This is a genomic window from Olsenella sp. DNF00959 (assembly GCF_001553055.1).
GTDB lineage: Bacteria > Actinomycetota > Coriobacteriia > Coriobacteriales > Atopobiaceae > Olsenella_I > Olsenella_I phocaeensis.
This window is the reverse complement of the sequence record NZ_KQ960126.1, coordinates 1-46,243: the sequence shown is the minus strand read 5'-3', so window position 1 is coordinate 46,243 and position 46,243 is coordinate 1. Positions and strand designations below refer to the sequence as shown.

Below are 46,243 nucleotides of genomic sequence, written 5' to 3'. Positions count from 1 at the left end.
GCAGACCCTGATTCGCAGCTAGCCGAGATGTGTACGGGCGCCCGTTCCCGTCTGCGCAGGCAGGCGGCCCGCGGAGGGGGCGCGTTTCCCCCACTGCGGGGAATGGCACCCCGGGCGGACGGGCCACCCTGGGGAACCGCAGCTCGGAGGGGGTGCGTTCTTGCCGCCATCGCCCAAAATCGCGTCTCCCGTACACATCTCGGCTAGCTGCGAATCAGGGTCTGCGGTCGGGGCCTCTTGGCCACGGGGGCGCGCCCAGGAAGCGGCGATACATGATGGGGAGGCTCTGCGACAGGCCCGCGTCCGCAAGGGATGATGGCTTCGTGAAGAATGATGGGGGACTGAACCTGCCCCAGTTTTGTTGACACTGGGGGTGGTATCAGAAATCCGCACCAAACGATGACGTCTGGAGGTTCTGGTGCCATGTTCATCCGAACAGAGAAAACGGGCTGTGGGACTCTATATAAAGCATGACAGGAACACCGCTGAGGTGCGCGACGAGCTGGTGTATCCCAGCTGGCAGGCGCTCTACAACCGATGCGACGGCTGCCCGAGGCACGGCTCCGGCCCGACTACCGCTCGCATGTAAGGTCCACGGAAAGGCAGAAGCACGCAGCCGTCCCGCACTACCTATCGCATGGAAAGTGCGTGTCGGCCACGAATACGAGCTGGAGCGGCAGATTGACCAAGGTGAACGCGGTTGAAATCGTTTGCTCTGTCCCGCCTACCCGAGGGGAAAGATGGTAAGGCCCCTCATGCAGCGTAGTACCCTACTATATGAGCTTTGCCTGGGGAACCGGAGCCCGCAGACAGAAGGGAACAAGATACATGGACAGCAGGAAGCTCCTCACCATACTGGGTGCCATATTTACGGTGATCGGGGCTATCGTGCTCACGATTGGCATCGCTCTGTTCGTGAGCACGAACCAGAAGTACGCAGCGGGCGAGACGGTGCAGGCGCAGATCGACCGGATCGACGTCTACAGAACCCGCAACGGCACTGGCAGCAACAGCAGCACAAGCACCAACTACGACGTATACGTGAGCTATGAGTATGACGGCAAGAGCTACGACGACGTGCTCCTGAACTCCTACGACGGCTCGATGTACGAGGGGGAGCAGCTGGAGCTTCTGGTTGACCCCGAGCATCCCGGCAACGTCGCCGTCCCCGGCTTCGCCACCATGACCCTGGCGGGCTTCGGAGGGTCGGGCGCCCTCTGCCTGGTGACAGGGCTGTCGCTCCTGATCGTTCCCCGTGTGCGCCGGCGGCGCATCGGGAACCTGAAGCAGACGGGCAAACGGCTCGACGCGACAGTGCAGGAGGTAACGGTCCTCAACAACCGGACGTTCAACGGCGTGCCCGGCCGGCAGGTCCGGTGCACATACGAGGAGGGCGGGCAGAACTACCGCTTCACCAGCGCCTGCGCTTACTGGCCGGTCGAGGATGCGCTCCATGCGGGCGACCACATCGACGTGTACGTCAACCCGAACGACTACGCCAAGAACTACGTTGACATCCCCTCCGCCGACAGGCTGCCTTCGAGCAAGACATACATCGACCTCTAGGCTTGCGTGGCGAAGCGGATGCGGCGCCAGGCATAGGGGACGGTGCTCTCGCATCGAGCCCTTTTGGAAGAAGCCGCATGGAATCGTTCGCTCCCGATAGCGGCATCGCCTTGCTCTGCGTTTGGATGTCCGCGTCCATCGCCATGCTTTGCTACCTGCTGACGCAAGGCTTGTCTTCGAGGAAGAGGGGCACGGGGTGGAAGGTTCTCGCGGCAGTCGGCATCATCGTCACCCTCGCGATCTTCGCCCTCCCAGAGACCGCGAGGGCGCTCGTCACCTTCGCGTACACGTGCACGGCGCTTTTGTGCATCGGCGCGTACGGGGTCGTCTGGGGCATCAGCAAGGCGACCGCGCGTCGGCGTTGCACGGCGCAGGTCGAGGCCACGATCACCGACTCCCGCATCATACCCACCGGCAAGTCTTACTCACGGGTGTACACCGCCACGTTCGACTATCAGGACCAGACATACGAGGCCGACGACCTGAGCGGCAGGGTGAACCGTGTCGCTGCCGGATACCGGCCCCCAGAGCCGCCAGCCGGTCCTGCCAACCGGAAGCCGACGAAGAGGGGCCGCGAGCCTCTCGGGGTGGGGGATCCCTGCACGCTTTTGGTCAACCCGCGCGAGCCGGCCGAGGCGATATACGTCAACGAGCACAACGTCGCTGCCGGCATCGCCACTGCCCTGCTTGGGGTCTTCATGATGGCGCTTGCCGGATTTACCCTGGCCGTCATGCTCAACTCGGCCGCCGATGTCGTTGCGCCCTTGCTGCCCACGCTGTAGCGGGCGGGATTGGCCTTGTCGGGATTACACCCAGAGGGGCCTCGCGGAGGAGGTCGGCGTCACCGAGTCGGCCATCCGCAACTACGAGCTCGGCCTGCGCACGCCGAGCGGGGCGCAGCTGGAGGCGATCGCCGGGGCGCTCGACGTCGCCCCGGAGTCCCTTGCGGACATAGGCCCCGAAAGCGCGCGTGGGGCGCTCGAGATGGCCTTCAGGCTCGAGGGCGAGATGGGCTTCAGGCCCGTCGAGACGGAAGGCGGCATCGGGATCGCCGTCGACCCAAAGGCGGACGGCTCCCAGAAGCTCTTCCAGGCCCTGAGGGCATGGGCGCGAATGCGTGAGCGGCTGGAGGCCGGCGAGGTCTCCGAGGACGAGTACGAGGCCTGGAAGGCATCCTTCAGGGGCTAGGCAGGCAGTCAGCCTATGCCGATGGCGAGAGCCGGCCCCTCATTCCGGCTTCCTTGCTACCAGCATGGCTAGCATCTCGTTCCGCCGCACGAGGTCGGGTTGCCGGGAGATGGGCCAAGCCGCTATCTCGTCCGCCCAAGGTGAGGTCAAAGCCGATCCAGCAAGGTGATTAGGCCGCAGGCAGGCGCGCGGATATGGAGAGGCGCCCGCCCTCGACCCCTGCCGCCGCAGAGCCGCCCATTCGCTCGCAGAGCCTCGCAACGATGGCGAGACCCAACCCCGATCCCGCCCCCGAGCGTGCACCGTCGGATTGGTAGAACCTCTCAAACAAGCGGTCCACGTCTATCGAACCGGCGTCGCCCACTTCGTTGGAGACGGAGACGACCACGATCCGAGCGTCCCCCCCATCCGGCGCCGGGAGGAAGCCTTGGGAGATGACGGGTGCCGAAGCCCCATGCTGCAACGCATTGGCGACGAGGTTCGAGAGCACGCGCTCGAGGGACCCCTCGTCCGCCATCACCCGCACGCCCTCGTCGGCAAACAGGATCGCTGGCTCCCACCCCCGCTCCGCAAACCGCGGATATGCGTCGGCCAGCACCGAGGCGAGGGCGGGCATCACCGCCACGGGGGAGAGCTCGAGCGGTCCGTCCTGGGAGGACACCTTCGCATAGTCGAGCAGCGCGTCAGTGAGGGCGCGCATGTCCGCGAGGCAGGACGCGGCCCCGCGAAGGCAGCGCGCCCTCTCGACGGAATCGGAGCTGCGGTCGTGGAGCTGCAAGTAGCCCTGTGCCCCCGAAAGCGGCGTGCGAATGTCGTGCGAGAGTGCGGCAAGGCCGTGCTGGAAGGCCCTCCTCTGCTCGCCGACGGCCGCGCGCTCGTCGCTTCGCTCCTCCATCCCCCTGTTGACGGCGGCGGCGACCAACGAGATGCCGGGAGTGGAAAAGCCCACCTCCACCCGCTCGTTGGCGGTCCGGTCGCTGCGGCCCAGGAAGCGTGCCATGCGCCTAAGCTCCCGCTCGTAGAGCGCGATGACGGCGAGCAGGGCGACGAGGAGCGACGCCACCACCATTTGTTCCAAGCTGCATCAACCCCCTCGCCCCTCCCGCAGGAGGGGCACGGCCGAAGCCGCCGATCCGTCAGGCCAGGCCCCTCCGTCGAACGGTCACCACCGTCAGGGCAGCGGTGAACGCGATAGCGACCAACACCGGACCCATCGCCCCCCACGGGAGCACGCTCCCGCTGCCAAGGCGCGACACCACCGTAGCCAGGCTGCCAGAGAAGACCGCCCCGGCGCTTTCGGGAGACCCCGCCAGCAGGCCGGCTGCGGAGCACAGCAGCTTCCCAACGACGCCCCCGCCGAGCGACAGGCCGAAAACAACGGAAAACGCCTCGCTTCCTGACAAGATCGCCGCCAGCGTCGCTGCCAGAGCGTATGCGGAGACGGAGAGCCACACCTCCACGACCCAGGACAGCAGCTCCGGAATTCCCGGCACCGAGACGACAAAGCCCAGGGACACCAGGGAGACGAGGGATGCGACGACCCCGCCCAAGACGGCCAATGCCGACACCGCGAGGGCCAGGCCGCACGCTGCAAGGGCGTAGTGGGTACGGGCACCGCGGCCCTGGGCCACGTTCTTCACGAACCCGCACTTCAGGTCCGACGCAAAGAAAAGCCCGCAGAGCGAGGAGACGATCATGGAGACGGCGCTGCCGCGCACGAACAGCACGCCGCAGGCCCGGACGAGGTCGACGCATCCCGTGCCGGGGAAAAGGGCGCCGAGGCCGAGGGAGATGTCGGAGCTCGTCTCGGAGATTCTCGCCGCAACGGATCCATCCGCTCCGATGACCTTGAGCGAGACGACGCCTCCCACGACAAAGGTCGCCAACGCGCAGAGAAGCACCATCGACGCCCGGCTCCTGACCAGCCGATACGCCATCGCCCTGAGCAGACCGCCCAAGCTCATCGTCCATCACCCCCTCTGCGGGAGCCGCAAGGGCCCTCTGCCTCCGTCCCTTGCGATCTCGATGCCACACCCGCCGCAGGCAAAGACCGCCCGTCGCCCATGAGGCCGACGAAGAGCTCTTCTACGTCCCTCTTCTTGACGAACATCTCGCTCACGGCGATTCCCGCCTGCGCGAGCACCCTTCCGGCCCGCTCGGCGGTAACGCCGCCCCCGACGCGTATGGCGTCGTCGGGCATGACGGAGAACGACGCCTGCGGGAAGGCGTCCTCGAGCCTCGCGAGGGCAGCCTGCGGCTCGGCGGAGCGGATGCTCAGGTAGTCGGAGCACTCCGCCTCCACCTCGGCCGCGCTCATCTGGCGCACGATCCTGCCGTCGCGGATAACGCCGTATCCGGTGGCCATGCGACCGAGCTGGTCGAGAACGTGGGAGCTCAGGAACACGGTGACCGAGCGGTCGCGAACCAGGCCCATGATGGTCGCGCGCAGCTCCCGCACCGCCTCCGGGTCGAGCCCGTTGAAGGGCTCGTCGAGCACCAGCAGGTCGGGGGAGCCCACCAGGACGAGCGCCAGGCCGAGACGCTGCCTCATGCCGAGAGAACAGGCCTTCGCGCGCCTTCCGGCTGCCGGCGCCAGCCCCACGGCGCCGAGCGCCTTGGCGCTCGCCTCCCTCGCCCTCGGCACGCCGAGGGCGAGGGCCCTCACCATGACGTTGTCCAGGCAGGTAAGTCCCGGGTAGACCCCGGGGCTCTCGACGAGGGCGCCGAGGCGGCCACTCGTGCAGCCCGGCCTCTGGCGCTCTCCCAGTATCTCGACTTCGCCCGTCGTCGGCAGCACCAGACCCGCTAGTATCTTCATGAGCGTCGACTTGCCGGCACCGTTGCACCCGACGAGACCGTAGACCTCGCCCATGCCCACGCGCAGGTCCACGCTGTCGAGGACGCGCTTATGCCCGAACTCCTTCACCAGGCCAGAAACCCTTATCGCATCCATGCCCCACCCCTCAAATCGGCGAATCCTTGACCCCGAGTGTGGCAGGTGGCCTTCGGAGAACCTCCCGCAAAGCCACAAGAAAGTCTAAAGATTATCGGACGGCAATGCCATGGCTGAGAGCCGGGGCCTTCACGAGCGGTCAGCGAGCTTGAAGCCGATACCCCATACCGTCTCGATATAGCCTTCGGTGCCAGTGCCCTTGAGCTTGGCGCGGATGTTGGAGACATGAGTGCCGACAGCATTTTCCTCCGGGGCCGGATCCTCGTTCCACACCAGCCGATACAGCCCCTGCTTGGTGAACACCCTGCGCGGGCTGCGCATGAGCGTCGCGACGATGTCGAACTCGGTCCGCGTGAGCCTGACGGGATGCCCGGCCGCCTCGAAGCGCCGCTCCCTCTCGGACAGAAGCCACTTTCCGTAAACGAGCGGAGGGTCGGCTGTGCCATCCGCGTACCGCGCGCCTTCAGCGGCAGCACCCGTACGGCGCAGCAGTGCCTCGACGCGCGCTACCAGCTCGTCAAGGTCGAAGGGCTTCACCAAGTAGTCGTCGGCACCGATGCGCAGGAGCGACACGCGGTCGGTCACCTGCGCCCTGGCCGAAATCACGAGAATCGGTGCCATACCCCTCGTCCTGATGAGGGTCACCACGTCCTCACCCGGGAGCCCCGGTAGCATAAGGTCGCAAATCGCGAGGTCGAACGACTCTCCCGAGCCGATGGCTAGGCGCGCCTCGCTGCCCGAGTACGCAGGCAGGCACGCGTAGCCCCTCCCTTGCAGCGTCGAGCAGACGACATCACTGATGGCTGCGTCGTCTTCGACGACAAGGATGCGTTTTTGATTCATGCAACTATCAGTCCTAATCCGTTCACGGACCCCAGTGGGTGCCTTAAATCCAGGCCAGACCCCGGTCTCTGGCGTCCCGCCCTCACCAGAGCGCGTGTATGCAGACACCAGCGTCGAAGAGCTGGAGCATTAGATTGTCTTGATTTTACACCCTAAATTTTGGCTCGTCGTCACTTCTGGTGGTCAGCACACTCCGACGCCAGCCGGGCCGAGAAGCCCAGGCGTCCCAGCCCGAGGAAGGCCATGGCCCCCAGGCAGGCCAGGTCCCCGAAGCCCCCCGAGGCCCTCTTGACGGACCGGGCGACCGAGCCGGGCCCCTCCGGGATCGCGTTTGCTGCGTCGCGGGGGAACCAGTCGAGGATGCCCCCCTCCCCTCGCGCACGGCCCTCGCGACCGCCTTCGCCCTCGGGGCGTCCGAGCGCACGACCCAGCCGGCGGCCCGGCCCGGCCCCCCTGGGGGCCGGCCCCCCGCCCGGGCGGTCGCGGACGCCCCCCGTCGCCCCGGCCACGGCGCGCGCCCCGGCGGCGAGGGGGCGCTCCGGGGAGGGCGCCCCCCTCCCCTCCCGCCGCCCCTCCGCGAGGCCGCCCCCGCGCCTCGGCCGGACGCACTTGGCGCCCCCGGGCAGGGCCCGCCCCTCGGCGGACCCCCCCTCCCCCGGCGCCCCACCAGGTCGGCGGCGCGCGAGAGCGGCCGCGTCACGCGGAGGCGGCCGGCCGCCTGGGCCGCGTCCGGCATGGCCCCCGCGACGCCGGGGCGACAGGCGGCCGGCACGTCCCCGGCGGCCTCGCCCGCGGCGGGCCCGTCGCCGCCGTGCCCCCCCAGCCGCGCGCGGGGCTCGGCGGGCGCGCCGCGCCCGCGCCCGGCCGCCATCGCCACGGCGCGCCCGCCGTCCAGGCCGGCCATCGCGGAGGCGTGGGGCTGGCCCCTCCCGCAGGCGGTCTCGCCGGTCCCGGCGCGCGCCACGCCGGAGTGGTCGGCGTGCGCCCTGGCCCCGGGGACGGCCCCGCCGGGCACCCCCCAGGCGGCGGGGCCGGGGACGCGGGCCCTGGGGGACATGGCCCTCGCGGCCACGCCGGGCACGGCCATGGGCGGGGCCTGGGCCTCGAGGGGGGGCCGCGAGGCGCGCGTCGGGGCGCGCCTCCCAGGGCACCCTGACCGTCCTGGCGCCGCGCCCGGGGCGGCCGGCCCCGGGGACGGCGCGGCGCACGACCGTCTCGTGCTGCCAGGTGCCGGGGCGCCCCCGCGCGCGCCCTGGCGCCGCGGCGCCGCGGCGCCCGCCGCGCCCCGGGCGGGGGGCGGCCGCCCCGGGCGCCCCCCGCCCTCGCGTGCGGGGCGCCGGGCCCCCTCCCCGGACCGGGCCTCGGAGGCCCCCCGCTCCGGGCCCGGCCCCGTCGACCCCTCGGACGGGCCCGCAGGCACCCCGGCGTCGCCCGTCCCGTCCCCCCGGCCGCCGAGGCCCGCCCGACGGCCGGATCCCACCGTTCGGGGCGGGGGGCCGCCTCCCGTCCCGGGGAGTGGTGGCCACCAGAAATGATGAGGAGCCTTTTATTTGAGGGGAGGGGCCCTGGCCCTGCATTAGGGCCTTTCTCCCCCCCGGGGCATTTTCAGAGAAAGCGGCAGCGAGTGCCCAGACGGGCAGGATGGAGGAACGATGAGGGACGTAATGGTGGGGACGATAGCGCAGGGGTACTACGGCTCGATGCGGGCGGGCGTTGACGCCGCCGTGGCCGCAGGCAAGCTCGACGAGGACGCCCAGGCGGCGCTCATACTCGGGGCGCTCGACCTTGCGGGCCAGATGGACGGGGCCAGAAAGGTGACGCCCCAGCAGCTCAGGCTCCTGCTCAGCTTCTCGAAGGCGCTCGGCCTGCTCCCAGCTGCGGGACGCTAGGCAGGTGGGGCGGCCCCGGAGCCCCGCCACGGCGCCGGGCCGTCCCACGCGTCCAGGTCGCGGCAGGCGCGGGCGAGGAGGTTCTGCGCCTGCCGCACGGAGTACGAGACGCCCCGGGCGACCTCGCCCCACGCCAGGGCCTCGCAGCACCTCAGGCGCACGACCTCGGCGGCGGCGGGGCCGCAGGAGGAGGCCACGCGCGCGAGCGCGGGCCACAGGGCGTCCCAGGCTTCCTCGCAGGCGGCCAGGCGGGCCGTCATGGCGTCCCTGGCCCTCAGGAGGTGCGCCGGGGCCTCCCCGCTCCTCTCCGCCACCATCGCGTTCACCTGGGCGAGCGTGCGCCGCGACCTGGCGTAGTCGGCGGACATGGCGCGCACCCGCCCCAGGCCGTTCCTCGCCCCGAGCGGCCCCCGGCGACCCGGCTGACAAACCTGCGGATAATCGGACATTATGGGCAACCTCCAACATTATGCAGAACCTACCTGCGTCTATTCGTGATGTGCGTCTAAAACGACCATCCTATTCACGACGTAACTTTACATAAAACAGATTATATAGGCAAACATATGGTTTATACATTTGCCCTATTTGCCGCACTAGGCTACAATCGCCCCAGGCGATTGCGGGAGGGAGGCGAGAGATGGCGGATGGCAAGCCCAAGAAGCTGAACCTGAACCTGGACGGCGACCTGGTGGCCTGGTGCTCCTACGTGGCCGGGCTGAGGGACACGTCGGTGACCGCGTACATAAACGACGCGGTGAGGCGCGACAGGGACGCGGCCAGGGGCGCGGTCAGGGACGGCTACGAGAAGTTCCTGGCGGCGCGCGAGGAGGCCAGGTCGTAGCCGAGGCGGCAGGGACGGCGAAGGCGCGAGACAAGACGGGGGGCCGAGGCCCGGAGAAGGAGGAGCCATGCAGGAAGAGAAGTACGACAACCCCGCGATGAGAATCGACGATGCGGCCACGAAGCTCAGGTGCCTCTCGGACGCGCTCACGCTCATGTCAACGAGCAACGAGCTGAACGAGATGGTGCAAAACGCGCTAGTCGTTGCGACGGAGGTCATGGGGGCCGAGCTGGAGAGAATCGACGGAGCGGTGCGCGAGATACTGAGCGAGAGCAAGGGCAAGGCAGCATAGGACACGCGAGATGAACGATATGGCCCACCACCAAAACGAACGTTTGCGTGGTGGGCTTCCCCTGTAGCTATGGCACGGCGATGCAAGGCAAGACGGGAGGCCGGGCCGCGCACAGCGACAACGGAGGATGCCAAGGGTACGCGCCCAATGCGCCCCCCCGTGGCAGCACGGAATGCCCTTGCGATACGCCACGGCGTCGCACAGGAAGGCATCATCTGCCCGACGTGCCAAGCCCGGCTCAGCCCGCCACGAAACACACCCCCCGGGGGTAACGCCCCCTTTTCGCCGCATGGCGTAGACCGGCGTCCCCTCCACGGATTCCGACCGAGGCCCCAAATTTAAAACTCCTACTTTTCTCGGGCGGGGACCACCGGCCCAGCCCGCCACAAAAAGCCTTCCGTGCCTCACGGACAAGCCTATCGATGTGTCCGACCGTGCCATCGATGCCCCATGTGGTGGCGGATGTGGTGGCAGATGTGGTGGCGTGATTCGCGCAACAGGAAAGCCCGCCTACCTTCACGCAGGTAGGCGGGCCTTTTTTATGGTGGCGGGGAAGGGAATCGAACCCCTGACACGGGGATTTTCAGTCCCCTGCTCTACCAACTGAGCTACCCAGCCGAAGCGCTTGCGCTTGCAAGCCTATTTAATATAGCAAAGAATCCCAAGCCGTCAACGGATTTCTCGAATCTCCTTCTCGTGAAGGTTCCCGACTAGAAGGCACCGCCTCCGCCGCCTCCGCCGAAGCCGCCTCCGCCACCACCGGAGAACCCGCCACCACCTCCACCGCCGTCGCTGAAGGACGAGCTGGCGAGCTCGGCGGTGCTGACCTGGTGTGCCCGAGAGAGACTCTCGCCAAAGTCCGCGACGGGCCTGCCCAGGCCGGGCTCGGTGTGATACCAACCGTACACAGGCATAATCTGGGGATCCTCGAGAATCTGTGGTGCGGCAATCTTGAGCTGCTTGATGACCTCCTCGGAGACACCGAGGACGACAGCCAGGACCAGGAGCTGGTTCCAGAGGACCACGTCCTGGGGAATGGCCTCCTCAAGGCGGGTGAAGTCGAGGAGCCAGCGCCTGAGTGCCTCCAGCTTCGCCTTGAGCTCGATCGCCTCGGAAGAGAGGCTCTCCATGCCGCGGGCGCTCCAGATCGAGAAGACTCCTGCGACGGCAAGGAGGACGGCCGCGGGCAGCCCCCACGTCCCCGCGACCTCTCCGATCAGCATGAGAAACGCCAGGCCCACGGCAAGGATGACGTCAATGCCGCCAAAGAGCGCCAGGCCCACACGACCGTTCGAATGCTCGTCCTCGGAGAAGCGGCGCTCCGTGAGGCAGGCCTCCACGGTCGTCTCCCAGTCCTCGTATGCGTCCCTGTATGTCTCGGCATCGGACTTTGCGACGTCACCAATCTCGGAGAAGTAGAGGGTGGTCGAGTCGCTGCGCGTGCCCTTTGGGGCAATCTTGCGGAAGAGGAACTTTATGGTGTCCTCGTCGATGCGTCGCGCCTGTGCCTCGCCTGGCCCCTTGGTACGGGCGATGGAACGGCCCACGTTGTTGGGAGTGAGCTCGAGCCGGTACTCGCTGTCCTGGTGGGTCCGGCCAAAGAGGCCCTTGCGGCTCGTCTTCACCATGCTGAGCTTTGCCATCCCAAGGTCGGTGAGACGCATGAGTGACGCAGTGAGGTCCTCCTGCTGCGGAGTGCCGCCCTTGATGAGGGCCCCCAGAACCGCGGGGTGGTCTGCGGAGGGGACGTCGCGGAAGTACTTGTCGTCGAACTGGGGCTTGTGCGTCTCCTTGTACCTCAGGCGTCTGGATATCGCATAGGCGCAGGACGCGATGGCGGCAAGGCCCCCGAAGCCCGAAAGCCCATACGAGATCGCCCGGGCCTTCGCACGCCTGGCGTTGGCCTCGTCTGCCCAGCCCTGCTCCTGCGAGGTGATGTAGTCGAGCCTCGCCTCGCTCGAGGCAGTCGCGTCAGAGAGCCATTCGGACGGGAAGGCGACGCGCGCCTCGGCGTACTCGGAGCTTCCCACGCCTGGCACGCTGTAGACGACGTTGCCGTCCACGACGTACACGCTGGCATCGAGGGGGCCGTGCCCCCAGACCCTCACGTTATCGCCCGCGCTCACCGTCTGGCCAGAGGGCACGGGTAGGTGCACCACGCAGCGAACGTTCTGGGACTCGACGTCCCAGCCATCCGAGACGAACTTCCAGTAGAGCTCGGAGGTGTCGGCGTAGCGACGTGCGAGCTGGGAGTCGACATAGTTGATGCGGAAGGTGGCCGACTCGTCCTCGTGCGCCGAATAGAGCTTCACCTGGAGGTAGCTGCCGTAGTCGGTCACCGTGTAGGTGCCGTCGTCGCCCGAGCTCGACATGGTGAAGGACTCGAAGGAGCCGTCGGTCACGAGGCCCACCTCGCCGATGGTCACCTGCACTTCCCTGCCCTCGTACTCCCCTTTGGGAATCTTCCAGTACACCCCATGGAACGAGCCATCGAAGTCGTAGATGCGGTCCTCGGTGACCGAGAGGCTGCCGTCCGTCGCCACGGTGGCGTCTATGTCCACGCTCGTGATGGCGTAGTCCTTTGCCAGTGCTCGCAGGGGCAGGAATGCAGCGGCAGCAACCAGGGCAATCGCGGCAAACAATACGGCATGGACCCGCATTTTGCGGGCATGGCTGCGGGGAAGCGACATGGTTCCCTCCGATCCGTCTCGTGGGAGGGCACTAGAAGCCCTCTCCGTAAGAGGATACCAAAGCGGAATGCGCCACCCATCGCCGTCGCTCATGAGGGAACGGGCCCAACGAGCGTGAGGAGCGTCCCACACACGTCCAAGGTGTCGCCGACCTGCATGCGGGCGAGGTCGTCCACCGCGCGCCCACGCAACATGGCGGGGTTCGTCGAGCCCTGGTCCTCGACCACGGCACCTCCCGACACGAGGGACACCCGCAGATGACGACGCGAGGCCGCGGCAGAATGCAGCACCACGTCGTTCGAGGGCAAGCGCCCCACGTTGAGGCCATCCTCGGGGATGGGCACCACTACCTCAAGCTCGCTGCCCCTGACCCACACCGACGGGATCCCGCTGGTCCTGGCACCCAGGGGCATGCCGGACAGCTCGAGCGTCCTGCCATTCTCCTCGAGCTCGAAGGGTGGCATCCCCTCGTCCCAGCCCCGAGGCTCGTCCAGGTCGTCCTGTGGGGGCAGGTCCGGACCTGACGAGCCCGCACGGGAGAAGTCGAAGAGGCAACCGTAGCAGACGTCCATGTCCGAGAAGAGCTCCATGCCACAGCGGGGACAGCGCTTGGTCGTCTCGCCCTGGCCTTCGGGCTGGACGGGTGGTTCCAGCGCCAAGGAAGTGGTTCCGTACTCATCCATGCTCAGATACCTTCCTCTTGGGTCGGGATTCCCCTCCCGACAAATCGAACAGCTCGACATGACTGCCCTCGAGAGGCCATGGCCCCGAGCCCGCAGGCCTCTCCAGCACGGCCGCGGCACCGTGGCAGCACAGAATCGTCCCGGCGCGCAGGGCCCTCCGGACGAGGAGGACCCTCCCTCCCCCGTCCAAGAACGCGACGTCTATCGCGTAGCGCATACCCACGCAGTGGATCGAGTGGCAGGGCATGATCACGATGGGCATGGCGTCGGACCCCGTTCCCAAGAGCCCTCGCGCCCGTTCGCAGAAGCGCTCCCTGAGCTCGAATCGGCCCAACATCGTCCCGTTCGCGAGTCGCGCCCCCACCATGCGCCCTCCCATCCCCCTCACCTAAGCCACCACCCCAGGCCTGAAGCGGTCGACGGTGATGGAGCGTTCGTGCCGCAGGAACGCGGGGACCCTCAGGTCGATCCCGGCCATCGAGAAGGAGCTCGGCCAAGGACGGTACGAGAGGGTGCAGGTGAACGTGGTGAGGAGGGGCGAGACGGGAAACGACACCCCCTCCCCCCTTGGCGCAGGGCCTAGGTCCCCCGAGCTGACCGCCACCTCGCAGCCAGATGCCGGGAGCCCCTCCTCGATCGCCGCCCTCACCTGCGCGCAGGCAGCCGCGACATCCTGCTCCCCCGCGGGGCTCACCCCGTGCGCGATGACGCAGTCGGGCGCGACCCTGTCGAAGGCCGCACAGGCTTGCAGGAAGCGGACCATGTTGAATGCGACGAGGGCCACCGCGATCACGATGGGAAGCAGCACCGCGAGCTCGACGACCATCTGCCCCGCCTCGCCTCGCGACACTCCAGCGTCGCTCGCCCCGGCCCATGTCCATGCCACCCTCATGTCAGCGCCCCCAAAATCGTGGCCAGGTCTATGGTCAGGGGGATGGTGGTGCCCTCCATGCCGGGAACGGGCAGTTCGGCAACCGTGAAGGTCTTGTCCCCAAGCTCGTCGGAGACCATCTGCGCACAGCGGCCCAAGAGCTCCCTGGGTTCCATCGGCAGGGCCTGCACCAGCTCCCTCACCTTGCCGACCCTCTCGAGCCCTGCCCGGTCCAAGACCTGCTGGCTGTTCACCAAGACGGGCTTTCGCAGCCTCATGTCCGCTGGCTCGAAGCCCGCAGACGTCACCGTCGCAGAGATCTTCTTGCGCAGCCACGACGCGACCCTCTCGCCGAACACGCCCCCTATGCCGTCCAGCACGTCATCCGTGACCCCCGAGACGCTCTCGTAGGACGAGCCATACGAGACGAGCAGCCTTCCCCAGATGCCCGTGATGCCACCCACGAGGTCGAGCACCAGGCCCCCGTCCGAACGGGTGACACCCTCGAAAACGCTCGAGAGGACGTTGTGTCCATCGGTTCCCTCGTCCGGGGCCAAGGTGGCGGCAGAGACGGCGACGCCACGGGGGAGCTCTCCTTCGGAGGAGAAGTGCGAGATCCCAGCCGGCACGGGGGTGAGGTCCGGGCGAGACACCACGGCCACGCATCCGTAGGCGCCGGGAGGGCAGAGCCCCGGCCTCCCCACCGAGAGCAACTTCATAACACGCTCGAACGCGCCGTCCGCATGCTCCGCTATCTCTTGCATCTCCCGCTCTGCCTGAACCTCCTCGTCCCTTGCCGCCTTGTACTCGCGCGAGGCCTCCACGACGATCCTCCAGTAGTGCTCGTAGCCGTTCGATATGTTGGTGGACGCGTCCGCCACGTTGCCCATGGCCACCGCGTCCATGCGACAGTCGGGGCAGACGGCGGCAGACCCCGCGTCGATGTCCGCGAGGCTCGCAAGGCCCGCATAGGGACCCCGGGCACCGGGGCAGTCGAGCGAGCAGTGCAGCGTCCTCACGCCATCCTCGATGGTGCACGGCCAGACGACGTCGGTGTACAGGGTCGTCTCCCTGACCCCCGCCGTGGTATGGGGGAGTTCGGGCAGGTCAATCGAGCAGCCCTCCTCCGACTCGTCACAATGCGCCTCCGATGTCCGCTCGTAGGCGTAGCGAAAGAAGGCCTTGCGCGCACAGGACCTCTGGAGCTCGTCCGCATCCGAGCCCGTCTCGCCCTCTGCCGACCAACGGGTCAAGTAGTAGTTAGCGCTGCGGAGCCGCGCGAAGTCGAAGCGCCATGACGAGGGCTCCGGATAGGACGGGTTCTGCCCTCCGGACAGGCCCGCAAGCCGCTCGGCCCGACTTCTCAGGCAATAGGGGTCGTCCACGTTGTCCGCTCGCCAGGCCCTCTCCTTTGCCGCCTCGGCACGCTCGTGGGCGGCCTGTTTCCGAGCGGACGCCTCGGCGAGCCTCCTGGCATCCTCCTCCATCTCCTCGGCGTCCAGCCCGTCGTCGAGCCCGGAGAAGTCGGACTCGCTCTTTTGGGGAAAGGGGACGGCGAGCCCCACGTAGCGCACGTCACCCTTGGAGTTGGCGGACACGCAGGACGCGGAGTTCGCCATGACCAGGGCGGGGAGGGCCGCCTCCAGGCGAGAGAGGCCCTCCGAAGCGCTGCGCGCAAAGCCGCGCCTCGCGTCGAGCACCTTCCTTCCCGCAGCAAACACCCCCGTCGACATCGCCTGGAGCGGAGGTATGGCGGCTATGACGAGCGCGGAGGCGCAGATGACGGAGCCCAGGAGCCCCATGCTCAGGACGCAGGCGTCCACCACCTGGGCGACGGTCGAATACGCCGCCACCACGTTTGACCCGGCTAGCGCCGAGGCGTCGGCCACCGCCTGCACGTCGGCAGAGCGGGAGGAGGCCCACTCGAGGGTGGCGAGGGAGAACACGAGGGAGAGGCTCACGAGGAGCGCAACGGCCACCGCCACCGTGGTATAGCCGCCGTCGTCCCGCACGAAGGCGGCGAGGGGGCTCGGCTCGGCTCCCCTAGTCCCAGATGGTCTGCCAACTCGCATAGCTCCCTCCCAACCACGATGGCCTCAGCCCCTCGCTTGCCCTTGCCTCGAGCACCACTCCCCGTCCGTCGCTCCTGCCCGCAAGCGCCATCGCCGCCCCGAGGAGGGGAAGCGGCCTCGCATGGCCGCGCAGGCCCACCTCGACCCGGCCGCCGGAGCTCGACACGCTGACCTCCCAGCCCTCCTCCCCTCCCACGTGAAAGAGGGGCACGTCGGGCACCGCGGCGAGCCTGCGCAGCGCGAAGGCCTTGCACCCGTCGAGGTCGGACCCATGATTGGTGAGCGCCACGCGGGCCGTCTCCGCGGCCGCCGACCGCATGACCACCAGCGAGTAGCCAAGGCAGGCGGGCTCCAGCAGGATGGCCAGGACGAGCATCAGGGAGGGCAGCAGGACCGCCGCCTCGACGGTCGCCTGCCCAGAGGCCGAGTACGGGACGACGGGGACGAAGCCGGCCGTGACACCATCCAAGGCGCCCCTCCCTCCCGGCTCCTCAATAGAGGAGGACGTCCTGGAGTGCCGCGACGAGCCCTCCCGCGCCGAAGCCGTGGGAGGCCGCGTCGAGGGCTCCGCGCATGAGCCCGCCGCCGCTCGCTTGTCTCCAGACGGCCGCGAGGACGAGCGTGGGGACAAGGAACGCCAGGGTGACGAGCAGGTATTCCACCGTCGACTGGCCACACGTGCCCAACAGAAGAGCCTTGGCGCAAGCCCCCGTCCCCCTGAACGTCGAGCGGGCGGACCGGGCAGAACGGACACGGCCCCCGAAAAGCCGAGCCTCACAACGCATCGACCCCCTCCCCCCACTCGTCCGCCCTCAGCCGTGTGACCGCCTCCCTGCACCCACCGCCAGGCGCCGCAGAGACCTCGCACACGTCCACCCAACCATCGCCCTGCACGACGCAAACCCAGACCCTTCCCAAAAGGTCGGCATAACCCGCGCTGACGAGCACGCAACCACCCCCTTCGCGATACCTCCCGAGCAGCTCCCCGGCCAGGTCGGGCACGTCACGGGAGTCATGGACCAGGACATGGCTCCCTCCCTCCCGAGGGACGTCGGCATTCCCCTGGCCCGCTTGGCCCCTGTCGCCGCCCCCGCTCCCGACGGACATACCTGGTTCGGCCTTGCCATCCGGCCACATGCCACCCGGAGGCGCGGGCGACCCGTCACCGCCACGACGAGTGCCCTCGGCATCACCCTCACCGTGCCCTCCCACCTGTCGCAGGACGGCGTCGCCCGGGACACCTCCCCTTTCCAAGAGCCGTGGGACCCCCACGATGACGGCTGCCGCGAGGAGGCAGGACGCCACCAGGACCGTCCTGCCCGTGCGGCGCAGGTGGGACTTCCTCGTCACAGCGAGTTGATGCCGTCCGAGATGGCCGTCCAGAGCTCCTGTACCTTCCCGCGAAAAGCGACGATGGCCACAATGGCTATGACCACCAGGACGCCGACGAGGATCGCGTATTCGGTCGTCCCCTGCCCGTCCTCGCTTGCGACGAGCTCGCGGGCCCGAACCGCCAAGCCAGCAACCCACACGCCAAGTCCCTGCATCTCTTCCACCTTTCTTCCCTGCCCCTGACTGGGGCGCAGCTAATGACCCAACACGAGCGAGGAGCCGAGGAGCGGCCCCAGTATCGCCAGGAGCATCGCCGGGACGATGAGGGTCCCCAAGGGGACGAGCATCTTCACCGGAACCCGCTCGATCTCCTCCTCCACCTGCGAGCGCTGCTCGTCCCTGATCGCCTGAGCCTGTCCCTCGAGGGCGTCGGCCAAAGGCGAGCCGAAGGCGAGGGCCTGGGCGACCGTCTGGGCAAAGCTCCCCAGAGCATCGACCCCCAGCTCGTCCGCCATCGCCCTCAGGGCCGCCTCGCGCGAGCTGACGCCCATGCGCCAGGAGGTGAGGGCGGACGAGAGCGCGCCCGCAAGCCGGCCCTCGTAACGTTGGCAGTAGAGCTCGAGCGACGCATCGAACGAGAGCCCGGAGAGCAGTCCCAAGGTCACCACATCGAGCATCGAGGGCATTTCGCGGAGGCAGCCCATCCGCACCCTCGAGCTGCCCGCCTGTACCCTCGCCCTCGCCACGGGTCCATAGCCCTCCACGACTTCCAGCAGCCGGCCCGCAACGAGCGCCGGCCCACGGGCAGAGGGCGCACGGGCCGCCCCCCTCCCCCTGCGACCGGCATGCGGTGGCCCCAGGAGCAGAAGGCAGGCCACGAAGGCGAGGAGTGCCACCGCGCCGTGCAGGGCGATCCCAGCCATCAGAGCACCCCTCTCATCAGGCGTCGGATGATGAGCAGCGCGAGGGCGTCCATCCCTGCGGCGACCAGCACGCAGCCTGCCCCGAAGAGCGTGGCGAGCCCCGACCGGAAGTCGGGAGACACGAGCGAGAGCACCCCGATGAGAATCGCCGGCAACGCGCACACCACGCGGGCGGAGAGCCTTACCTGGGCGGTCTTGACCGCGAGCAGCCTCTGGAACTCCCCTTGGCGCTCGACCATCTGCGCCGCATGCTCGAAGAGCTCCCTCAGCGGGCTGCCCGTGCGTTGCGAGATGGTGAGGGCCGTGGCGAGAAGGCCCACGCCGGGAGCCTCGAGCTCCCCGCGGAGCGCGTCCATCGACCCCTCGACCGAGATGCCGCAGCGCAGCCTCAGCGAGACGCGAGCGAAGGCCGGTGCCACGACGTCGGGGCTGTTCGACCCCAGGTAGTCAATGGCCTGGGAGAGCGTCTCGCCCGAAGCCAGGGCCATGGCGAGGGTGCGGAACACCCCCGGCATGGCCTGCGCGAGCTCCCTCTCCCTCCTCCTCCGCGTCGACTGCCCCCAGAGGGGGACGCCCACGGCAAGCAAGAACGCAGCCAGGGGCAGCGCCAGCCAGGTGCCAAAGAGGAGGGCGAGGACGACGCCTGCCAGGAAGCTGCCCGCGAGAAGCAGCGCGCAGGACCCCTCGCGAGAGGTCGCAAGACCGACTTGGGCCACGAGGCCGCCAAACTCGTCTGCGGCAAGGCCCCAGTCATCCCTCCCGGCCAGGAGGTGGACCAGGGGGAGGGCGGCCAGGCGCTCGGCCGCGACTCCGGCAAGGCGCCTGAGCCGTCGGGTCCTCCAGCCCTCCGCACGCGCACGAGGCAGCCCGCCTCCCACGAGCGCGAAGCCCCCAAGCCACGCGCAGCCACCTAGGCCAAGGACATACGCCGCCTCCAAAGCGCCACCTCCCCCTCGTCCAAGACCCCCTCCTCCAGGCCCCGGCCCACGAACGCGGGCTCGAAGCCAAGGTTCCAGCAGCGCGACGCCTCGTCGAAGCGGACCGCCTCCTCCAGGCGCACGCCGCCGGACCCCTTCCGCGTGACCGCGTTGAGCGAGGCAATGACGCGCCTGCCGTCCGGCAGCCTCTGCGACATGACCAGGAAGTCAAGGGCAGTCGCTATCTGCTCCTCGATGATGTCGGTGGGCAGGTCCATCCCGAAGCGCGCCATGAGCACCAGGCGCAACACCGCCTCCTGCGCCGTGCCCGCATGCAGGGTCGTCAGAGACCCGTCATGCCCCGTGTTCATGGCCTGGAGCATGTCGATGGCCTCCTCGCCGCGCACCTCGCCCACCACGATGCGGTCGGGCCTCATGCGCAGGGCGTTCTTCACCAGGTCGCGGATGCTTATCTCGCCCGAGCCCTCGATGGATGCGGTGCGCGCCTCGAGCCTGACCACGTTGGGATGGGAGTCGAACTTGAGCTCTGCGGAGTCCTCGATGGTCACGATCCTCTCGGATGGCGGTATCTCGCACGAGAGGGCGTTGAGGAGGGTCGTCTTGCCCGATCCGGTTCCTCCCGCCACGGCGACGTCCTGGCGCAACCTCACCGCCCAGCTGAGGAGCTGGGCATACCAGTCGGGCAGCGACCCCAGCTCGACGAGGCGCCCAAGCGTGCTGATCCGGTTGGAGAACTTCCTGATGGTCACCATGGGCCCGTCGATCGCGATGGGGGGCGACACGGCGTTCACGCGGTCCCCGTTGGCGAGTCGCGCGTTCACGATGGGACAGTTGCGGTCGAAGCGTCTGCCCAGGGGAGCCAGTATGCGGTCCACCACCATGAGAATCTGCTCGTCCGAGTCGAACACGGCACGCGCGGGATGGATCCTCCCCTCCCGCTCGAAGAAGAGGCCCTCCCTGCCGTTCACCATCACCTCCGTCACGCTGTCATCGTCGAGGAGCGGCTGGAGGGGACCCAGCCCGCATATGTCGTCCAAGACCCAACCCTCGAGCTCGCCCCGCTCGTGGGGACCCAGGGTGGAGAAGTCGCCCGAGCGCAGGATCGCCTGGCACGCCACGGAAAGCTCGCCCCTGGCACGCGTGGAGTCCGCGGACGATGCCATGGACGCCACCACCTCGAGCCCCAGCCTGCGGACCAGCTCCCGCTTGAGGCGCTCCTTCAGGTCCATGAGCTCGCGAGTGCCGCGAAGTCCCCCTTGCGGCGGCTCCTCCCGTACGGAGGCAGGCGAGACGAGTGCGGCCTCCTGATCGCGCACCATCTGCAGGACGGACATCAGCCCACCTCCCTCCTGAGCCCGAAGAGGCCGCGACGCCTCCTTCCCGGCTTGAGCTCCAGGGCATGCCTGGTCTCCTCCCCGTCGGGAAGCGCCCCCAGCTCGGCCAGCAGCTGGGCCATGAGGTACGAGACCGCCTCAGAGAACTCCGAGCGGGACGAGAGGAGCCTCTCGGTCTCTCCGGCGGCAAAGAGCTCCTCGGCCTCCTCCCCGCCGTCAGGCACCCTGAAGAGCCGTGCGCCCTCGAGCCCGGGCTCGATCCGCGCGAAGTCGACCTCCTCGTCCCCTCGCAGGTCGTCCATGTTCCTGACGCGCACGATGCGGGTGCGGGCGACGCCCAGCCTCACGGCCAAGGCGCTCGTCCTGCCCAGTGCCGCAAGGCCGCCCTGCCGGTCGTCGTGCACCAAGACCAGGCGGTCGGCAAGCTGCGCCGCCTGGGCCGCAGCGTCGCTCAAGCCCGCGGGGCCATCCACCAGCACCACGTCGAAGCGTGAGCTCAGGTACGAGATCAGGGGCCTCACCAGAGGCGACACGAGCTCCGCCGTCTCGGGGCGCTCGCAGGGACCCCAGAGGTACACCTCGTCCATGCAGCGGGCGCAGCCGCGGCCCATCTGCTCGGGCGTGGGCGGGACCTCCCCCGCCAACCGGGCGAGGTCCACGGGATGTCCCACGCCGAAGCGCGTGTGCAGGTCACCGCAGCCGAGGTCGAGGTCGACCAGGGCGACACGCAGCCCCCAGGACGACATGACCGCCGCGGCGGAGGCGACGAGCGAGGTCTTCCCCACGCCACCCCTGCCCGAGGCGAAGGCGAGGACCGGCGCGCGCTCCCCGGCCGGTAGCCCAACGCCTCCCTCCGCGGGCACGCCACGGGCAGGCAGGCCCGTCTCGCCCTGCCCCCGGCCGCCAGCTGCGCCGACCCCCTCCCGATGCGCGGGCGAGCGTCCCGACGGCACGCCGCCGGCGCGCCCCGACTCGGGGACGGAGCCTCCCATGGGCTCGCCAAGGCCCGTTGCGTCTCCATGCGCAGGACGGTTGTCGCACGTGCACGCATCCCCAGCGCCGAGCGGATGGCCTCCCTCTGCCTGCCGCCCCAGGGACCCCGCCGCGCGACCCCTCGCGCTGGACGTTGATGAGCCCCCGGGACGGCCAGACGACGTGCCAAGCTCGTCCAGGTCGATGACCCGGTCGATGCCCGCCCGGGACGCACGCGAGCGCAATGACCCGGAGACCTGCCTGCCCACCAGGACCACCTCGCTCGCAAGGCCGTCTTGGGCCAGCGCCGCGGCGAGGTTGACGTCAGACACTCCCCTTCCCGTCAGCCCCACGATGGCACCGACGCTCTGGGGCTCCTCCTCCCGGAAGCGACTCCGCATCTCGGTCGCGTCATCGGCGAACGAGAGGACCGCGAAGGGCTCGACCGACCTGAGGGCACGGGCAACCTCCGCCCTGCTGCCACGTGACGTGCATCCCAACCAAAGCTCGCTCATGCCCGCACCTAACCCTTCCTGTCCTTCTCCCGACCCGGGCCAGACCCTTCCGGGGCGGCCCCCTTCGCCTGGCCCGCAGCACCGTCCTTCCCGTCCGACCCGTCCTTGTCGACACCCGCCTGACCCGGCTTGGACGGTTTCTCCTCACCGCCAGCCCGCACCCCCTCGACAGCCGGGGAGTCGGCGGGATCCTCGAGCTCCTCCGGGGCCTTGGCCGTCTCGGCCCCCTCGCCGTCCCGGACGTCCTCCGCGGGGAGCACCAGCCTCAGGTCGCCCTTCGCGCTGGACGAGAGGACCGCCGACACGTCCTCGGGAAGCACGGCCAGGCCCAACTGACCCGAGCCGGCGATGGGAGAGGTGCCTGGGGAGGAGATGACCTGCATGTCACGGGCGAGAAGCTCCGACCCCGTGTCGCCCACGCGATAGGCGATGACCTGGGAGCCCACGGCGACGTTGCGCGAGATGCCCAGCTTGTCGGTGATGGGAAGGGAGAGGCCGACGTGTCCCGCGGGAACCTGGGCCGAGTCAGACGCGTTCCTGAACGCAAGCTCCGTGACCGGGGCGTTGCGCGCCACCGGTACGCTCACCTCACGCCCCACGACGTCCTCCAGCCGGGTCGCGGCACCCTCCGGCGCGAGCGCGGCCGCCCAGTCGCGCACGGCCACGTCCGCCTGGCCAACAACCTGCCCAGGCTCCAGGCCCTCTCCCGCCACCACCAGCCCCACGATCTCCCCGCCGTAGCGCGCGATGGCATCGGAACGCGCGCGGTCGGCCTCCTCGCGCACGCCCTGCACGTAGACGTGGCAGAGGAGCAGTGCCAGGACCGCGCAGGCGGAGGCGAAGACGACCCTGAACCTCAGCGACATGCGAACCCCTCCCCAGACAACTTCCCCAGGGCGACTTCGCCCGTGAGGAAATTGTCACGTCAGAGGAGGGGTCCGCCCGCGTCCTTAGAAACCGGGCTGGCACGAAGCTGGCGCGTAACTGGCAGGCAGCTGCGCGCATCTATGGTCTGAGCAGGCGTTTGTAGAAAAGTCAGAGGACCACGTCTGGGTCCAGGATGTCCAGGGAGGCGCGCATCTCGCCCGCGAGGGCGACGTAGGCGTCGTATTTGGGGCGGCGGACGGCACCGGACTCAAGAAGCGCCCTCACGGCGCAGCCGGGCTCGTGCGTGTGCGTGCAATCGCGGAAGCGACAGTCGCGAGCCGCGGCGGCGAGGTCGGGAAAGACCAGTGCGAGACCCCTTTCGTGCCCCACCAGGGGCAAGCTCCTGAGTCCCGGCTCGTCCACGACCACCCCTCCTCCGGGGACGCTCACCATGCGTCGGGCGACCGTGGTGTGGCGCCCCGCGTCATCGGAGGCCCGCACGCTCCCCGTCTCGAGCGAGTCGTGCCCGAGGAGGGAGTTGAGGAGGGTCGACTTGCCCGCCCCGGACTCGCCCAGGACGATGGCGACGGAACCACGAGGCACCAGCTCCAGGACGCCACCCAGGCCCCAGCTCGCCCCTGCCGCGAGGGCGGCCGCCTCCAGGCCCGGGCGACCTCCCGTCGCGGGCTCCACGGAGCAGCTGGCGCAGACCGGCACGTCTTCGCCCAGGACCGCGCGGATGGAGCCGACGTCGCGGGAGAGGAGCGACGACCCAGCCCTGTCCGCCTTGGTGAGGACCACGGCCACCCGGCAGCCGCAGTCGCAGGCGACCACGGCAGAGCGCACGATGCGGTCGCAGGGGACGGGCGTCTCCCCCAGGGCCTGCACGACGAGGACGACGTCGACGTTGGCCGCAAGGGTCTGGCGCTCGCCCCGAGAACCACCGCGCCAGCGGGCGATGTCGCTCTCGCGCGGGAGGACCTCCTGGATTATGCCCATGTCATGGGCGGGCGGGCGTCGCAGGGCCACCCAGTCGCCCACCGCGGCGCGCCCCTTGCTGGCATCCACGCGGCCGGCCTTCGAGAGCGCCACGGCGAACTCCGCCCTGAACGCCCCCTCCCGGCAGAGGACGACGGGGAAGCCCCGGTCCAGGCGCACCACGCAGCCCAGGCTCAGCTCGCCCTCCCCCTCGCGGCCGCCCGCAGTCCCCTCCCTGTCCATGATTCCAGCAAAGGCGGCCTCCTGGCGTCCGCTTGCGCGCAGCTCGGAGAAGTCGGGCAGGTCGGCAAGGGAGAGGGGCCCCGACGGGAGCCCCATGCCCCCGCCGACGCCCCTCTTGGCACGCCTGCCTCTGTCGTTGCGACGACCCAACGCTTAGGCTTTCGCCTTGTCGACGCGGCGCATGATGGCCTTCTCCAGCTCGACGATCGGGATGATCAGCGCGGCGAGGCCCATCGAGATGGCGTAGTGGACGAGGTCCAGCTCGGCGAAGTCGAAGGCCTCGGAGAGCGGCGTCTCGATCACCACGAAGGTCAGGAGCAGGGCCACGACGAAGGCGCCCCAGAGCCAGAAGTTCTGCTTCTTGAGGGTGAAGACGGACTCGCGGCGGCTGCGCATGTTGAGCGAGTGGAACATCTCGACCATCGAGAGCGTAAGGAAGGCCATGGTCATGCCCTCGAGCCCGCTGCCGTTGCCCGCGACCACGTCGGCCAGGGATACGCCCTCCGTCGCCAGGCCGATGAAGTAGGCGACGAGCGTCAGCACGGAGATGATGGTGCCCTGGACGATGGTGTCGAGGCCCATCCCGTTGGAGAAGATGCCGTCCTTCGAGTCGCGGGGCTGGCGCTCCATGATGTTTGGCTCGGCACCCTCGGTCGCCATGGCGAGAGCGGGCAGGGAGTCGGTGATGAGGTTGATCCAGAGCAGGTGCGTGGGCTCGAGCAGGGTGAAACCCATGAGCGACGCGACGAACACCGTGATGACCTCGGCCAGGTTGGAGCTCAGGAGGAACTGGATGCACTTGCGGATGTTGTCGTAGATCCGGCGACCCTCTTCGCAGGCGTTGATGATGGTCGCGAAGTTGTCGTCTGCCAGGACCATGTCGGCGACGTTCTTGGTGACGTCGGTGCCGGTGATGCCCATGCCCACGCCGATGTCGGCCTTCTTGATGGAGGGGGCGTCGTTGACGCCGTCACCGGTCATGGCGACGACCTTGTCCTTCTTCTTCCAGGCGTCGACGATGCGCACCTTGTGCTCGGGCTGGACGCGGGCGTAGACGCCGAAGCGCTCCACCTCGTCGGCGAGGTCCTCGTCCGAGATGCGGTCGAGCTCGGCACCGGTGATCGCCTGCTCGCGGCTCTCGATGATGCCCAGTTCGCGGGCGATGGCCACGGCCGTGTCGATGTGGTCGCCCGTGATCATGACCACGCGGATACCGGCGGAGTGGGCCTCCTCGATGGCCGCCTTCACCTCGGGGCGGACGGGGTCGATCATGCCGGAGAGCCCGACGAAGGTGAGGTCCTGCTCGAGGAAGCCGGGCTCGAAGGACTCGGGCATCTCCTTGCCCCAGTCGCGCCGCGCCGAGGCCATGACGCGCAGGGCGCGGTCCGCCATGGCCTTGTTCTGGTCCATGACCTGGCGGCGGAGCTCGTCGGTCATGGGCACGACGCCGTCCTCGCTCATGTAGCGGGTGCAGCGGGCCAGGACCACGTCGGGGCCGCCCTTGGTGTGCTGCTCGTAGCCGTCGTGATCCCTGACCACGACCGACATCATCTTGCGGCCGGAGTCGAAGGGCGCCTCTCCCACGCGCGGGCGGCTCTGCGCGAGCTTCGTGGTGGTGTAGCCCTCCTTGGCGGCATCCGCGACGAGGGCGGCCTCGGTGGGCTCGCCGGTGGCGACGCCCTCGGCGTCGTCCCACTTGGCATCGGAGGCCAGGGCCATGGTGCGCACGTGGGCCGTGAGGTCCTCGGTCGCGTGCTCGACCACGGTCATCTTGTTCTGGGTCAGGGTGCCCGTCTTGTCGGAGCAGATGATCTGGGTGCAGCCCAGGGTCTCGACGGCGCTGAGCTTGCGGATGATGGCGTTCTTCTCGCTCATCTTGGTGACGCCCATGGAGAGGACGATGGTCACGACGGCGACCAGGCCCTCGGGGATGGCGGCGACGGCCAGGGACACGGCGATCATGAAGGTGTTGAGCACCAGGCCGAGGTCAGAGATGAAGCCCAGGCCGTGCTTCACGAAGCCGGTCAGGAAGACGATGGCCGAGATGGCGACGACCAGGATGGTGAGGGCCCGCGAGAGCTCGTCGAGCTTGACCTGCAGGGGCGTCTGCCCCTCCTCGGCCTGGGCCAGGGCGTCGGCGATCTTGCCCATCTCGGTATCCATGCCGCAGGCGACCACGACGGCGCGGCCGCGGCCGAAGACGACGGTGGAGCCCATGTAGCACATGTTCTTGCGGTCGCCCAGGGGCACGTCGTCGGCGCCCTCCTCGAGGGAGATGACCTCAGCGTGCTTGGTGGCCGGCACGGACTCGCCCGTGAGGGCCGCCTCCTCGATTTTCATGGAGGCGCTCTCGAGGATGCGGCAATCCGCCGGGACGGAGTCGCCCGCCTCGAGGATCACGATGTCACCCACGACCAGCTCGGAGCTCGGCACGCTGACGACCTTGCCGTCGCGGACGACCTTGCTGGTGGCGGCTGCCATCTCCTGCAGGGCGGCAAGCGCCTCCTCGCTCTTGGCCTCCTGGACCACGCCCAGCACCGAGTTCAGCACGACGACGAACATGATGATGATCACGTCGGCGAAGTCGGCCTCGCCCTGGACGATGCCCGTCAGGGCCGAGATGACGGCCGCGATGATGAGCATGATGACCATGGGGTCGGCCATCTGCTGGAAGAAGCGCTTCCACAGCGGGTCCTTCTCGGCCTCCTTGAGCCTGTTGGGCCCGTTCTGCTCCAGGAGCTCGGCGGCCCTGCCGACACCGAGCCCCTGCTCCTCGTCCGCGCCGCACTCCTTGAGCACGTCCTGCGCGGGAACCAGATACTCTCTCACTGCTATCCCCCCTGGGTCTGGTGGCGGCCCCCTGCCGCCACGGCGACGCACCTGGCAGATTGATGCCCGATCATAATTCCCCAGGAGGGGCAAGGGCTCACCAAGGTTGCCGTGCCAGGCACCTTATAAGCAAGACATTGTACATGCGAGAGGCCACTCGCCGTACCACGGGAACGTCACCGTTCCACGGAAAGCTCGATGTGGGTGGTTTTCTCGGCGAAAAGCACCCGGAACCACCCACTTCTTGCCCCAAGTGGCAGGTGAAGCACCCACATCGCCCCTCTCGCGGCAAGGGACGCGGCCACGAGGGACACACGCGCACCACGCTCCGGCACCCCATCCCCACCCACTCGCCCTAATCCCAGAGCTCGTCGGCCAGGATCTTGAAGCAGACCTTCCGGATGGGGCCGGGCTCCATGCCCGCCGGGGCCAGGTTGGGCATGTGCGGCTCCCCCACCACGAAGAGGGCGAAGCGCCCGTGGCCCAGTTCCCCGCCGAACTCGTCATCGTTTCCCACCGCCACATCGAGGTACTGCTTGTCCGCCCCCTCGTCGTAAGGCGAGAGGGGCTCCGTCGCTCCCGGGGTCACGAGAAACGCCTCGTAACCCTCGACGTCCACCTGGAGGTCCATGTAGCGACGGTGCGCCTCGTAATGCGCGTCCCCACGCCTGCGCGTGGTGGCGTCCTGCGCCAGCGCGAAGACCCTGTCACCCAGGATCTCGTGCCTGCCTGCCTCGAGGGCACGGTAGTCGTTCTTCCCCAACCAGTCGATGAGCACGTCAAAGCCTCTGTAGAGGCCACCGTAGCGCTCGACGCCAGCCATGCCGTCATAGATCATGTCCCTCTCCTCCACCTCGGTGCGCACGCCACTCCTCGGCGACGCCCACGCCATCTCGTCAGGACCGGTTCCGTGCCAGCCGCTTGGGCTAGACGATATGAAGAGAGGTGGCTGGGACTCGCTCTGGTGATGACCGAATGGGCCCTCTTCGGGGGCAACGTGAGTTAGCCTTGCCGCTGTCGGTGTCAGGCATATCACAATCACGGGAGGTCCCAGCCATGCTCAATTCTACATACGTCGGTCTTGACGTGCATGCAAGGTCCATCTGCGCCTCCGCGCTCGTGGTCGAGACGGGCGAGGTGCTCCGGTCGTCGTTCGGCTACGACGCCAGCGCGGTGGCGGGGTGGTGCAAGGGGCTGCCGCAGCCGGCCAGGTGCGTCTACGAGAGCGGCCCCACCGGCTTCGACCTGCAGCGGAAGCTCGAGGCCGCCGACGTGCCGTGCGTCGTCGGGGCCGTCTCGAAGATGCTCCGGCCGTCCGGGGACAGGGTGAAGACCGACAGGCGCGACGCCGCCTTCCTCGCCCGCACGCTCGCCGTCGGCAACGTGGTCGAGGTCGCCGTGCCCACGCCCGCCCAGGAGGCGGCGCGCGACCTTTCCCGTGCACGAGAGGACTGCCGCGAGGACCTGATGCGCGCGCCACCAGCTCTCCAAGTTCCCGCTCAGGAAGGGGATCGTCTGGGACGGGGGCGCCACGTGGACCAGGAGGCGCCGCGCCTGGCTGTCGTCGCTGCACTTCGGGGAGCCCAGCGAGCGGCTCGTCTACGACGACTACCTCGCTTGCGTCACCAACGCCGAGGAGAGGCGGGACCGCCTCGACGGGGCCATCGCCGAGCAGGCGGCGACGCCCGAGTGGGGGCCGACGGTCGCGAGGCTCTCGGCGCTGAGGGGCATCGCCACCGTGTCCGCGTTCTCGATCGCGGCGGAGGTCGGCGACTTCTCGCGCTTTCCCGACGCGCGGTCGTTCATGTCCTACGTCGGCCTCGTGCCCTCCGAGTCCTCGAGCGGGGAGTCCCGGTCGCGCGGCAGAATCACGAAGACCGGGAACGGGCACGTGAGGCGCCTGCTCGTCGAGGCCTCTTGGCACCATGCGAGGGCGTGGCCGCCCGCGCTGGAGACTCAGCGGGAGGCGGCGGCCAAGCTGGCGCCGCGCGACGCCGCGTCGGCAAGGAAGGCGAACCGCAGGCTCCATGACCGCTACGCCGCGCTCTCCAGGAGGGGCAAGGCCCCGAACCTCGTGAAGGTCGCCGTGGCCCGCGAGATGGCCGGCTTCGTCTGGGCGCTCGCGACGGGCGCCGAGTAGGGCGCACCGACAAAACCACATCGTCCCGCGTCCCGACGAGATGGCGCGTGGGGCAACCCGCGAATCCGCTATGTGCAGCCCGGAGACGGGCCATGCACGAACCTAGACGCGCGGAACTCCCCAGCCGAGGCATCGGAATGCGTTAGCCAACACGCGGATGTCAGACTCGCAGTCGTGCGTCGAATCAGACACGCTTGAGTGCCGCGGACCGGGACGGTTGGTCATAGGGGGAAGGTCCCAGCCCGAGTCGAGAAACCTTGGGCTGGGACCTTTTTGCCCCTTGACACGAGGGGCTACATATCAGCAGGTAGAACGCTTGCCCGGTTTTGAAGTTGTATGCGAGAACAGCAAACAACTTCTCTCGCCCACCGGCTCGGCGCGGACGCCCCACCGTCCCCCGGGCGCGCGCCCGCCGACTTCGCGCGCGGCTCCGCCGATTGTCGCCCCTCGCCCGCCGCGCGCGGCTCCGCCGACCCCCACCGACCCCCACCCGCTCTCCCCGCGACCCGACGGGCGAGCGGCGACCTGCGCCTCAGGACCCTCACCTGCGTTAGAATCAAGACGTCAGAACGTACTTGGATCGGGGCTGCGGCTCCCAGAGAAAGGAATCGTCACATGAACGTTCTCGTCTTCGGCACCAAGAGCTACGACAAGTCCTCGTTCAACTCGATCCTCTCCGACTACCCCGAGCTCAAGGTCGACTTCACCGAGACCAACCTCACCCCGCTCACCGCCACACTTGCCCAGGGCTACGACGCCGTCTGCGCCTTCGTGAACGCCGACATCTCGGCCATGACGCTCGAGGTGCTGCGCGGCCTGGGGGTCGGACTGATCCTCATGCGCTGCGCCGGCTTCGACGCCGTCAACGTGGACTTCGCCAAGTCCCTGGGCATGAAGGTCACGCGCGTCCCCGCCTACTCGCCCGAGGCCATCGCCGAGCATGCCATGGGTCTCGCCCTCACCGCCAACCGCCGCATCCACAAGGGCTACATCCGCGTGCGCGAGAACAACTTCTCGCTCGAGGGGCTCGTGGGCGTGACGCTGCACGGCAAGACCGCGGGCATCATCGGGACCGGCCGCATCGGCGCCGCGCTCTGCCGCATCTGCAAGGGCTTCGGCATGACCGTCCTGGGCTCCGACCTCTATCCCAACCAGAGCCTCGTCGACGACGAGCACATCATCGACGAGTACGTGGACTACGACACGCTGTACGCCCGCGCCGACCTCATCTCGCTCCACGCCTTCCTCAACGAGGACAGCTACCACATGATCAACGACGAGAGCATCGCCAAGATGAAGGACGGCGTCATCTTCGTCAACACGGGCCGCGGCGGCCTGGTCGACTCCAACGCGCTCATCCGCGGCATCAGGTCGGGCAAGATCGGCGCCGCCGGCCTCGACGTCTACGAGGAGGAGAACGCCAACGTCTACCAGGACCGCGAGGACCAGATCCTGGGCTCCTCCATCACCGCCCGCCTCTGCTCCTTCCCCAACGTGGTCATGACCTCCCACCAGGCCTTCTTCACCAAGGAGGCGCTGGGCCAGATAGCCAAGGTCACGCTCCAGAACGCCCGCGCCTTCGCCAACGGTACCGATTTTGTGGAGCGCAGCGTCGTTTGCTAGGCAAGTTGCCCATTTGTCAATGACGCATCTGCGGACGTCCTATAATCATCGGTCGTCAGTTTTGTTGGACGCCAAAATCAGGCTGGTCCCCTTTCGGACCAGCCTGAGTCACATAGGAAGACCGAAAGGAACGAACATGCCTGCCAAGAGAACCAAGATCGTCTGCACCATGGGTCCCGCGACCGAGAGCGACGAGGTCCTGACCGAGCTCATCAAGAACGGCATGAACGTGGCCCGCTTCAACTTCAGCCACGGCAGCCACGACTACCACCGCAACAACATCGAGCGCGTCCGCCGCATCTCGAGCGAGCTGTCCATCCCCGTGGCCATCATGCTCGACACCAAGGGCCCCGAGATCCGCACCGGCCTGCTCAAGGACGGCCAGAAGGTCACCCTCAACACCGGCGACGACATCATCGTGACCACCGACACCTCCATCGAGGGCACGGCCGAGCGCTTCTCGCTCGACTACGCCGAGCTCCCCCACGAGGTGGAGAAGGGCTCCACCATCCTGATCGACGACGGCCTCATCGGCCTGGAGGTCGACCACGTCGTGGGCGAGGACATGTACTGCAAGGTCACCAACGGCGGCGAGCTGGGCGAGCACAAGGGCGTCAACGTGCCCAACGTCGAGGTGGGCCTGCCCTCCGTCACCGAGCAGGACCGCGCCGACATCATGTTTGGCTGCGAGCTGGGCATCGACGCCATCGCCGCGTCCTTCATCCGCAACGCCGGCGCCGTCGAGGAGATTCGCCAGATCTGCGCCGAGAGTGGCATGCGCAACGTCTACATCTTCCCGAAGATCGAGAGCGCCATGGGCGTCAAGAACTTCGACGAGATCCTGGCGGTCTCCGACGGCATCATGGTCGCCCGCGGCGACCTGGGCGTCGAGATTCCCGCGGCGCAGGTCCCTCATATCCAGAAGACCATCATCCAGAAGTGCAACGACGCCTACAAGCCCGTCATCACCGCCACGCAGATGCTGGACTCTATGATCCGCAACCCCCGTCCCACCCGCGCCGAGGTCAACGACGTCGCCAACGCGGTCTACGACGGCACCGACTGCGTCATGCTCTCGGGCGAGACCGCTGCCGGCAAGTACCCCATCGAGGCCGTCAAGACCATGGCCTCCATCTGCAAGGAGACCGAGCGCTACCTGCTCGAGCGCCACAATTTCCACGACCGCGGCGGCCTGCGCAACGTCAACGCCTCCATCGGCCTGGCCGCGGTCGAGATCGCCGACCGCGTCAACGCCAAGTGCATCATCTGCCCCACGCACTCCGGCCGAACCGCGCGCCTGATCTCGAACTTCCGTCCCAAGCTGCCGATCTACGCGATGTCGCCGTCCAACCACGCCATCCGCAAGACCTGCTTCCAGTGGGGCGTCCACGCCTACAAGACCACCGAGCAGGGCTCGCTCTCTGCCACCTGCTACAACGCGCTGACGGTGGCGAAGGAGCAGGGCCTGGTCGAGAAGGACGACCTGGTGGTCATCACCGCCGGCGACCCCCAGACCTCTCCCTCCCAGGGCGACTACATCACCTCGACCAACATGGCCATGGTGTCCCAGATCCAGTAGCGCGGGCGCTCATAGTCGCACGTCAGGCGGGGCGGTCCAACTTCGGGCCGCCCCGCCCTCCTGTGTCCGCGCCAACAAGGCGCACGGCCCGTCGCGGCGCGTCCCTCTCCCCCACCCGACCATGCCCGATGCAAGCGCCGGGGAGGCGCGCCATGCGAAGGGGAGAGCCGCCGCGGCCATCGCCGAAGCGGCTCTCCCCTCTTGGAACGTGTGCCTGGCCCGACTAGAGCTCGGCCCCGTTGGTCCTAATCACGTTCTGGTACCAGAAGAAGCTGTCCTTGCGGACGCGCTCGAGGCTCCGCAGGTCGTGCTCGCCACGGTCCACGTAGATGAAGCCGTAGCGCTTGCGGAAGCCCTGGTGCGAGCTCAGGAGGTCCATGACGGACCAGGGCGAGTAGCCCATGAGCTCGACGCCGTCGCGCATCGCGTCGCGACAGGCCCCCACGTGGGCGCGCAGGTAGTCGATGCGATAGTCGTCGTGCACGCGCCCGTCGGCCGTGAGCTCGTCGGGAGCCCCCAGGCCGTTCTCGGTGATGATGATGGGCACACGGTAGCGTGCGTAGTACTCGTCGAGCACGATGCGCAGGCCCATGGGGTCGATCTGGGCACCGTACTCGCTGGCCTCGAGGGAGGGGTTCCTCTCGTCGCGGCACCAGCCGTACTGGTCGAAGTCCACCTCGTTGCCCCGGAAGGCGCGAGACCCCAGGGGGTGCTCGTCGTCGACGGGGAGGTAGCTCGCGCAGAGGGTGCGGTAGTAGTTCAGCGCCAGGTAGTCCATCTTGCCATGGCGCAGGGTCTCCGCATCCTCGGGGAGCATGACGGGCACGATGCCGCGCTTCTCGAGGTAGTCCATGTAGAAGCCGGAGTAGGCACCGTACTGGCACATGTCCAGGTTGTACAGGGTCTTGAGGTAGTCGTTGCTGCGCGCGGCCCAGACGTCCTCGGGCTTGGGTGTGAGCGGGTAGGTGCAGGTGGACGAGATGGCAGGGCCCACCAGCCCTCCCTCGACCAGCTCGTGACAGGACCTCGTCGCGCGGGCGTGCGCCAGGGACATGTGGTAGTCCATCTGGGCGCGCAGGCGGTCGGCCTCGAGGGGGTCGGACGCCGCGATGTTCATGCGCTCGTCCACGCGGACCATGAGGTTCTGCTCGTTGATGGTCTGCCAATGCTTGACGCGGTCGCCGAAGCGCTCGAAGCAGATGCGGGCATAGCGGTCGAAGGCATCGACGCAGCGACGGTCGGCCCAGCCCCCGTGGCGCTCCACGAGCGCCCAGGGCAGGTCGAAGTGGTACAGGGTCACCCAGGGTTCGATTCCCGCGGCGAGCAGCTCGTCGATGAGCGCGTCATAGAAGGCGACGCCCTCCTCGCTCACCTCGCCGTCGCCGTCGGGAACGATGCGCGTCCAGGCGATGGAGAAGCGATACATGCCCAGGCCGAGCTCCTTCATGAGCGCGACGTCACCGCGCCAGCGGTGGTAGAGGTCGCTGGCGACCTTGGTGTCGGCCTGGCGGTCGGAGCGCTTGAAGGCGTTGTGGTCCGCGACGCTCGGGCCCTTGCCGCCCTCGTCCCAGCCCCCCTCGATCTGGAAGGCCGAGGACGAGGCGCCCCACCTGAAGCCCTTGGGGAAGCTTGCTGGCATTGCGTGCTCCTCTTCCACGATCTGGCTAGGCCTGGGCGGCGACGGAGGCCGCAGGGGCCTTCTCGCCCACAGTCGCGGGCAGGTCCTCGAAGCCCACCACGTAGGTGGCGACGCAGGCGCCCACGAAGGCGACCAGGCAGCCCACAAGGTAGAAGACGAACGGGGTCATGCCGAAGGCGGCGTAGGTGAAGATGGTCAGGACGCCGTTGTTGGCGAAGGCGTCGCCGTAGACCCCGCCCGCGCCCATGATGGCGCCGCCGATCGCACCGGCGACGATGGCGCAGACCATGGGCCTCTTGAAGCGCAGGTTGCAGCCGTAGATGGCGGGCTCGGTGATGCCGACGAGCACGGCCGAGATGACCGCAGAGGCAGAGACGCCCTTGAGCTGCTCGTTCTTGGTCTTGAGCATGACGCCGAGGGCGGCTCCGCCCTGGGCGAAGTTGGCAGCGCCGGCAAAGGCGAGCAGGTTCTGCCTGCCGCTCACGGCGACGTCGTTGAGGCCCACGGGAAGCAGGGCGCGGTGGGCGCCGAAGATGACGAGCACGCCCCAGAGGCTGCCGACCACGGCACCGCCGAGCAGGGCGTTGAAGTTCATGAGGGCGTAGTAGACGACCTGGATCACGTTGCCGATGACGATGCCCACGGGCCCGAGGAGGCAGAGGGTGAGGGGCAGCATAACGATGAGGGAGACGCCGGGGACCACGATGATCTGCAGGATCTCGGGGACGTACTTCTTGAGGAAGCGCTCGACGTACATGAGGACGAGCACGGCCAGCAGGATGGGGATGACCGACTCGGTGTAGCTGAAGACCTTGGTTGACTCACCGATGGTCCAGGCCGCCTTGACCACGGGCAGGCCGAAGATGACCGTCGCCGTGGAGGTATCCTGAATCAGGGCGTCGACCTGCGGGTAGCAGAGGAAGCCACCCAGCACCATGGCGATGATCTCGTTGCACTTGAGCGCCTTGGCCGCGGTGTAGCCCAGGAAGACGGGCATGAAGTAGAAGATGATCTAGCTCGCGGCATAGAGGAGCACGTAGGTATCGGAAGTCGCGATGTCGATGCCCTGGCGCGCGAAGATGAGCTTCGCGGCGGTGAGCAGGCCCTTGATCAGGCCGGCCGCGGCGATGGCGGGAATAAGCGGGGTGAACATCTTGGCGACGGTCTGCAGGATGCGGTCGCCCAGCTTGCCCTTGGGCTCGTCGGCGACGGGCTTGCCGGTCTCGGCGTCGACGAGGCCGGTGCCCTCGATGCCCGCCATGGGCAGGAGCGCGTCGTAGACCTTCTCGACCTTGGCCCCCAGGACGACCTGGAACTGGCCCTGGGCCTTGACCACCTGGATCACGCCCTCGGTCTGCTCGACCCTCTTCTGGTCGACCTTGCCCTCGTCCTTGAGGACGAGCCTGAGCCTGGTGAAGCAGTGCGAGACGTCAGAGATGTTCTCCTTGCCTCCCACCGCCTCGAGGATTTCTGCCGCGCTCTTTGCTGGATCCATCCGTACTCCCTTTCCTAGGGGCTTGTAGGGCTGACTTGGGGCCTCGCCGCGCGACGCCGCCGGCGCCGTGGGGGCTATTGGGCCTTGAGGAATTGGTTGACGTGCATGGCGAGGTAGAGGCGCTGCTCGCTTGTGCACTCCCAGGAGCTGCGCTTGCGGAGGTGCTCGACGATGCGCTCGGTGCAGGCATAGGCGGCAGGGTAGGCCTTGCGGATCATGGCCAGCATGCCATCCGCGTCGATGCCCCCCTCGGGCGGCTCGGCGTCGCCGAGGAGGACCGAGACCAGGTAGCGCAGGTGCGTGATGAAGCGGGTGTAGGCATAGCACTTGTGGTCCAGCACCCCGCCCGCGAAGGACTCCACGATGGAGACGATCTCCTCTATGAGCTCGGTGCTCTCCATGACCAGGTGCATGCCGCCCGCCCCAGAGGCCTGGTCCATCTCGGCGCTGACGATGTGCACGGCAATGGTGTAGGCCTCGGAGTCGGGCAGGCGAATCCCGCAGCAGCGCTCGCAGACGTCCAGGCCCTTCCAGCCCACCTCGACCTCGCGCGGATACACGATGCCGATCTGGGTCGAGAGCGGGTTCTCGAGGTGAATCCCGCCCTCCTCTCGACTGATGGCGAACTGCAGGTGGTCGGCGAGGGTCAGGACCAGGTTGGGATTGAGCTCGCCGAAGCGGTCGCCTGCCAGCTCGATTATCTCCGCGGAGGCCTCGAGCACCTTGTCAGAGAGCGAGACCAGCATGGGAAGCAGGCTCTTGTCGATGCCATAGAAGGCGCGCTCGATCTGCGTGGAATCCTTGAGCTCGTAGGGAGTCTTGGGAAAGCCGATGCCACGACCGAAGACCACGAGCTTGCGCCCGCTGTCATCCAGTGCGATGGCCACGTTGTTGTTTATCTTGCTGACGATAAACATAAAAATACTCCCTGGAGCGGCACAGCGACAGGCGCGCCAGAGGCCAGACGCCTCTGGACCCAAGTCATGGCCAGGCGCGTCTGGCTAGTGCCACATGCAGCGGAGGGAGTTCGAGACGTAGGCGCTGCGCATGCGCGAGGTCATCGTGCAGGGAAGGACCCTCGCAAGCAAGATGGACGCCCTAAGAAAGCGCCACCGTATCTCCGCGCGCATCGGCGATCCCCCCATCCCCCACCTTCGGGGCGACTATCTCGAACGGAAACGTACCGGCTCGGTTGAACGCCGAGATGAACATCCGGATGGCGTTGGACGGCGTGGTCCCGATCTGCTCGGTCGCCTCGAAGAAGCGGTCCTTCTCGTCGGGAAGGACCTTGGCCACCACCGGCGTCAGCTTTTCCTTCATGTTCACCCCTGCGAGCTGTTTTTTGCTACGTTTTGCTGCTGCATTGGTATTACTTCGTATGCCTTAGGTATACCAGATAATACCTTTCGCTCCGTCGAGAAAGGGAGGCATTTCGCAGACGGCTGCTGGAGGCATGCGAAAAGATGATTGCGACCCAAGAAGGAGGGGCGGCGGACCCATCTGGACCCGCCGCCCCGACGTTCGAGCGCTCCATGTGTTGACGGGCCGGTGCTTGGAGCCGCGTCCCACCGTCCCCTTCGTCGATGCTCCGGCCTAACGTTGGGCCTCCACAGCGATCCAACCCTCTTCGCTCAGATGGCAGCGACAGGACGAGAAGCCCGCTCCCAGCATGGCCGCCTCGTACCCCTCGGGCGAGAGGACCGTCAGGTCGTACTTGCGGATGTTCGCCAGGGTGTCCGGGTCGAGCCCCTCGTGCAGGTACACGTCAGCGACCAGGAGGAAGCGGCCGCCCGGACGGACGACACGAGCGACCTCGCGCAGGTTCGCCTCGGGGTCTGGCCAGAAGTAGAAGCTCTCGACCGTGGTCACCACATCGAAGCTCGCATCTTCAAAGGGAAGCTTGGCCACCGAGGCGCAGACCACGTCCATCGCGCCCGCTGCGATGGGCTCGGTGTTTGCCAGGCGGGACTGCTCGCATGAGACCTCGGAGTAGTCCAGTCCGGTGACGTGGCCCCACAGGGTGCCGTCCCCGGCCGCGGCGATGCGCTGGCCCAGGCGGCCCATGGTTGCCCCTCCACCGCAGCCCACGTCCAGGGCCTGGTCGCCCGGGGCGAAGGACAGGAAGTCGAGTGCCCAGTTGGTGAGGCCCTCATGGCTCTGGTTCATGCGCCGCAGCATCTGGGCGCCGAAGCTGCCCTCGGGGCGGGCGGGGTTTCCCGCCTGGGTCACACGACGCTCATGGTCGTCAAGCCCTGCCACGCCGCCCTCCCATTCGACGCGGTCGTTCGTCTGGCCTTCGCCTTCCATGGGATCCTCCCGTTCCTCTCGCCCATACGGACGACCCATGTCGACCGTCCAGCGTCACGTTTGTCACGCCCACCCTAGCCAAGCCACGACCGCTCGGCAACGGTCTTTCGACTTTGTCAATTGCCTGCCATGCGTGCAATTGTGGTCTATGCTCAATAGGTTGCCAAACGAACGAGGATGCGAGCATGAAGCCAATCATAGGAGTGACCCCCCTTACCAACCCCGACACGGACGAGACGGTGATCCGTCCCGGCTACTTCGAGGCGCTGACTGCCTGTGGGGCGATTCCCGTCATGCTTCCCTACACCAACGACGTGACCGACATCGACCAGATCCTGGGTCACGTGGACGGCATCCTGCTCACCGGCGGCTACGACGTCAATCCCCATCTGTACGGAGAGAGCCCGCTGCCCCAGGTGGACGAGCCCCAGAGGGAGCTCGACGCCCTGCAGATGGTGCTGGTGCCTCGCGCCGTGAGCCGCGACCTGCCCGTGCTGGGCATCTGCCGTGGCATCCAGGTCATCAACGTCGCGCTGGGCGGCAACCTCGTCCAGGACATCCCCACGCAGTGCCCGCAGAGCCACACCCACCGCATGGACCCGCCCTTCGACGCACCGTGGCACGACGTGAGCATCGTCGAGGGAAGCCCTCTTGGCAGGCTGCTCGACGGGGAGCCGTCCATGGGCGTCAACAGCAAGCACCACCAGGCCCTGCGCGAGCTCGCGCCGGGAATTGAGCCCATGGCCTGGTCGGACGACGGGCTCGTCGAGGCCGTGTGGATGCCCCAGAAGAGCTACGTGTGGGCGGTCCAGTGGCACCCGGAGCTCATGTTTGCCAGCGACTGGCACCAGCGGCGGCTGATCGAGAGCTTCGTGGCCGCAGCCCAGGAGCACGCGTCCGCGAGGTAGCGAGCGCAAGTCCTTGTTCTATTTGAGCTGTGCCATGATGCGCTCGAAGTTGCGCGTTATTGGCGTCTCCATCCTGGATCTCAGCTCCTCGATGCCCGGAAGACCCTCGCTGGCATCGAACACCCCGCCAATCTTGCCGATTACATCGGACGCGATCCGCAGCATAGTCTCCACGCACCATGCCTCGTCGAATCCATAGCCCCTCATGCCCGCACCCTCTGCATACTTGCTCAATGCCTTTCTGCTCATCCGACCGAAGCGATTCTCTCCCCCTATGCCCATCGCAAGCCGTCCGTCCCTGCGCATGGACTCGTAGCAAAGGCCAGATGCGACGTCGTACATCGGAGCCAGAAGCGCGTCGCCCCCTCCGCCCAGCAGGACCGAATAGTTCTTGGCATGAGCATCTGGAGCCCCTATCAGCGTGTTGAAGAAGAGCATCCTGGTGAACAGCTCAACATTTGTGCGTGCCCTGCTGGTCTTCGACAGCAACCGTACGACGTCCAACGCCCCGGGGCCTCCGTCAATCGTGTACTTCATGTCGGGCATGACGCCCAAGGCCTGGCATAGGTCCTCCTGGTGGATGCGAGCGATCTCGCCCTCTCGGCCGACCGCCCTGTCATAGCAACGAACGACGATTGCGGGCTCATCTCCGAACATCCTGTATTCGACCCTTGATACGGGCAGGTTGCATGCAGCAGCAAGTCTCATGCACACGTATTCGTTCAGAGCCTGGAGGCTATAGCCAAGGACCCCGTTCTTGAAGATATGCGTGGTCGCGGCGGATCCCTCGCAGGAGCACCACGCGCCTTCTCGCAATGCAAGTGCGAACTTCCCCTGATTGCCACCCAACGACCAATGCTCCCCCCTCCCCACCCAAGAGTCCTCCGGGCCTTGGCGAAGCCGTCTGAGGCGATTGCAAATCTGTTCGTCAGAGAGGGACACGTAGCGTGAGGAGCGTCCCAGCACCTTAGACACGCTGTCTGGCGTGCAGAACTGGACCCCGCCAGGACAGTCCAGGCCGATATGCTCAAGCAGGGCCAGGGGATTATTGGCGCTCACGTCGAACTCACGTGCAATGTCTCGGCGGACTGCCTCGCTGTCGGGCAAGAGGCCGAACAGATAGGGCCTTAGTCTTCGCTCCGCATATGCACCATTCCTCACGGGAAGGGAAAGGGAGAGGGGAATTCCATCGTAGCCATCGGCATACCTGAACTCGAAGCTGCCCGAGTCGGTCTGCGAGAGCATGCCGACCTCTTTGGTTCCCATAATTGCGACAAGCTGTCGGGACATCCTCACCCCTCCCAGCCATACGCATCGGAGAGGGACTCGGCAACAAAGTCCGCGTAGGTCTCTTCATAGCATTTCGTTAGCTCTTCGTCAGACACCTGAGGCGAAGCAGACGCCTGCCGCACGGCAGTCGCGGTGCTCGAGCCACCACCAACATACAGCGAGAGCCCAAGGGAGCCCAAGATCCCCAAGAGTTTGTCGAGTCGAATGCCCGTCGCCTCTCCCTGCTCAAGCGAGAGCACAAGCCGCTCGGACACCCCGGCCTTGTCCGCAAGCTCCCGCCGCGTCAGCCCAAGCTCGAGCCTCCTCGAACGAACCGCTTGCCCCATTTGTCTCGGAATGTGAATCTGTCGCATCGTCAATCCAATCCGCAAAGTTCTGCGGTCAATCACCAGGACAGCGCAACTCAACATTGTCACATGGTGAGAGGTACGGGTAGCACGGGGACTACGCCCAGTCGAAGTTCTCCCTGCCAGCGCCCAGCTCGAAATGATGCCTCACGATGCCCAGGTCGACGCCGGCGAGCGCCCCGGGCGCATAGCTCGCATGCACCGTGCGGCCCGAGCCCTCCAGCATGAACGCCTGACGGTTGATGGCAGTGGGGGCAAGGAGGGCCGCCTCGACGCCCGCCCTGAACCACTCGGGCTCCTCGCCTGCGTAGGAGCTCACCTGGTCCGCACGCTTGGAGCGGTGAGGCCTCCCCTGCTCGAGGCCATGGCCCACGCAGACGATGCCCACGAGCTTCTCGCCCTGGGCCATACCCGCCGCACGCGAAGCACCGCCACGGCTGAAGGTCCCGCCCACCCACCAGCTGTTCAGGCCCAAGGTCTGGGCATGGAGCATGAGGTCCGAGCTGCACCAGCCCAGCGCCTCGTCGAGCGAGCCGTCCTCGGGACCCATGAGGGCGACGTAGTCACGCACGCCGCGGGCGAGCGTCATGCGGAGCAGCGCGCCAAAGGCATGTCCGTCGTCGTGGACGAGCACCATGTGGGTGCCATGCTCGTGGTTGAGGAGCTCGACGCGCCCCTCGAGGGCGGCAAGACCCTGGTCGTCGAGCGACCGTCCGTCGAATTTCCTCACCGTGTGGCGCGCGGCCATGGCCTCTTGCATGTTCATATGTGACGTCCCTTCGGTTCGCGTTGGGGAAAGACTATCCCAGCTCGATGACGTCCAGGTCGTCGGGCACGAAGACCTGGCCGCCGAAGAGCGGTGCGCCCTTCGCCAGATAGAGCTCGCGGCGTCGCCCGAGCTGCTGCTCTCGCTCGGCACGCGATTGCGCACGCTCTTTTCGCCCAGCACGCTGTTGCGCACGGCGGACCCTGCGTTTGCACAGATGGTGAGAGGGGCGAGTGTGCGCAAGCGCGTGGCGGATGCCGGAGGCGTGCGCAACTGCGTGGCGGCACAGCTCGCACACATGCCGACCTGCCTTGCAGGCATTAGCGCGCCTCCGACGCGACCTTCCGCAGGATGCCGGCAAGCGCCAGGGCATCCCTCTCGCTCAATCGGCCAATGCGTCCCGCAGTCCCCAGGTACGAGGCAGGAATCTGGGCAATGCGATCCACCCGAGCGATCGACGGCTTGTCCAACCCCGCCTGTGCCCAGTCGACAAGCCTGTAGTCATTCTCAAGATGGAGCTTGTTGGTGGCGCTGGTAACCATCATGACCAGCTGGTCTCTGCCATCAGACGCCAGCACGATAACGGGCCTGTACTTGTAACCCTTCCCTTCCTGAAAGTTGAAGCGGGCGTGCCAGACCTCCCATCTGCATAGGTTCAAGTCACTCATCCTCGTCCCAGTCCGCAGGGAGGATGGCGGTGTCCGAGGAGTCCAGCTGTGCCTTGTATGCCAGCGCCGAGAGCTCCTCGAAGCTCGGAGCCTCAGGACGGAGGTCAAAGGGAAGGCCGCCGACCTCTATCGACTTGACCAGGAACATGTTGATCGCGTCATTCAGGCTGATGCCCCAGCGCGCGTAGACCTTCCGCGCCCCATCGCGCACCTTGCGGGGAGCGCGTGTCTTTATCTCCGCGTCATGAGGGGGTGTCACAGTTGCCATACTTTACCTCCTTTGCAGTACTTACCCGAATAGTACCCAAATCGGGTACTATCTCGAAGTCTTTCAAGCGAGATGAGCGGTGCCTTTCTCGCTTGGCACGCACGAGCGCACGAAGTGCCCATCCCGCACGCGCATGCGCACACGTTTTTCATCCAGCACGCTGTTGCGCACGCCCTTTTCGCCCAGCACGCTGTTGCGCACAGCAGACCCTGCGTTTGCGCAGATGGCGAGGGGGACGGGCGTGCGCTTTAGCGTGGAGGATGCCGGAGATGTGCGCAGCTGCGTGGCGGATGCCGGAGGCGTGCGCAACGACGTACTGGCGGCACGGCCGCACATGGACCGCCCAGCACGCAAGACATCAGTGAACATTCGATGCAATCTTCCTCAGAATGCAAGCGAGCGCCAAGGGATCCCTGTCGCTCAGTCGGCCGATGCGTCCTGCAATCCCCAGGTACGAGACCGGAATCTGAGCGATGCGGTCAACCCAAGCAATCGATGATCGCTTCAAAGGCATGGGCCATCAGAGGTACATCACGATGAGCTCTACCATGCAGATGGCAGCCATCCCAATCAGTATGCCGCCAATCGCGTGGCCCAGCCCGTCTCGCTTCTGGGCCTCGATTTGCTCATCGGTCGCCTTCCTGTTTCCCGCAATGGACCTGAGACCCCTGCCGGACACGAGCAACGCTCCCCAAACAACTAGGACCAGAGAGACGACAAGCAGAGCCACCACCCCGATGGACTTCGTTTCCATGCCATCCTCCTGCGGAACCGATGAATAATTCACTCCGGCCACATCATAACCCGACCGACCGAGTGCCCGCGAGGATGCCCCGTAATGTCAAATATACCTATCTACCTGCTAATATGGCGTAACTGACGTCAGGGAGCAGACGCCAGAACGACAACGGGCCTGTACTTGTAGCCCTTCCCCTCCTTAAAGCTGAAGCGAGCGCGCCAGACCTTCCGTGCCTCGTCCCGCACGCGATTGCGCACGCCCCTTTCGCCCAGCACGCTGTTGCGCACAGCAGACCCTGCGTTTGCGCAGATGGAGAGGGGGACGAGTGTGCGCTTTCGCGTGGAGGATGCCGGGGACGTGCACAACTGCGTGGCGAGTCCAGACGAATGCGCGCAACGGCGTGCCAGCGACCCAGAGGCATGCGCAACGACGTACTGGCGGCACGAGCCGAAGCCGTAACACAACTGGCCACGCCTCGCACCGCCACCAGCGCCGTACGCGCGTCCCTCTCGCCTGGCCCTCGCTCCCGCTAGAGGGCGGCAGAGTAGATCTGCTCGATGTCCCTCTCGCCCAGCTCCACGAAGCTGCCCCTGCAGCCCGCGGCTGCCTTCCTGGCCATCACCGCGAAGTGCTCGTCACTCGCGATGCCCACCTCGCGCAGCGTCGCGGGCATCCCCATCGTCCCGAAGAAGAACTCGCGCGTAAGGCGAATGGCCTCGCGCGACGCGGCCATGTCGTCGGCCTCAGTCACGCCCCAGACGTTGCGGCCATAGCGCGCAAACACGGGAGCCGTGCGCTCGTCCAGCACGTGCTCCATCCAGGCGGGCGTCAGGATCGCGAGCCCCTCTCCATGCGTGATGTCATAGAAGGCTGAGAGCTCGTGCTCCATGGGATGCACGCACCATGCCGGCGAGCAGCCCTCGCTCACCAGGCCGTTGATGGCGTGGCTCGACGCCCACATGAGGTTGGCGCGCGCCTCGTAGTCGTCCGGCTTGGCCAGCGCGATGGGCCCGTAGTGGATGCAGGTCTTGAGGATGCCCTCGGCGAGGCGCTCCTGCAGGAAGCTGCCAGGCTCGAAGTGGAAGTAGTTCTCGAAGGTGTGGCTCATCATGTCCGCCGTCCCCGCTGCCGTCTGGCGCGCGGGCACCGAGAAGGTATAGCTGGGGTCGAGCACGGACATCGTGGGAAGCAGCGCCGAGCCGGCCGTCCCCCACTTCTCGTTCTTCTCGAGGTCGCTGATCACCGCGAAGGCGTCCATCTCGGACCCCGTGGCCGAGAGCGTCAACACGGTGTAGATGGGCAGCGCGGCCTCGATCAGCTGCGGATGGATGACCAAGTCCCAGGGGTCCCCGTCGTAGCGGGCGCCCGCCGCGACCACCTTCGCGCAGTCGATGGAGCTGCCCCCACCGATGGCGAGGACCATGTCGATGCCGTTGGAGCGGCAGAGCTCGACGCCGCGTCGCACCGTCTGGATGCGGGGGTTGGGCTCGACGCCATCGAGCTCAAAGACCTGAATGCCGGCCTCGCCCAGGACGCGAAGCGCCTCGTCGTAGATGCCATTGCGCTTGATGCTGCCGCCGCCGTAGCAGAGAAGCACCCGATCGCCGCTCTGGCGCAGCTCGCTCAGGTGGCTGATCTGGCCTCGGCCGAAGTGAATCTTGGTGGGCGCAAAGTAGGTGAAGTCGAGCATGGCACTCCCCTTCCGACGACGTCCGTGCCGTCCCCACGGCATCGTGACGGGAAGAGCGTAGCACGGAGGGGAGAGGCCCGAGCCCTTTGGCTGGAATGCGGGCGCACGCGACGGTCGTGCGAGGCCATGACCGGAGCGGCCATGCTAGAACGCTAGAGCAGCCGCACCCCGTGCTCCTCGCAGGCACGCACCATGTCCTCAGGCCAGATGCTGGCCTGCACCTCTCCAACGTGGACGCGGCCCAGGAGCAGCATGCACAGGCGGGACTGTCCGATGCCGCCACCGATGGTGAAGGGTAGCTCGTCCGTCAGCACCGCGCGGTGGTACGGAAGCTCGGCTCGCTCGGGGCACCCCGCCTTCTGGAGCTGGGAGCGCAGTGCCACGGCATCAACGCGGATGCCCATGCTCGAGATCTCGAGCGCGCGCTGCAGGGGCTCGTACCAGAAGAGGATGTCGCCGTTGAGCTGCCAGTCGTCGTAGTCCGGCGCGCGACCGTCATGCGGCTCGCCGTTGGAGAGCCTCTCGCCTATGCGCATCAGGAAGACGCAGCCCAGCTCGTGGGTGATCGCGTCCTCGCGCTCGCGCGGCGTGAGGCCGGGATAACGCTGCAGCAGCTCCTCGCTGTCCACGAAGTGCATCTCGTCGGGCAGGCGGTAGAAGGCGTCCGGGTACTTGTACCAGACCTCGTGCTGCATGTGCTTGATGATGCGGAAGACCTCGGACGCGGTGCTGCGCAGGGTCTCCTCACTGCGGTCCTCGCGGCGGATGACGCGCTCCCAGTCCCACTGGTCCACGTAGCAGGAGTGCAGGTTGTCCAGCTCCTCGTCGCGGCGCACGGCGTTCATGTTGGCGTAGATTCCCTCGCCCGGCTGGTAGCCGTACTTGCGCAGCGCCATGCGCTTCCACTTGGCCAGCGACTGCACGACCTCCACGGTCTCGTCCGGCTGCCAGGGCACGTCGAAGCTCACGGGGCGCTCGACGCCGTTGAGGTTGTCGTTGAGGCCGGAGCTCCTCTCCACGAAGAGCGGGGCAGAGACGCGCGAGAGCCTCATCTCGCGGCCCATCTCGCGCTGGAAGGTATCGCGGATGTACTTGATGGCATCCTCCGTCTGGCAGACGCTCATCTTGGGGTCGTACTGCTCGGGCAGGTAGAGGGACATGTCTGGCGCTCCTCGGCGATCAGCTTTGCGTTTGCACGTATGGCATTGTGCTCGCAGTGGGCATGCCCAGGCAAGCTCTCGGCAAGGGCGCAACACGCTGATAATACAGGCGAGAGGGGCGCGCATGCCGCCGGCGCGACGGCGGGGACAATACGCTGCGGCCGCGGCTGCGTCACGCTGTGGCTGCGTCACGCACGCTGACGCGCACACGCAGTACCGCCGAGTACGCTGATACGCACGCCAATTTCGCCGAGTACGCTGATACGCACGCGCGCTAGCACGTTTGCCCAGTTGGGCGCTGACGACATTGTGCGCTCGAGCGTGGAGAATTCCGGGCGCGTTCGCTTCAGCGTGTGGGATGGCCCGCACCGCACCATTGGGGTATGCCTCGTGGTTTTGGGCGTTCTTCTGCTCGCGCTTCCCGCAAGGCCCGCACTTGCCGGTGCGGCGAGGGCGGTGTCCATCGTCGTTCTGGCAGCCTGCGCTCTGATGCTTTGCATGGGCTTCGCGTCCAGCGAGGGCCTTGCGCTTGCGTTCGGCGGGGTCGGCGCCGCCATGTGCGGCGGCGTCCTGCCGCTTGTGCGCGAGGGGAGGGTTAGCTGATGTTCGAGAGGCTCGCCGAGCCCCACAGGGCCTCCCCCGCCTCTGACGGGGACGGGGCTGGCATGCCGGCCGCCTTCTGCCGCGGCCACGGGGGAGGCCCTTCGGCGACGGGCTCCTGACCGTCCTCGCCCCCGAGGGGGCGTGCTGCTCCTGGAGCCGGGCGCGGCAGACCCTGATTCGCAGCTAGCCGAGATGTGTA

At 67.3% G+C, this 46,243-nt stretch carries 47 protein-coding genes and 1 tRNA gene; 11 read left to right on the top strand and 37 right to left on the bottom strand.

Annotated elements, in window-relative coordinates; translation table 11 throughout:
* Nucleotides 1-451: 451 nt before the first annotated feature.
* The 4 genes from HMPREF1868_RS09725 (at nt 452) to HMPREF1868_RS03630 (ending at nt 2,754) form a co-directional block, all read left to right on the top strand.
* Nucleotides 452-589, top strand: coding sequence for a hypothetical protein (locus tag HMPREF1868_RS09725; RefSeq protein ID WP_156439406.1), 138 nt, complete (start codon nt 452-454; stop codon nt 587-589).
* A gap of 239 nt (nt 590-828) precedes the next feature.
* Nucleotides 829-1,566, top strand: a complete 738-nt coding sequence (locus HMPREF1868_RS03640; protein ID WP_062530531.1) for a DUF3592 domain-containing protein — start codon at nt 829-831, stop codon at nt 1,564-1,566.
* Between the two features lie 77 nt (nt 1,567-1,643).
* Nucleotides 1,644-2,348 carry a DUF3592 domain-containing protein gene (locus HMPREF1868_RS03635; protein WP_062530529.1) on the top strand — a complete coding sequence of 235 codons (705 nt, stop codon included), beginning with the start codon at nt 1,644-1,646 and terminating at the stop codon, nt 2,346-2,348.
* A complete protein-coding gene (locus HMPREF1868_RS03630) occupies nt 2,317-2,754 on the top strand; it encodes a helix-turn-helix domain-containing protein (RefSeq protein ID WP_062530527.1) in 438 nt (145 codons plus the stop codon). The genes HMPREF1868_RS03635 and HMPREF1868_RS03630 overlap by 32 nt, the downstream gene beginning before the upstream one ends.
* A gap of 169 nt (nt 2,755-2,923) precedes the next feature.
* Here HMPREF1868_RS03630 and HMPREF1868_RS03625 read toward each other — a convergent pair whose 3' ends face one another.
* The 5 genes from HMPREF1868_RS03625 to HMPREF1868_RS03605 all read right to left on the bottom strand — a co-directional run bounded on the left by HMPREF1868_RS03625 (nt 2,924) and on the right by HMPREF1868_RS03605 (nt 7,059).
* Entirely contained in the window at nt 2,924-3,823 is a 900-nt protein-coding gene (locus HMPREF1868_RS03625) for a sensor histidine kinase (protein ID WP_062530524.1), read from the bottom strand.
* A gap of 67 nt (nt 3,824-3,890) precedes the next feature.
* On the bottom strand, nt 3,891-4,718 hold the full coding sequence (locus HMPREF1868_RS09860; protein ID WP_062530522.1) for a hypothetical protein: 828 nt from the start codon (nt 4,716-4,718) through the stop codon (nt 3,891-3,893).
* Nucleotides 4,715-5,707 carry an ABC transporter ATP-binding protein gene (locus tag HMPREF1868_RS03615; RefSeq protein WP_072499887.1) on the bottom strand — a complete coding sequence of 331 codons (993 nt, stop codon included), beginning with the start codon at nt 5,705-5,707 and terminating at the stop codon, nt 4,715-4,717. The genes HMPREF1868_RS09860 and HMPREF1868_RS03615 overlap by 4 nt, the downstream gene beginning before the upstream one ends.
* Before the next feature lie 129 nt (nt 5,708-5,836).
* Complete coding sequence (locus HMPREF1868_RS03610; RefSeq protein ID WP_062530520.1) at nt 5,837-6,550, bottom strand: response regulator transcription factor; 714 nt, start codon at nt 6,548-6,550, stop codon at nt 5,837-5,839.
* Between the two features lie 170 nt (nt 6,551-6,720).
* A complete protein-coding gene (locus tag HMPREF1868_RS03605) occupies nt 6,721-7,059 on the bottom strand; it encodes a hypothetical protein (protein ID WP_062530518.1) in 339 nt (112 codons plus the stop codon).
* 1,143 nt (nt 7,060-8,202) lie between these two features.
* Here HMPREF1868_RS03605 and HMPREF1868_RS03600 point away from each other — a divergent pair.
* On the top strand, nt 8,203-8,439 hold the full coding sequence (locus tag HMPREF1868_RS03600; RefSeq protein ID WP_062530517.1) for a hypothetical protein: 237 nt from the start codon (nt 8,203-8,205) through the stop codon (nt 8,437-8,439).
* Here the strand turns inward: HMPREF1868_RS03600 and HMPREF1868_RS03595 are convergent.
* Nucleotides 8,436-8,888: a hypothetical protein gene (locus tag HMPREF1868_RS03595; RefSeq protein WP_062530515.1), complete on the bottom strand. Its 453-nt coding sequence runs from the start codon at nt 8,886-8,888 to the stop codon at nt 8,436-8,438. The genes HMPREF1868_RS03600 and HMPREF1868_RS03595 overlap by 4 nt on opposite strands.
* Nucleotides 8,889-9,079: 191 nt before the next feature.
* Between HMPREF1868_RS03595 and HMPREF1868_RS03590 the strand changes: the two genes are divergently transcribed.
* Both HMPREF1868_RS03590 and HMPREF1868_RS03585 read left to right on the top strand, forming a co-directional pair.
* Complete coding sequence (locus HMPREF1868_RS03590; RefSeq protein WP_062530513.1) at nt 9,080-9,283, top strand: hypothetical protein; 204 nt, start codon at nt 9,080-9,082, stop codon at nt 9,281-9,283.
* A 67-nt stretch (nt 9,284-9,350) separates the two neighbouring features.
* A complete protein-coding gene (locus tag HMPREF1868_RS03585) occupies nt 9,351-9,575 on the top strand; it encodes a hypothetical protein (RefSeq protein WP_062530511.1) in 225 nt (74 codons plus the stop codon).
* A 542-nt stretch (nt 9,576-10,117) separates the two neighbouring features.
* Here the strand turns inward: HMPREF1868_RS03585 and HMPREF1868_RS03580 are convergent.
* The 17 genes from HMPREF1868_RS03580 to HMPREF1868_RS03495 all read right to left on the bottom strand — a co-directional run bounded on the left by HMPREF1868_RS03580 (nt 10,118) and on the right by HMPREF1868_RS03495 (nt 27,687).
* Nucleotides 10,118-10,193, bottom strand: a tRNA-Phe gene (locus HMPREF1868_RS03580).
* Between the two features lie 92 nt (nt 10,194-10,285).
* The gene (locus HMPREF1868_RS03575; protein WP_062530508.1) at nt 10,286-12,265 is read right to left on the bottom strand and encodes a DUF2207 domain-containing protein; all 1,980 of its coding nucleotides are present in this window, start codon (nt 12,263-12,265) and stop codon (nt 10,286-10,288) included.
* Nucleotides 12,266-12,354: 89 nt separating this feature from the next.
* Nucleotides 12,355-12,948: an FHA domain-containing protein gene (locus tag HMPREF1868_RS09855; RefSeq protein WP_062530506.1), complete on the bottom strand. Its 594-nt coding sequence runs from the start codon at nt 12,946-12,948 to the stop codon at nt 12,355-12,357.
* Nucleotides 12,949-13,336: 388 nt separating this feature from the next.
* Nucleotides 13,337-13,774 (bottom strand): hypothetical protein, encoded by a 438-nt coding sequence (locus HMPREF1868_RS03560; RefSeq protein WP_062530503.1) that lies wholly within the window; start codon nt 13,772-13,774, stop codon nt 13,337-13,339.
* A gap of 62 nt (nt 13,775-13,836) precedes the next feature.
* Nucleotides 13,837-15,891, bottom strand: a complete 2,055-nt coding sequence (locus HMPREF1868_RS03555; protein WP_062530501.1) for a hypothetical protein — start codon at nt 15,889-15,891, stop codon at nt 13,837-13,839.
* Nucleotides 15,863-16,360, bottom strand: a complete 498-nt coding sequence (locus HMPREF1868_RS03550) for a TadE family protein (RefSeq protein ID WP_062530499.1) — start codon at nt 16,358-16,360, stop codon at nt 15,863-15,865. Before HMPREF1868_RS03550 ends, HMPREF1868_RS03555 begins: the two co-directional genes overlap by 29 nt.
* A 22-nt stretch (nt 16,361-16,382) precedes the next feature.
* Nucleotides 16,383-16,577, bottom strand: coding sequence for a hypothetical protein (locus tag HMPREF1868_RS03545; RefSeq protein ID WP_156439405.1), 195 nt, complete (start codon nt 16,575-16,577; stop codon nt 16,383-16,385).
* An 88-nt stretch (nt 16,578-16,665) separates the two neighbouring features.
* Nucleotides 16,666-17,241: a hypothetical protein gene (locus HMPREF1868_RS09710; protein ID WP_156439404.1), complete on the bottom strand. Its 576-nt coding sequence runs from the start codon at nt 17,239-17,241 to the stop codon at nt 16,666-16,668.
* Complete coding sequence (locus tag HMPREF1868_RS03535) at nt 17,238-17,438, bottom strand: Flp family type IVb pilin (RefSeq protein WP_009279672.1); 201 nt, start codon at nt 17,436-17,438, stop codon at nt 17,238-17,240. The genes HMPREF1868_RS09710 and HMPREF1868_RS03535 overlap by 4 nt, the downstream gene beginning before the upstream one ends.
* Nucleotides 17,439-17,477: 39 nt before the next feature.
* The gene (locus HMPREF1868_RS03530) at nt 17,478-18,146 is read right to left on the bottom strand and encodes a type II secretion system F family protein (RefSeq protein ID WP_062530495.1); all 669 of its coding nucleotides are present in this window, start codon (nt 18,144-18,146) and stop codon (nt 17,478-17,480) included.
* Nucleotides 18,146-19,084: a type II secretion system F family protein gene (locus tag HMPREF1868_RS03525; protein ID WP_062530493.1), complete on the bottom strand. Its 939-nt coding sequence runs from the start codon at nt 19,082-19,084 to the stop codon at nt 18,146-18,148. Before HMPREF1868_RS03525 ends, HMPREF1868_RS03530 begins: the two co-directional genes overlap by 1 nt.
* Nucleotides 19,057-20,418 carry a CpaF family protein gene (locus HMPREF1868_RS03520; RefSeq protein WP_062530491.1) on the bottom strand — a complete coding sequence of 454 codons (1,362 nt, stop codon included), beginning with the start codon at nt 20,416-20,418 and terminating at the stop codon, nt 19,057-19,059. Before HMPREF1868_RS03520 ends, HMPREF1868_RS03525 begins: the two co-directional genes overlap by 28 nt.
* A complete protein-coding gene (locus HMPREF1868_RS03515) occupies nt 20,418-21,905 on the bottom strand; it encodes a nucleotide-binding protein (protein WP_062530489.1) in 1,488 nt (495 codons plus the stop codon). The genes HMPREF1868_RS03520 and HMPREF1868_RS03515 overlap by 1 nt, the downstream gene beginning before the upstream one ends.
* 8 nt (nt 21,906-21,913) lie before the next feature.
* On the bottom strand, nt 21,914-22,771 hold the full coding sequence (locus HMPREF1868_RS03510; protein ID WP_062530488.1) for an SAF domain-containing protein: 858 nt from the start codon (nt 22,769-22,771) through the stop codon (nt 21,914-21,916).
* Nucleotides 22,772-22,940: 169 nt separating this feature from the next.
* On the bottom strand, nt 22,941-24,089 hold the full coding sequence (locus tag HMPREF1868_RS03505; protein WP_062530533.1) for a ribosome small subunit-dependent GTPase A: 1,149 nt from the start codon (nt 24,087-24,089) through the stop codon (nt 22,941-22,943).
* Nucleotides 24,090-24,146: 57 nt separating this feature from the next.
* Complete coding sequence (locus HMPREF1868_RS03500; RefSeq protein WP_062530486.1) at nt 24,147-26,822, bottom strand: cation-translocating P-type ATPase; 2,676 nt, start codon at nt 26,820-26,822, stop codon at nt 24,147-24,149.
* Nucleotides 26,823-27,177: 355 nt separating this feature from the next.
* Nucleotides 27,178-27,687, bottom strand: coding sequence for a NanQ anomerase/TabA/YiaL family protein (locus tag HMPREF1868_RS03495; RefSeq protein ID WP_062530484.1), 510 nt, complete (start codon nt 27,685-27,687; stop codon nt 27,178-27,180).
* Between the two features lie 873 nt (nt 27,688-28,560).
* Between HMPREF1868_RS03495 and HMPREF1868_RS09970 the strand changes: the two genes are divergently transcribed.
* The 3 genes from HMPREF1868_RS09970 to pyk all read left to right on the top strand — a co-directional run bounded on the left by HMPREF1868_RS09970 (nt 28,561) and on the right by pyk (nt 32,164).
* Complete coding sequence (locus HMPREF1868_RS09970) at nt 28,561-28,962, top strand: IS110 family transposase (RefSeq protein WP_231782250.1); 402 nt, start codon at nt 28,561-28,563, stop codon at nt 28,960-28,962.
* A gap of 615 nt (nt 28,963-29,577) precedes the next feature.
* On the top strand, nt 29,578-30,585 hold the full coding sequence (locus HMPREF1868_RS03485; protein WP_062530482.1) for a 2-hydroxyacid dehydrogenase: 1,008 nt from the start codon (nt 29,578-29,580) through the stop codon (nt 30,583-30,585).
* A 136-nt stretch (nt 30,586-30,721) separates the two neighbouring features.
* Entirely contained in the window at nt 30,722-32,164 is a 1,443-nt protein-coding gene (gene pyk, locus HMPREF1868_RS03480; protein ID WP_062530480.1) for a pyruvate kinase, read from the top strand.
* Nucleotides 32,165-32,387: 223 nt separating this feature from the next.
* Here the strand turns inward: pyk and HMPREF1868_RS03475 are convergent, their stop codons facing one another.
* The 6 genes from HMPREF1868_RS03475 to HMPREF1868_RS03450 all read right to left on the bottom strand — a co-directional run bounded on the left by HMPREF1868_RS03475 (nt 32,388) and on the right by HMPREF1868_RS03450 (nt 37,605).
* Nucleotides 32,388-33,803 (bottom strand): glycoside hydrolase family 1 protein, encoded by a 1,416-nt coding sequence (locus HMPREF1868_RS03475; RefSeq protein WP_062530478.1) that lies wholly within the window; start codon nt 33,801-33,803, stop codon nt 32,388-32,390.
* A 25-nt stretch (nt 33,804-33,828) separates the two neighbouring features.
* Entirely contained in the window at nt 33,829-34,812 is a 984-nt protein-coding gene (locus HMPREF1868_RS03470; RefSeq protein WP_304437894.1) for a PTS sugar transporter subunit IIC, read from the bottom strand.
* Nucleotides 34,813-34,815: 3 nt separating this feature from the next.
* Nucleotides 34,816-35,298: a PTS transporter subunit EIIB gene (locus HMPREF1868_RS09850; RefSeq protein ID WP_062530474.1), complete on the bottom strand. Its 483-nt coding sequence runs from the start codon at nt 35,296-35,298 to the stop codon at nt 34,816-34,818.
* A gap of 74 nt (nt 35,299-35,372) precedes the next feature.
* A complete protein-coding gene (locus HMPREF1868_RS03460; protein ID WP_062530472.1) occupies nt 35,373-36,215 on the bottom strand; it encodes a PRD domain-containing protein in 843 nt (280 codons plus the stop codon).
* 181 nt (nt 36,216-36,396) lie between these two features.
* Nucleotides 36,397-36,618, bottom strand: coding sequence for a type II toxin-antitoxin system RelB/DinJ family antitoxin (locus HMPREF1868_RS03455; RefSeq protein ID WP_062530470.1), 222 nt, complete (start codon nt 36,616-36,618; stop codon nt 36,397-36,399).
* 273 nt (nt 36,619-36,891) lie between these two features.
* Nucleotides 36,892-37,605: a class I SAM-dependent methyltransferase gene (locus tag HMPREF1868_RS03450; RefSeq protein WP_062530468.1), complete on the bottom strand. Its 714-nt coding sequence runs from the start codon at nt 37,603-37,605 to the stop codon at nt 36,892-36,894.
* A gap of 185 nt (nt 37,606-37,790) precedes the next feature.
* On the opposite strand from HMPREF1868_RS03450, the gene HMPREF1868_RS03445 reads away from it, so the two are divergent.
* A complete protein-coding gene (locus HMPREF1868_RS03445) occupies nt 37,791-38,513 on the top strand; it encodes a gamma-glutamyl-gamma-aminobutyrate hydrolase family protein (RefSeq protein WP_062530466.1) in 723 nt (240 codons plus the stop codon).
* Nucleotides 38,514-38,531: 18 nt separating this feature from the next.
* On the opposite strand, the gene HMPREF1868_RS03440 is transcribed toward HMPREF1868_RS03445, so the two are convergent.
* From HMPREF1868_RS03440 to asnA, 8 genes are all read right to left on the bottom strand, one after another.
* On the bottom strand, nt 38,532-39,779 hold the full coding sequence (locus tag HMPREF1868_RS03440) for a type II toxin-antitoxin system HipA family toxin (protein ID WP_255353935.1): 1,248 nt from the start codon (nt 39,777-39,779) through the stop codon (nt 38,532-38,534).
* A 26-nt stretch (nt 39,780-39,805) separates the two neighbouring features.
* On the bottom strand, nt 39,806-40,156 hold the full coding sequence (locus HMPREF1868_RS09540) for a helix-turn-helix domain-containing protein (protein WP_072500690.1): 351 nt from the start codon (nt 40,154-40,156) through the stop codon (nt 39,806-39,808).
* A gap of 91 nt (nt 40,157-40,247) precedes the next feature.
* Nucleotides 40,248-40,916, bottom strand: coding sequence for a nitroreductase family protein (locus tag HMPREF1868_RS03430; RefSeq protein WP_062530462.1), 669 nt, complete (start codon nt 40,914-40,916; stop codon nt 40,248-40,250).
* Between the two features lie 320 nt (nt 40,917-41,236).
* Nucleotides 41,237-41,584, bottom strand: coding sequence for a type II toxin-antitoxin system PemK/MazF family toxin (locus HMPREF1868_RS03420; RefSeq protein WP_062530458.1), 348 nt, complete (start codon nt 41,582-41,584; stop codon nt 41,237-41,239).
* Nucleotides 41,577-41,852 (bottom strand): type II toxin-antitoxin system RelB/DinJ family antitoxin, encoded by a 276-nt coding sequence (locus HMPREF1868_RS03415; protein ID WP_009277803.1) that lies wholly within the window; start codon nt 41,850-41,852, stop codon nt 41,577-41,579. The genes HMPREF1868_RS03420 and HMPREF1868_RS03415 overlap by 8 nt, the downstream gene beginning before the upstream one ends.
* A gap of 520 nt (nt 41,853-42,372) precedes the next feature.
* A complete protein-coding gene (locus HMPREF1868_RS03410; RefSeq protein ID WP_062530456.1) occupies nt 42,373-42,606 on the bottom strand; it encodes a hypothetical protein in 234 nt (77 codons plus the stop codon).
* 514 nt (nt 42,607-43,120) lie between these two features.
* Nucleotides 43,121-44,281: an iron-containing alcohol dehydrogenase gene (locus HMPREF1868_RS03405; protein WP_062530453.1), complete on the bottom strand. Its 1,161-nt coding sequence runs from the start codon at nt 44,279-44,281 to the stop codon at nt 43,121-43,123.
* A gap of 152 nt (nt 44,282-44,433) precedes the next feature.
* A complete protein-coding gene (gene asnA, locus HMPREF1868_RS03400) occupies nt 44,434-45,441 on the bottom strand; it encodes an aspartate--ammonia ligase (RefSeq protein ID WP_062530452.1) in 1,008 nt (335 codons plus the stop codon).
* Nucleotides 45,442-46,243: the final 802 nt, after the last annotated feature.

Excerpts from the sequence above, each read along its gene's own strand:
- HMPREF1868_RS03640 (WP_062530531.1), top strand. The coding sequence starts at position 829 with ATGGACAGCAGGAAGCTCCTCACCATACTGGGTGCCATATTTACGGTG.
- HMPREF1868_RS03635 (WP_062530529.1), top strand. The coding sequence starts at position 1,644 with ATGGAATCGTTCGCTCCCGATAGCGGCATCGCCTTGCTCTGCGTTTGG.
- HMPREF1868_RS03630 (WP_062530527.1), top strand. The coding sequence starts at position 2,317 with ATGTCGTTGCGCCCTTGCTGCCCACGCTGTAGCGGGCGGGATTGGCCT.
- HMPREF1868_RS03625 (WP_062530524.1), bottom strand. The coding sequence starts at position 3,823 with ATGGTGGTGGCGTCGCTCCTCGTCGCCCTGCTCGCCGTCATCGCGCTC.
- HMPREF1868_RS09860 (WP_062530522.1), bottom strand. The coding sequence starts at position 4,718 with ATGAGCTTGGGCGGTCTGCTCAGGGCGATGGCGTATCGGCTGGTCAGG.
- HMPREF1868_RS03615 (WP_072499887.1), bottom strand. The coding sequence starts at position 5,707 with ATGGATGCGATAAGGGTTTCTGGCCTGGTGAAGGAGTTCGGGCATAAG.
- HMPREF1868_RS03610 (WP_062530520.1), bottom strand. The coding sequence starts at position 6,550 with ATGAATCAAAAACGCATCCTTGTCGTCGAAGACGACGCAGCCATCAGT.
- HMPREF1868_RS03600 (WP_062530517.1), top strand. The coding sequence starts at position 8,203 with ATGAGGGACGTAATGGTGGGGACGATAGCGCAGGGGTACTACGGCTCG.
- HMPREF1868_RS03595 (WP_062530515.1), bottom strand. The coding sequence starts at position 8,888 with ATGTCCGATTATCCGCAGGTTTGTCAGCCGGGTCGCCGGGGGCCGCTC.
- HMPREF1868_RS03590 (WP_062530513.1), top strand. The coding sequence starts at position 9,080 with ATGGCGGATGGCAAGCCCAAGAAGCTGAACCTGAACCTGGACGGCGAC.
- HMPREF1868_RS03585 (WP_062530511.1), top strand. The coding sequence starts at position 9,351 with ATGCAGGAAGAGAAGTACGACAACCCCGCGATGAGAATCGACGATGCG.
- HMPREF1868_RS03575 (WP_062530508.1), bottom strand. The coding sequence starts at position 12,265 with ATGTCGCTTCCCCGCAGCCATGCCCGCAAAATGCGGGTCCATGCCGTA.
- HMPREF1868_RS09855 (WP_062530506.1), bottom strand. The coding sequence starts at position 12,948 with ATGGATGAGTACGGAACCACTTCCTTGGCGCTGGAACCACCCGTCCAG.
- HMPREF1868_RS03560 (WP_062530503.1), bottom strand. The coding sequence starts at position 13,774 with ATGGTCGTCGAGCTCGCGGTGCTGCTTCCCATCGTGATCGCGGTGGCC.
- HMPREF1868_RS03555 (WP_062530501.1), bottom strand. The coding sequence starts at position 15,891 with ATGCGAGTTGGCAGACCATCTGGGACTAGGGGAGCCGAGCCGAGCCCC.
- HMPREF1868_RS03535 (WP_009279672.1), bottom strand. The coding sequence starts at position 17,438 with ATGCAGGGACTTGGCGTGTGGGTTGCTGGCTTGGCGGTTCGGGCCCGC.
- HMPREF1868_RS03530 (WP_062530495.1), bottom strand. The coding sequence starts at position 18,146 with ATGGCTGGGATCGCCCTGCACGGCGCGGTGGCACTCCTCGCCTTCGTG.
- HMPREF1868_RS03520 (WP_062530491.1), bottom strand. The coding sequence starts at position 20,418 with ATGTCCGTCCTGCAGATGGTGCGCGATCAGGAGGCCGCACTCGTCTCG.
- HMPREF1868_RS03515 (WP_062530489.1), bottom strand. The coding sequence starts at position 21,905 with ATGAGCGAGCTTTGGTTGGGATGCACGTCACGTGGCAGCAGGGCGGAG.
- HMPREF1868_RS03510 (WP_062530488.1), bottom strand. The coding sequence starts at position 22,771 with ATGTCGCTGAGGTTCAGGGTCGTCTTCGCCTCCGCCTGCGCGGTCCTG.
- HMPREF1868_RS03505 (WP_062530533.1), bottom strand. The coding sequence starts at position 24,089 with ATGGGGCTCCCGTCGGGGCCCCTCTCCCTTGCCGACCTGCCCGACTTC.
- HMPREF1868_RS03485 (WP_062530482.1), top strand. The coding sequence starts at position 29,578 with ATGAACGTTCTCGTCTTCGGCACCAAGAGCTACGACAAGTCCTCGTTC.
- pyk (WP_062530480.1), top strand. The coding sequence starts at position 30,722 with ATGCCTGCCAAGAGAACCAAGATCGTCTGCACCATGGGTCCCGCGACC.
- HMPREF1868_RS03475 (WP_062530478.1), bottom strand. The coding sequence starts at position 33,803 with ATGCCAGCAAGCTTCCCCAAGGGCTTCAGGTGGGGCGCCTCGTCCTCG.
- HMPREF1868_RS09850 (WP_062530474.1), bottom strand. The coding sequence starts at position 35,298 with ATGGATCCAGCAAAGAGCGCGGCAGAAATCCTCGAGGCGGTGGGAGGC.
- HMPREF1868_RS03460 (WP_062530472.1), bottom strand. The coding sequence starts at position 36,215 with ATGTTTATCGTCAGCAAGATAAACAACAACGTGGCCATCGCACTGGAT.
- HMPREF1868_RS03455 (WP_062530470.1), bottom strand. The coding sequence starts at position 36,618 with ATGAAGGAAAAGCTGACGCCGGTGGTGGCCAAGGTCCTTCCCGACGAG.
- HMPREF1868_RS03450 (WP_062530468.1), bottom strand. The coding sequence starts at position 37,605 with ATGGAAGGCGAAGGCCAGACGAACGACCGCGTCGAATGGGAGGGCGGC.
- HMPREF1868_RS03445 (WP_062530466.1), top strand. The coding sequence starts at position 37,791 with ATGAAGCCAATCATAGGAGTGACCCCCCTTACCAACCCCGACACGGAC.
- HMPREF1868_RS03440 (WP_255353935.1), bottom strand. The coding sequence starts at position 39,779 with ATGGGAACCAAAGAGGTCGGCATGCTCTCGCAGACCGACTCGGGCAGC.
- HMPREF1868_RS09540 (WP_072500690.1), bottom strand. The coding sequence starts at position 40,156 with ATGCGACAGATTCACATTCCGAGACAAATGGGGCAAGCGGTTCGTTCG.
- HMPREF1868_RS03430 (WP_062530462.1), bottom strand. The coding sequence starts at position 40,916 with ATGAACATGCAAGAGGCCATGGCCGCGCGCCACACGGTGAGGAAATTC.
- HMPREF1868_RS03420 (WP_062530458.1), bottom strand. The coding sequence starts at position 41,584 with ATGAGTGACTTGAACCTATGCAGATGGGAGGTCTGGCACGCCCGCTTC.
- HMPREF1868_RS03415 (WP_009277803.1), bottom strand. The coding sequence starts at position 41,852 with ATGGCAACTGTGACACCCCCTCATGACGCGGAGATAAAGACACGCGCT.
- HMPREF1868_RS03410 (WP_062530456.1), bottom strand. The coding sequence starts at position 42,606 with ATGGAAACGAAGTCCATCGGGGTGGTGGCTCTGCTTGTCGTCTCTCTG.
- HMPREF1868_RS03405 (WP_062530453.1), bottom strand. The coding sequence starts at position 44,281 with ATGCTCGACTTCACCTACTTTGCGCCCACCAAGATTCACTTCGGCCGA.
- asnA (WP_062530452.1), bottom strand. The coding sequence starts at position 45,441 with ATGTCCCTCTACCTGCCCGAGCAGTACGACCCCAAGATGAGCGTCTGC.